General features: G+C 39.6%; 44 protein-coding genes and 2 riboswitches (1 of these 46 running past the window's edge). Of the genes, 22 read left to right on the top strand and 22 right to left on the bottom strand.

All coding sequences use genetic code 11. The features are described 5' to 3' along the window. Positions 1–853: 853 nt before the first annotated feature. Positions 854–1,735, bottom strand: a complete 882-nt coding sequence (locus I6F43_RS16470) for an NAD(P)-dependent oxidoreductase (protein WP_197103224.1) — start codon at positions 1,733–1,735, stop codon at positions 854–856. 121 nt (positions 1,736–1,856) lie between these two features. On the opposite strand from I6F43_RS16470, the gene I6F43_RS16475 reads away from it, so the two are divergent. After that, positions 1,857–2,429, top strand: coding sequence for a glutathione peroxidase (locus tag I6F43_RS16475; RefSeq protein ID WP_197103225.1), 573 nt, complete (start codon positions 1,857–1,859; stop codon positions 2,427–2,429). Positions 2,430–2,533: 104 nt separating this feature from the next. Then, on the top strand, positions 2,534–3,514 hold the full coding sequence (locus I6F43_RS16480) for a 2-hydroxyacid dehydrogenase (RefSeq protein ID WP_197103227.1): 981 nt from the start codon (positions 2,534–2,536) through the stop codon (positions 3,512–3,514). Positions 3,515–3,608: 94 nt separating this feature from the next. Here the strand turns inward: I6F43_RS16480 and I6F43_RS16485 are convergent, their stop codons facing one another. Then, a complete protein-coding gene (locus tag I6F43_RS16485; protein ID WP_197103229.1) occupies positions 3,609–4,931 on the bottom strand; it encodes a sodium-dependent transporter in 1,323 nt (440 codons plus the stop codon). Between the two features lie 141 nt (positions 4,932–5,072). Here I6F43_RS16485 and I6F43_RS16490 point away from each other — a divergent pair, with 141 nt between their 5' ends. Beyond that, complete coding sequence (locus tag I6F43_RS16490) at positions 5,073–5,831, top strand: 4'-phosphopantetheinyl transferase family protein (RefSeq protein WP_197103231.1); 759 nt, start codon at positions 5,073–5,075, stop codon at positions 5,829–5,831. 88 nt (positions 5,832–5,919) lie between these two features. Here I6F43_RS16490 and lysC read toward each other — a convergent pair whose 3' ends face one another. Together lysC and nhaD are read right to left on the bottom strand one after the other, a co-directional pair. Then, positions 5,920–7,323, bottom strand: coding sequence for a lysine-sensitive aspartokinase 3 (lysC, locus tag I6F43_RS16495; RefSeq protein WP_197103233.1), 1,404 nt, complete (start codon positions 7,321–7,323; stop codon positions 5,920–5,922). A gap of 75 nt (positions 7,324–7,398) precedes the next feature. Next, positions 7,399–7,571: riboswitch (Lysine riboswitch) on the bottom strand. A gap of 101 nt (positions 7,572–7,672) precedes the next feature. Continuing rightward, positions 7,673–8,920: a sodium:proton antiporter NhaD gene (nhaD, locus tag I6F43_RS16500; protein WP_007375803.1), complete on the bottom strand. Its 1,248-nt coding sequence runs from the start codon at positions 8,918–8,920 to the stop codon at positions 7,673–7,675. A gap of 222 nt (positions 8,921–9,142) precedes the next feature. Here nhaD and I6F43_RS16505 point away from each other — a divergent pair, with 222 nt between their 5' ends. From I6F43_RS16505 to I6F43_RS16520, 4 genes are all read left to right on the top strand, one after another. Continuing rightward, positions 9,143–10,414: a hypothetical protein gene (locus tag I6F43_RS16505; RefSeq protein WP_197103235.1), complete on the top strand. Its 1,272-nt coding sequence runs from the start codon at positions 9,143–9,145 to the stop codon at positions 10,412–10,414. A 3-nt stretch (positions 10,415–10,417) separates the two neighbouring features. Further along, a complete protein-coding gene (locus I6F43_RS16510; protein ID WP_010553432.1) occupies positions 10,418–10,966 on the top strand; it encodes a condensin complex protein MksE in 549 nt (182 codons plus the stop codon). Then, positions 10,963–13,737, top strand: coding sequence for an ATPase (locus I6F43_RS16515; protein WP_165722543.1), 2,775 nt, complete (start codon positions 10,963–10,965; stop codon positions 13,735–13,737). The genes I6F43_RS16510 and I6F43_RS16515 overlap by 4 nt, the downstream gene beginning before the upstream one ends. A gap of 406 nt (positions 13,738–14,143) precedes the next feature. Beyond that, complete coding sequence (locus I6F43_RS16520) at positions 14,144–14,695, top strand: DUF4136 domain-containing protein (RefSeq protein WP_008134542.1); 552 nt, start codon at positions 14,144–14,146, stop codon at positions 14,693–14,695. Positions 14,696–15,168: 473 nt separating this feature from the next. Here the strand turns inward: I6F43_RS16520 and I6F43_RS16525 are convergent, their stop codons facing one another. Continuing rightward, entirely contained in the window at positions 15,169–15,657 is a 489-nt protein-coding gene (locus tag I6F43_RS16525; RefSeq protein WP_024607556.1) for a peptide-methionine (S)-S-oxide reductase, read from the bottom strand. A 187-nt stretch (positions 15,658–15,844) separates the two neighbouring features. On the opposite strand from I6F43_RS16525, the gene I6F43_RS16530 reads away from it, so the two are divergent. Continuing rightward, positions 15,845–17,710 carry a TonB-dependent receptor plug domain-containing protein gene (locus tag I6F43_RS16530; protein ID WP_197103237.1) on the top strand — a complete coding sequence of 622 codons (1,866 nt, stop codon included), beginning with the start codon at positions 15,845–15,847 and terminating at the stop codon, positions 17,708–17,710. 108 nt (positions 17,711–17,818) lie between these two features. Here I6F43_RS16530 and I6F43_RS16535 read toward each other — a convergent pair whose 3' ends face one another. Together I6F43_RS16535 and I6F43_RS16540 are read right to left on the bottom strand one after the other, a co-directional pair. After that, positions 17,819–18,289: a hypothetical protein gene (locus tag I6F43_RS16535; protein ID WP_197103238.1), complete on the bottom strand. Its 471-nt coding sequence runs from the start codon at positions 18,287–18,289 to the stop codon at positions 17,819–17,821. Positions 18,290–18,493: 204 nt separating this feature from the next. Next, positions 18,494–18,757, bottom strand: coding sequence for a YkgJ family cysteine cluster protein (locus tag I6F43_RS16540; RefSeq protein WP_024612699.1), 264 nt, complete (start codon positions 18,755–18,757; stop codon positions 18,494–18,496). A 169-nt stretch (positions 18,758–18,926) separates the two neighbouring features. Here I6F43_RS16540 and I6F43_RS16545 point away from each other — a divergent pair, with 169 nt between their 5' ends. From I6F43_RS16545 to I6F43_RS16565, 5 genes are all read left to right on the top strand, one after another. Next, positions 18,927–20,105, top strand: a complete 1,179-nt coding sequence (locus I6F43_RS16545; protein WP_165722539.1) for an efflux RND transporter periplasmic adaptor subunit — start codon at positions 18,927–18,929, stop codon at positions 20,103–20,105. 2 nt (positions 20,106–20,107) lie between these two features. Next, on the top strand, positions 20,108–23,257 hold the full coding sequence (locus I6F43_RS16550; RefSeq protein ID WP_197103241.1) for an efflux RND transporter permease subunit: 3,150 nt from the start codon (positions 20,108–20,110) through the stop codon (positions 23,255–23,257). Between the two features lie 144 nt (positions 23,258–23,401). Next, the gene (locus I6F43_RS16555; protein WP_165722537.1) at positions 23,402–23,572 is read left to right on the top strand and encodes a hypothetical protein; all 171 of its coding nucleotides are present in this window, start codon (positions 23,402–23,404) and stop codon (positions 23,570–23,572) included. 38 nt (positions 23,573–23,610) lie between these two features. After that, positions 23,611–24,567, top strand: coding sequence for an alpha/beta hydrolase (locus tag I6F43_RS16560; protein ID WP_197103243.1), 957 nt, complete (start codon positions 23,611–23,613; stop codon positions 24,565–24,567). A gap of 106 nt (positions 24,568–24,673) precedes the next feature. Continuing rightward, positions 24,674–25,564 (top strand): dienelactone hydrolase family protein, encoded by an 891-nt coding sequence (locus I6F43_RS16565; protein WP_165722535.1) that lies wholly within the window; start codon positions 24,674–24,676, stop codon positions 25,562–25,564. A 69-nt stretch (positions 25,565–25,633) separates the two neighbouring features. Here the strand turns inward: I6F43_RS16565 and rhlP are convergent, their stop codons facing one another. The 3 genes from rhlP to I6F43_RS16580 all read right to left on the bottom strand — a co-directional run bounded on the left by rhlP (position 25,634) and on the right by I6F43_RS16580 (position 28,036). Then, the gene (rhlP, locus tag I6F43_RS16570; protein ID WP_197103272.1) at positions 25,634–26,428 is read right to left on the bottom strand and encodes a rhombotarget lipoprotein; all 795 of its coding nucleotides are present in this window, start codon (positions 26,426–26,428) and stop codon (positions 25,634–25,636) included. A 314-nt stretch (positions 26,429–26,742) separates the two neighbouring features. Continuing rightward, positions 26,743–27,087, bottom strand: coding sequence for a lactoylglutathione lyase (locus tag I6F43_RS16575; protein WP_231614103.1), 345 nt, complete (start codon positions 27,085–27,087; stop codon positions 26,743–26,745). Positions 27,088–27,100: 13 nt separating this feature from the next. Continuing rightward, entirely contained in the window at positions 27,101–28,036 is a 936-nt protein-coding gene (locus I6F43_RS16580; protein ID WP_197103245.1) for a LysR family transcriptional regulator, read from the bottom strand. A gap of 133 nt (positions 28,037–28,169) precedes the next feature. Between I6F43_RS16580 and I6F43_RS16585 the strand changes: the two genes are divergently transcribed. Continuing rightward, positions 28,170–29,195, top strand: a complete 1,026-nt coding sequence (locus I6F43_RS16585) for a zinc-binding alcohol dehydrogenase family protein (RefSeq protein ID WP_197103246.1) — start codon at positions 28,170–28,172, stop codon at positions 29,193–29,195. Between the two features lie 368 nt (positions 29,196–29,563). Next, positions 29,564–30,220, top strand: a complete 657-nt coding sequence (locus I6F43_RS16590) for a nitroreductase family protein (protein WP_024592671.1) — start codon at positions 29,564–29,566, stop codon at positions 30,218–30,220. Between the two features lie 79 nt (positions 30,221–30,299). Here I6F43_RS16590 and ribB read toward each other — a convergent pair whose 3' ends face one another. The 6 genes from ribB to dapB form a co-directional block, all read right to left on the bottom strand. Beyond that, the gene (gene ribB, locus I6F43_RS16595; protein ID WP_024592672.1) at positions 30,300–30,953 is read right to left on the bottom strand and encodes a 3,4-dihydroxy-2-butanone-4-phosphate synthase; all 654 of its coding nucleotides are present in this window, start codon (positions 30,951–30,953) and stop codon (positions 30,300–30,302) included. 247 nt (positions 30,954–31,200) lie between these two features. Next, positions 31,201–31,367, bottom strand: a riboswitch (FMN riboswitch). 80 nt (positions 31,368–31,447) lie between these two features. Then, the gene (locus I6F43_RS16600; protein WP_197103248.1) at positions 31,448–32,506 is read right to left on the bottom strand and encodes a S66 family peptidase; all 1,059 of its coding nucleotides are present in this window, start codon (positions 32,504–32,506) and stop codon (positions 31,448–31,450) included. Between the two features lie 241 nt (positions 32,507–32,747). Beyond that, the gene (gene greA / locus I6F43_RS16605; RefSeq protein WP_010553419.1) at positions 32,748–33,224 is read right to left on the bottom strand and encodes a transcription elongation factor GreA; all 477 of its coding nucleotides are present in this window, start codon (positions 33,222–33,224) and stop codon (positions 32,748–32,750) included. A 48-nt stretch (positions 33,225–33,272) separates the two neighbouring features. Then, positions 33,273–36,491: a carbamoyl-phosphate synthase large subunit gene (gene carB, locus I6F43_RS16610; RefSeq protein ID WP_121955296.1), complete on the bottom strand. Its 3,219-nt coding sequence runs from the start codon at positions 36,489–36,491 to the stop codon at positions 33,273–33,275. A 16-nt stretch (positions 36,492–36,507) separates the two neighbouring features. Then, positions 36,508–37,644 carry a glutamine-hydrolyzing carbamoyl-phosphate synthase small subunit gene (gene carA / locus I6F43_RS16615; RefSeq protein ID WP_197103250.1) on the bottom strand — a complete coding sequence of 379 codons (1,137 nt, stop codon included), beginning with the start codon at positions 37,642–37,644 and terminating at the stop codon, positions 36,508–36,510. A gap of 362 nt (positions 37,645–38,006) precedes the next feature. Next, positions 38,007–38,810 carry a 4-hydroxy-tetrahydrodipicolinate reductase gene (gene dapB, locus I6F43_RS16620; RefSeq protein ID WP_197103252.1) on the bottom strand — a complete coding sequence of 268 codons (804 nt, stop codon included), beginning with the start codon at positions 38,808–38,810 and terminating at the stop codon, positions 38,007–38,009. A 372-nt stretch (positions 38,811–39,182) separates the two neighbouring features. On the opposite strand from dapB, the gene I6F43_RS16625 reads away from it, so the two are divergent. The 3 genes from I6F43_RS16625 to I6F43_RS16635 all read left to right on the top strand — a co-directional run bounded on the left by I6F43_RS16625 (position 39,183) and on the right by I6F43_RS16635 (position 42,595). Then, a complete protein-coding gene (locus I6F43_RS16625; RefSeq protein WP_024599618.1) occupies positions 39,183–40,496 on the top strand; it encodes a Na+/H+ antiporter NhaC family protein in 1,314 nt (437 codons plus the stop codon). A 132-nt stretch (positions 40,497–40,628) separates the two neighbouring features. Continuing rightward, positions 40,629–41,417, top strand: coding sequence for a hypothetical protein (locus tag I6F43_RS16630; RefSeq protein WP_010553415.1), 789 nt, complete (start codon positions 40,629–40,631; stop codon positions 41,415–41,417). A 161-nt stretch (positions 41,418–41,578) separates the two neighbouring features. Next, complete coding sequence (locus I6F43_RS16635; protein ID WP_197103254.1) at positions 41,579–42,595, top strand: alpha/beta fold hydrolase; 1,017 nt, start codon at positions 41,579–41,581, stop codon at positions 42,593–42,595. 234 nt (positions 42,596–42,829) lie between these two features. Here the strand turns inward: I6F43_RS16635 and I6F43_RS16640 are convergent, their stop codons facing one another. Continuing rightward, positions 42,830–43,627, bottom strand: a complete 798-nt coding sequence (locus I6F43_RS16640) for a M48 family metallopeptidase (protein ID WP_165722514.1) — start codon at positions 43,625–43,627, stop codon at positions 42,830–42,832. A 197-nt stretch (positions 43,628–43,824) separates the two neighbouring features. On the opposite strand from I6F43_RS16640, the gene I6F43_RS16645 reads away from it, so the two are divergent. Continuing rightward, positions 43,825–45,027, top strand: coding sequence for a Bcr/CflA family efflux MFS transporter (locus I6F43_RS16645; RefSeq protein WP_010553412.1), 1,203 nt, complete (start codon positions 43,825–43,827; stop codon positions 45,025–45,027). 34 nt (positions 45,028–45,061) lie between these two features. On the opposite strand, the gene grpE is transcribed toward I6F43_RS16645, so the two are convergent. Together grpE and I6F43_RS16655 are read right to left on the bottom strand one after the other, a co-directional pair. Further along, positions 45,062–45,673, bottom strand: a complete 612-nt coding sequence (gene grpE / locus I6F43_RS16650) for a nucleotide exchange factor GrpE (protein WP_007375833.1) — start codon at positions 45,671–45,673, stop codon at positions 45,062–45,064. Between the two features lie 58 nt (positions 45,674–45,731). Further along, entirely contained in the window at positions 45,732–46,697 is a 966-nt protein-coding gene (locus tag I6F43_RS16655) for an HrcA family transcriptional regulator (RefSeq protein WP_024590838.1), read from the bottom strand. 154 nt (positions 46,698–46,851) lie between these two features. Here I6F43_RS16655 and nadK point away from each other — a divergent pair, with 154 nt between their 5' ends. From nadK to recN, 3 genes are all read left to right on the top strand, one after another. Next, a complete protein-coding gene (gene nadK / locus I6F43_RS16660; protein ID WP_004335384.1) occupies positions 46,852–47,736 on the top strand; it encodes an NAD(+) kinase in 885 nt (294 codons plus the stop codon). Positions 47,737–47,813: 77 nt separating this feature from the next. Next, positions 47,814–48,371 carry a hypothetical protein gene (locus I6F43_RS16665; protein ID WP_165734952.1) on the top strand — a complete coding sequence of 186 codons (558 nt, stop codon included), beginning with the start codon at positions 47,814–47,816 and terminating at the stop codon, positions 48,369–48,371. A gap of 75 nt (positions 48,372–48,446) precedes the next feature. Then, positions 48,447–50,120: a DNA repair protein RecN gene (gene recN, locus I6F43_RS16670; protein ID WP_007584560.1), complete on the top strand. Its 1,674-nt coding sequence runs from the start codon at positions 48,447–48,449 to the stop codon at positions 50,118–50,120. Positions 50,121–50,491: 371 nt separating this feature from the next. Here the strand turns inward: recN and I6F43_RS16675 are convergent, their stop codons facing one another. The 3 genes from I6F43_RS16675 to gltB all read right to left on the bottom strand — a co-directional run. After that, the gene (locus tag I6F43_RS16675) at positions 50,492–51,514 is read right to left on the bottom strand and encodes a GGDEF domain-containing protein (RefSeq protein WP_331459070.1); all 1,023 of its coding nucleotides are present in this window, start codon (positions 51,512–51,514) and stop codon (positions 50,492–50,494) included. Between the two features lie 922 nt (positions 51,515–52,436). Next, positions 52,437–53,852: an FAD-dependent oxidoreductase gene (locus I6F43_RS16680; RefSeq protein ID WP_197103256.1), complete on the bottom strand. Its 1,416-nt coding sequence runs from the start codon at positions 53,850–53,852 to the stop codon at positions 52,437–52,439. Between the two features lie 9 nt (positions 53,853–53,861). Next, a protein-coding gene (gltB, locus tag I6F43_RS16685; protein WP_101216462.1) for a glutamate synthase large subunit crosses the window boundary here: on the bottom strand, positions 53,862–57,671 show its 3' portion. It continues 648 nt past the right edge of the window; the window shows 3,810 of its 4,458 coding nt (coding positions 649–4,458); the start codon falls outside the window, past its right edge; it ends in the stop codon at positions 53,862–53,864.

Below are 57,671 nucleotides of genomic sequence, written 5' to 3' on the forward strand. Positions count from 1 at the left end.
GTGTGCAAATATGCGAAAGCTCATTCATATATGTTTTGGCGTAATAAAAAACCAAGAAGCGTTTAAGCTCCAAGAAAGTTAAATACGGCCTTGAAGCTTAAAATGAGAGATGGTATCTACAAAACAGGCGTAAATTTATACTCCGGCGGTAAACGTAGAGCTTGCTCACGTGAAAAGCACAGCTTTTAATTACTTAAATAAAACTCTATTCACAAAGAGAAGCGAATGAGGAGTAAATAAGTAAACATAAAAACAATAATTTTTTAGATCTATCACTGCCTCTAAAAGCGCAGCGCCTCTAAACCTCTTTGTGAGTAAGTCACTTTTACGGGCTTTGCCCGTCACGCAAGCAAGCTTCGCGTCTACAAAGTAAAACTCATATCGACACTTTGGCGGTAGACGTCGAGCTTGCTCACGTGAAAAGCGCAGCTTTTAATTACTTAAATAAAACTCTATTCACAAAGAGAAGCGAATGAGGAGTAAATGAGAAGACATAAAAACAATAGTTTTTTAGATCTATTACTTCCTCTAAAAGCGCAGCGCCTCATAACCTCTTTGTGAATAAATCTTACGGGCTTTTCCCGTCACGCAAGCAAGCTTCGCGTCTACAAAGTAAAACTGATATCTACACTTTGACGTAGAGCTTGCTCACGTGAAAAGCACAGCTTTTAATTACTTAAATAAAACTCTATTCACAAAGAGAAGCGAATGAGAAATAAATAAGTAAACATAAAAGCAACAACCGTTTTAGACTTATTACTTCCTCTAAAAGCGCAGCGCCTCTAAACCTCTTTGTGAATAAATCACTTTACGGGCTTTGCCCGTCACGCAAGCAAGCTTCGCGTCTACAGCGTTACTTTTTATGCAGTGCTTCAATGCGTGCTAGTAAACTTGAGGTGTCGTATCTGCCGCCGCCGAGTGCTTGTACATCGGCGTAGTATTGATCGACCGTTGCGGTCATTGGTAAAGTAGCGCCATTGTTTTTAGCTTCATCGAGTGCAATGCCTAAATCTTTACGCATCCAATCTACGGCAAAGCCAAATTCGTACTCACCCGCCCACATTGTTTTGTAGCGGTTTTCCATTTGCCACGAACCGGCTGCGCCTTTAGATATTGTTTCTATAACTTTTTCACCATCAAGCCCAGCTTGTTTGGCAAAATGTAAGCCTTCGGCTAAACCTTGCACTGCGCCAGCGATACAAATTTGATTAACCATTTTACAAAGTTGTCCCGAGCCAACGCCGCCTAACAGTTGGCTAAAACGGCTAAACGCCGCCATAACTGGCTGCACTTTAGCAAATACAGCTTCACTACCACCCGCCATAACTGTTAATACGCCGTTTTCGGCGCCCGCTTGTCCACCCGATACAGGCGCATCTATAAAGTCGATATTTTGCAGAGCCGCTTTTGCAGCCACTTCGCGTGCTACTTCAGCAGAGGTTGTGGTGTGATCAACCAAAACAGTGTGCGGTAACATGCCCGCTAACACGCCCTCGTTGCCATACACTACTGAGCGTAAATCATCATCGTTACCAACACACATAAATACGATGTCGGCATTACTGGCAGCTTCGCGCGGGGTTGATGCAAGGCTTCCTGAATGTTCTGCAGTCCACGTTTGTGCTTTAGCTTGCGTGCGGTTATAAACGCATACGCTGTGCCCTGCTTTTGCTAAATGCCCCGCCATTGGGTAACCCATTACGCCTAAACCTATAAATGCGACTTTCATTGACATAAAAATGACCTATTTAACTGATAACTTAGAAACTAGACCTCGATTATGTCAACCGGTCGATAAAAAAGCGAATGAAAGTCTTTATAAAATTTCCTTAGCGGGAAAGGTAAGTAGGTAACCTATGGACAGTATTTATCAATTTAATGCACCACTTTTTAACAGCGAAAATTTTTCTCTTAGCCAATTACAGGGCAAAACCGTCCTTATTGTTAATACAGCGAGTAAGTGTAATTTTTCGGTGCAATTAAACGCACTCGAAAAGCTCTATCAGCAATACAAAGGCAATGGTTTTACTGTGCTTGCGTTTCCGTGTAACCAGTTTGGCCAAAATGAGCCGCTTGATAATTTAGCCATAAAAGACTTTTACCAAGATCAATTTAATATCTCGTTTGAGGTATTTGGCAAGGTAATGGTAAATGGGCCAGAAACACACCCGTTGTTTAATTATTTAAAATCGCATACGCGGGGTATTTCGCAAAATCGTGCTATTAAGTGGAATTTCACTAAGTTTTTAATTAATTCACAAGGGCAACTTGTTGCACGTTATGCACCGCGAACTAAGCCCGAAACACTTATACAAGTAATAGAAAGCAACCTACAGCAAGCCGCAAAGTTAAACGCTGCTAAAGGTGGTAAAAAAGTATCGTCAAAAATACCTTTGTTTACCCCAAGTAAGGCTCCGCTTAAGGCTTAATTTAAATCAATAAAATGCGTTTTACTTAGGCGCTTACTTGTAAAGTAGTTTAATGTATTAAAGGTTAACTACCCTACAAATACTTAAGCGTCGAGGCTATTACCATGAACATTGCTTTTTTTAGTACTCAAAAGTACGAACTGCCTTTTTTTGAACAAAGTACACGCGATCATCGTGATATAAAAATAACGTATTTTGAGCAAGCCCTGAGCGAACAAACGGCTATTTTAGCAAACGGGTTTGATGCCATATGCGTATTTGTAAACGACACCGTAAACACCACGGTTATTGAACAACTGGCAAGCCAAGGCATAAATACTATTTTGCTGCGTTGTGCAGGATTTAATAACGTTGATTTAACTGCAGCAAAAGCACATAACTTAAAGGTATTACGCGTCCCAGCATACAGCCCAGAAGCAGTAGCCGAGCATTGTATTGCACTTATGCTAACGCTTAGCCGTAAAACCCATAAAGCGTATAACCGCGTACGCGAAGACAATTTTGATTTAAACGGATTACTAGGCTTTAACTTGCACAATAAAACCGTGGGTATTGTAGGTTGCGGTAAAATTGGCCTTGCGCTGTGCAACATTTTAAATGGCTTTGGCGCTAAAGTATTAGTGTGCGACCCTTATGCAAAACCAGGTAATTATACAATTACCGATATAGACACCTTACTTAGCCAAAGCGATGTGATCTCTTTACATTGCCCACTGAACGAGCAAACTCATCATTTAATAAATGATAAGGCATTTAGCAAAATGAAAACCGGCGTTATGCTCATTAACACTTCTCGCGGTGCATTGCTTGATAGTAACGCGTGTATTAGCGCGCTTAAAACTAAAAAGCTAGGTTACCTGGGGCTTGACGTTTACGAGCAAGAATCGGAGCTCTTTTTTAAAAACCACAGCGACGAAATAAATCAAGACGATATATTCTCGCGCTTAGTGAGCTTTAAAAATGTTTTAGTAACAGGCCATCAGGGCTTTTTTACCCAAGAAGCACTTACCGAAATAGCAAACACAACCCTATTTAACGCACTTGAAGTAAGTGAAGGTAGGCCTCTAACTAATGAGGTTTTATAAAGACATAAGCTATACCTAAATTTCAGGCACAAAAAAAGCGAATAAGGTGAGCCCTATTCGCTTTTTTTGTTTAAAAATTCACTTTAAATAGAGCTTAACCAAACGCAACATTTGCAAATACCAAGGTCATTAATATTGGGCAAACAAAACGAATATACTGAGCAAACCAGTAATGTACGCCGGTTGTTGCTTGGTGTAATTTATTACCACGCTGCCACATCCACCCTACTGTAATAAAGTAAAACAAGCCCATAAGCGGTAATTGGTATTGGGTAAATAGCATAATTACCAAACCAAATAACCAATCAAAATTTAGTATAATCGCGCTTGCACACACAAGAACAACGGCGCTTACCGCCCATGTTGCTTTGGTGCGGCTAACCTTGTGGTTTTCGACTAAAAACGCTACCGGAATTTCAGTAGTCGATATAGTTGACGTAACCGATGCGATAGACATTAATACAAAAAATAATAAACCAACTAATAAGCCAATTTCGCCCATGGTGCTAAATAGCTCAGGTAAAATAGCAAAAATAAGCTGCCCTTCCCCAATCAGTTTACCACCACTAAATACTTCAACACCGTTGTGCTGCGCCACATAAATAGCAGGAATAATAAGTAACCCCGCTAAAAAAGCAACGCCAGTATCAAGTAGTGCAACACCGGCTGTGAGCTTTGGTAAATTAGCATCTGGCTGTAAATACGAGCCGTAAATCATCATACAGCCCACACCTAAAGAGAGCGAAAAGAACGCTTGCCCCATTGCAGCAATAATTAAATTAGGGTCGAGTATTTGGCTAAAATCAGGAATTAAATACGCAGCAAAACCTTCGCTTGCGCCATCGAGTGTTGCAATGTAGGCAATTAAACCAACAAGCAGCACAAGTAACAGTGGCATTAAACGGCGCGACCAGGTTTCGATTCCCGATTTAACACCTTTTAAAATAATACTGGCAGTTAAAATAAGCATAAGCGGCGTAAATACAAAATTACGCAGCACTGAGTCGCTATGTAAAAACTCGCTTGCGCCTGTAAACCCAAAAAAGGTTGTTATAGGTTCAATAGCGTACGAGAGCATCCACCCTGCTACTATTGAGTAAAAACTTAGCATAACAACTGCGCCCGCAAGGCCTATATAACCTGCCGCAGCACCAACCTTACGGTTAGTTTTTTGCCATGCATCGCCCAATGCTTTTACAGGATTAGCTTGTGCTTTGTGACCTAAATAAAGTTCGGTATACAGCGCAGGAAGCGCAAGTAAAAATATAACAATAAAGTAAACCAGTAAAAATGCACCGCCACCATGGTTGGCCGCTTGCGTAGGAAAACCCCAAATATTACCTAAACCCACTGCTGCGCCAGCAGCGGCTAAAACAAAACCAAGTCGGCTTTGAAACCCATCACGCACTTGTGCCATACATCTACAAATCTGTTATTATTTTGATTATTGTGAATTAAACCATATTTCATGCCAGCTGAGTAATAAAATTGTACCCAGCCTTTGTTAGTGGCGTTAACCGCTCACAATATCAGCGACTTCTTTTGCTTTAGGGCTTTTATGACTGAACACTATTTTAAAAACGCCTTGAGTATTACTTCAACTCAATTGGCAAATTTGTCTTTAGCGAGTAACAGTATTTTATTATTTAATGCTAAAACACTTGAGCTTAGTGACTTTAATTTGCCCGATTGCTTAAGCCCATTTGAGTTAACTATTATAAACCGCCGTAAAAGTCCGCAAGCTAAGCAAGAGTATTTAGCGACGCGGTTATTGTTAAAACACCTTATTAAAATAGCGCAGCCGCAATATGCGCACGTAGCGCTTAATAAAATGAGTACAGAATTTGACGAAGCAAGCTCAAAGCTGCAAATACATGTGAGTGGTGATGTTATAAATACCTGTATTTCACACTCGCATGGTTTAGTTGGGGTTGCGCTAAATCTTGATAAAAGTGAGTTTGGTTTTGATATTGAAAAAGTAAGCCTAAAGCGCCCGTTTGAAAAGCTCGCTAAGCATTTTTATCATAATGATGAAATTACACTTATTACCGAGCCCACTAATACCCAAGCCCAAGCAGATACGTTTTTTAGAATTTGGACATTAAAAGAGTCACTTGCTAAAGCCACCAGCCGCCCTATTGCAAAATTACTTAGCCCCAATGTGTTTGACGAATTACATAGTGCAAAGCTGAGTGCTTGCAGTAATCGCGTTACTGTAGCTGATAGCAGTGACAGCAATGTTTGTTTTGATGTGAGTGTGGTGCATAAAAAAAGCATCGACTGGCGATGCTTTTTATTAACCGACTTTGTTAAGTGATTTTGTTAAGTAACTTTATTAACTGATTTTACTAGGTAACTTTAATAAATCACTTTCCTGAATAGCCGCTTCTTAATAGTAAAATTATTTACGCAGCAAAATCGTTTTCTAATAAACGGCTATGAATAGACTGTACTACGTTATCTGACTCAGTTTGCTCTACTAAAAAGCACAGGTTGTGCTTACTAGCACCGTGACAAATTAATCGAATGTTAAAGTCTTTTAGTACACTCATTAAGTTCATTTCGTGTTGGCGTAATTGAATCTCAGAGCCAATAAGTGCCACCAGTGTTAGGTTGTTTTCTACCGAAACATGGCAAAACTCTGCAAGCTTATCTAGGCATTCTTGATCAAGCTCTGGGCGCGATGCGTTTTGCGCGTTATCAAGGGTTATAGCTACGCTGATTTCTGATGTAGTTACCAAATCTACCGATATATTGTATTCACTTAATAGTGTAAATACGCGTGCTAAAAAGCCGCTTGCTAGTAGCATTTCTGGGCTTTTAAGCGTAAGCAATATTTGGTTTTTACGTTGTGTTACTGCGCGTATACCTGGTTGCTGCGATTTTTCGCGCTCAATCCATGTACCGCCACGCTCAGGCTCTCGGCTAGAACCTACAAACACATTAATGTGGCTACGGCTCGCTGGTAAAATAGTCGCTGGGTGCAATACTTTTGCGCCAAAGGTTGCCATTTCGGCGGCTTCGTCAAAACTTAAACGTGCAATAGGCGTCGCTTTTGAGCACAAACGCGGGTCGGTGCTAAAAATACCTACTACGTCGGTCCAAATATGCACGCTTTTAGCGTTGATTGCTTCAGCTAATAATGCAGCGCTGTAGTCTGAACCACCACGTCCAAGCGTTGTTGTTTGGCCGTATTCGTCACTGCCAATAAAGCCCTGAGTCACAATTACTTGAGCGTCTAATAACGGGATTAAATGTTCTTTAGCAGCTTGAGCTGTGGCTGCAACATTAGGCGTTGCTTTACCAAATTGGCTGTCGGTTTTAAGCACCTTGCGCACATCAAAGCGATCGGCATTTAAACCTTGTAAACGCAGCACCTGAGCAAATAAATACGACGACAAACGCTCACCAAAGCTAAGTAGCTCGTCGTGTTGCTGATCGGTTGTTAGTGACTCTTGAGCCAATGTTTGAAATGCTTTTAGGGTTTCGTTAAAGCCAATCGCTAAATCGGCATCTAGCGATAACTCATCTAAAATAGTTTGTTGAATAGCAAGCACGCCGTTTATGTGCTCTTGGCGCTCACTTGAGGTAATGCTTGATTTACACAGTGCAACTAAATGATTAGTTACGCCAGCACTAGCGCTCACGGCAACAATACGTACGCTTTTATCTGCAACAATAATTTCGCTACAGCGACTCATCGCTTCAAAGTTTGCAACACTTGTTCCGCCAAATTTGGCAACGATGTAATCTGATTTTGCGCTTAACTCTGTTTGAGGCACTGTTTGTGGCGCTGATTGGGTAGTCATTTAGTCTCCTTTCGCGATATCCAAATCGCAATAAAACAAGAAGAACTTGGCAAAGGAATGCTTGAAGATAAGTCCACTGCCAGAAGCTCTCCACCTATATTGGTGACAGTTTTGAGGATTCAGCCCCATAAACCGAAAAATAATGACGACGTACCATTATTTTCCTCGGCGAGTACTTCCCTCCTTAATGATCATCGGCTTTCGTCGCCTAACATTAAGTACCTAAGTATCGCACCTCTTCTGAATGCTTTATTAACCAGTGGCTAATAAAACAAAACCCCACTAAGTAGCGGGGCTTTGAAAGTTATCGTTTAGACGTCTAGCTGTCAAGCATTTAATAATTTATGAGTTAAATAAAACTGCCCATGTAATACGAGCCCGCATATCCAACCGTGTAGCAAATTAATAAATGCAGCGATAAACGCAAGTAGCTCATAAAGGTAAGCGCTTTAACTTTGCTCATGGCAATAATGCCCGCAGCCGACCCAATGATAAGCATTGAACCGCCCACGCCCGTTGCATAAGTAAACGACAACCAGTGTTGTTGGCTCATTACTATATCGGCTTTTAATAAAGCAGCAGTAAGCGGTACGTTATCGACCCCTGCTGATAATATGCCCATTAAGTAGTTTGCGTATTCAGGTGCCATTACCGTATATAGGTCGGTAAATTTACTCAACATACCAATTTCTTTAAGTGCGCCAACAAGTAAAAGTACACCTACAAAAAACAATAATGTGTCGTATTCTATATCGCGAACAAAATCGATTATGTCTTTGTTAATGTCTTTTTTGCGCATTAAAAATTGCGCTACTAAAAACATCACTGATAAGCCAAACAAGAAGGTTAATAAAGGCGGTACGCTGTAAACTACACTCAGCATAAGTGTGCTCACTACGGTAGATAAAAATATAACGGCGATGGTAATGTCGGTTTTTTCAATGCGGGTTTTACCTGCACCAGCAAACTCAACACGCCCTTTCATACCTATAGACAGTAACGCAGCTAGCAGCATAACGCTTGCAAGAGCTGGCGCTATAAGTAGTAATAAATGAGCAATGGTTACTTTGCCATCTAAAAATATCATCAGTGTGGTTACGTCACCTGTTATTAGCGATACCCCACCTGAGTTAACACCAAATACAATAAGCGTGGCGTATTTAATGAGCTTTTTAGGTTCAAGTTTTAACGACATCACAACCGCAAGCGATATAAGCGTAGCTGTTACATTGTCTGAAATCGACGAAAACAAAAATGCAAAACCACCCACCAAAAACATGAGCTTTTTTTCGCTAATACTTTTTGGCATAACACGGTGCACAATATTTTCTATAAACCCCTTTGAATTTAAATACGCTACAAAGGTCATTGCAGCCATTAAAAATAGCCATAGAGAGGCAATTTCTAAAATATTTTCGTTTAAAAGGTGTTGAATCGTATCGGGGCTTTGCCCGTGTAGGGGGTATATAAAAAGAAGAATCCAGCAAAGCGTACCAAAAAACAGCGTGGTTTTAGCTTTATTAACATGGATTATATCTTCTATAACGATCAGTAAAAATGCAATCGCTATCAGGGTTAGAATAATCGAGGAAACCATGGTAGTTAAACAACCTTTGATATAGTTTTAAAGAACACACAAATAACATTCCATTTCATGTGCCTATTTTCGGCGCGAATTTTAGCACTGCCTCTATGCAAAAACTATTATTAAATGGTCTTAAAAACGAATACTATATACAGACAAGGTTAATTAAAAATACGTAATAATGAGTCTTCTAAAAGAACTCAATAATAAAATACTAGGATGTTGTAACCTCTTATGATCCCAGCTAAAAAGCTGCTAAACACCATAACCGAACATTGGGGTGTATTAGCGCTATTATTTAAACGTTTTAAAATGGCTGACTTTAGCCTAAAAGACGTACAAAACGCGATTAAGCAAAAGCAGCCTACGTGGTCAAACGAACGCATTTATAAAGAAACAAATCGCTTGTTAAACCAAGATATTTTAATTCCACTGGCTAAATCTTCTCAGCTTGAAATAAATCGTGCCATTGCCGATTTTGCTACGTTTTTACTGCAAGAAGAGCATTTAGGCTTAGCGCAAGAAATTAGCGTATTAGTCGACGACCTCGCACGTTTAGGTAACCGCCTAGATAACGCTGGCGAAATAGAAGACTTTGACGATTTACGCCGCTACAGCCGCATTATGGATGATCGGGTGCGTAAAATAATGAAGCTATACGCACACAACGAAAACGCTATTTTAAATATTGTTGAACAAGCTAAATCTAATAATGCGGTGCAATCGCTGCAAAAGCGTTACAAAGCAGTAATAGAAGCGTTTGACGAATACATAGAGCCAATGCTTGAAATGGTTGATATTCGCGGTGAATTTCATGCATGTTTTACCCTCATTGAAGAGCAAATAAGTAAGCAAATACTGCACATTGAGCGCTCAGGTAAAGCGTATACCGACAAACGCATGCTGGAGCAATTACGTACCCGTATACTCGAAATGCATTTAGTGGGTAGAGAAAGCTTACGTAAAAGTGCCGATATGCTTATGCCGCTGCGCGAAGAGCTACGCCGTAATAACTTAATTACTCGCCAAGCAGCTAAAGTACTTGGGCTTGTACGTAAAAATGGCGTAGACAATATGCTAAGCGCTGTGCAGCCACATTTTGTGAGCGACGCGCAGCGATATTCACTTGGTCAGCAACGTCATATTGTGGCTTACATGGCAAGCTTGGTTGAATTTGAACACGAAGAATACCAATTGCCAGATCAACAAGACGTGCCTGCATTTGTTACGCCTAATATTCCTGACTACAACGATGTTAAAACCAGCTTTGCTAAGCGCTTTAATAAAAAACGCAAAAAGGCTCAGCCCTTGCTGCAATTTTTAGACGAAAGCTACCCAAATCTCGATGCCGACGAAATGCTATTTTTGTATCAAAAATTAGTCAGCGACAGCGATATTAAAATAATTCAAAGTGATGAAAAAGCCCGCGTAAAAATTGCCGGTCAGCACTTTTCTTTATATCCATTTAATTCAGAGCCTCAGCCAGATTCAAAGGCAGGTAAATAAATCATGACACACATAAACTTAGACGAGCTAACCCACCTACAAGCCATTAATAAAAAATTAGTAGCGGGTTATCACATTTGCGAGCAAGACAACGTAATGTGGCAAGAGCTTGACCAACACATAGAAGACTACACCGCCCTATTTACCGCTTTAGGTAACGATTTAAAACGCGACAGCCGTGGCTTTTATTATTTTGGTAGCGACGAAAGCACACCCAATATGGGCAAAATATCTCGCGCTATCGCGCTCACTATTTACATTTTAATTGAGCACTACGCCAATACGGGTAAAGACCCAATGCGCGCATTGTTTGACGACGTAAACGATTTAGAGCTTATGCAAACGCTGGTGCAAATTAACAAACATTTGTTTGATCAGCTTGAGATATTTTCGGGATCTGATTTGCGCAAAGACGTTTACCTGCGCATGGTGCGCTTAGGTTTAGCCCGTGAAGTAGAAGGCGGCTTTATGCTACAAGCGCCAATTCACCGCTACATAGATGCACTCATGGAAGTAAACGAAGAAACCTATATTACAGAGGACGAGGAATGAAAAATCTATACGGACTAAGTAAACTCGCCCTACTTAACACCGCAGGCTATGCAAAATGTGTGATCCCGCTTGATAAAAGCAGCTCTATTTGCGCGCCAAATAACACAGGTAAAAGCTCGGTTATTAACGCCCTGCAGTTTCCACTTATTAACGATTTACGCTTAACAGAATGGGACGGACACGATTTAGATGAAACCCGTAAGTTTTATTTTTCATCCGATCAGTCGTACATTTTACTAGAAGCTAACTTGCCTCATGGCTCGGTAGTAATAGGCGTTGCGGGACTTGGTAAAATTGCCGGTTACGCGCATCAGTACTTTTGTTATCAAGGAAAGCTTGATTTAGAGCAGTACACGCAAGGTAAAACTATTATTAAATTTACCAAGCTGTTCAACCATTTAAAATCGCTTAATTACAATCCTATTGAGCTTAAAGCACAAGAGCTCAACGCGCTACTTACTGGCGGCGCAACGCCTTTTGACGGCGACATTAACCTAAAAATGATCCCGCTTAATAATGTGCAAGACTCTTCTATTTATAAAGAAATATTTAGACGTATTCTTAACTTACACAAATTAGGCGCAAGCGACGTAAAACGCTTTATGCTACGCGTGTTTGAACGCCATATGTCGAACTCTAAGGTCGATTTTTATGAAGTATGGCGTCGCTCGTTTGATAAAGTAAATCGCTCAAAACGCGAATTAAAAGCCCTTGAGTCAATGCAAGAGCCAATAGCCGCGCTTGAATCAATGCTTGAAAACCAAACCGTGCTTAAAGGTAAATTAGCCGCGTATGCGCCTAAAATTGACCAAGCACTGATTGATTTTGATACCTATCAAGAATCGCAACTTAATGAGCTGGGTATAGCGCTTGAAGATATAGAGCACGAAAAACACGAGTTTGAGCAAAAGCAAAGCCTATACGTACAGCAATCGCGTGATATAGAGCGCAGACAAACTCAAATTGAGCAGTGGTTTTTAGATTACGATGCGCTTAAAAGCGAATTTGAACTGGTAAATAAAGCCACGCTTAAAACCAGCCTGACTCAGTTAAAGCAAGATTACGAGTCGCTTTCACACTCTATAACCAGCGCACAAGGACAAAGCCTACATACGCTTGACTACCGGATTAGCGAAACACAAAAACAAATTAAGAGCTTAAAGCTGCAACTTAAAAACCTTGAGTTTAATTTGTTTACCCGTATGCGCGAAGACCTCTCGTTAAAAGAAGTAGAAGAAATATCGCGGATTTTAAACCCAGATATTCTCTCGTTTGCAACCACCACTAATGGCGATATAACCATTGATGACGAAGATGCGTTTGGGGAATTTTTATCGCTATTAAGTGAAAACGTTAAAGGCGGCGTACTAACGCTACCAGGTGCGAGCATTAAGCTTAAAAAGCTCTCGCCTGTGCAAATGCAAAGCGGCGAAAACAAAGAGCAATTAACCGCTCAGCTCAGTGCACTTGAGCATTCACTTAAAGAGTTTAAGCAACAACGCGATGTTGCAGCAAACGTTGCCGACAAGCAAAAAGAAAAAGACGCGCTATACGATGAGCTTATGAGCGCAGAGAGCGCCCTAAAACGTTTAGAGCAGTTTGAAGTAATGCAGCAGTCGGTTGAAGCGCAAGCTATGCTAAAAGAGCAGTTATTAGCTGAGCGCGAACAAGTTGACGACTACCTGCAAGATATTCAAAAAAATAGTGGCTCAATTGCCGATCGTCGCTCGTTAATTAAATCGAAACAAGAGCAAATTAATCGCCAAACTGAGCGCCTGCGCCAAGTTAAGAGCGAGCGAATTGATCACACGCTTGATTTATACAGTGGTAAAGTAACCCCGTATATGATTGATATTACAGTCGACTTTGATAACTTAAGCGACCTTGTTCATCATTTTAATAAAGACTGCCAAGAGCTGCGTAATTTTGACATAAACGTACGCAACACCTATTTGCATGTATATAACGCGGGTATTACTAAATTCGATAACGAAAATGACGAATACACTAAATACCAAAAGCTAATAAGCGCCTTTCATAATATTGATAACGAACGCGATGCGGTTGAACGCCAAGCACGCGTTGCGCTTACCGAAGTGGCTGCGACCATTAAAGGCTTACGAGAAGATTTAGACCGACTTCGCCGCGAAATGAACAGCTTTAATAAAGGCATAAGCCAGCACCGTATTTCAAACCTGCAAGCATTTAAAATTAACGTCATACCGCGCAAAATGCTGGTTGATAGTATAGATACCATTATCAGCACGTCGCATCAGTTTGAGCAAGGTGACACACTTGATTTACTGAGCCAAGAACCGTACAGCGAAAGTGCGGTAAACGAAGCGAAAGATCACTTAATTAAACTCGCCTCAGATAAAGCGGGTTTAACGCTTACCGATTTATTTGATATTCGATTTGAAGTGGTTAACCGCGCAGGTGAAACCGAACACTTTGAAAAAATAGATTCGGCGGGTTCAAACGGCACACGAATTACTATTAAGTTATTGTGTGGCATGTTGTTTATTCGTTACTTATTAAGCGATCAGGAACAAAACCTATACCGTATACCTATTTACATAGATGAAGCGGCCGACATTGACCCACAAAATCAAAAAGCAATTATAGAAACCGCACTAAGCTTTGGTTTTGTGCCTATATTTGCCTCAGTTAAGCCACAAATAAGTTGTGACTACATTGTGCCTATTCGTTCAGTAAAAGACGGTGCACAAAACTGGGTAGATGAAAAAGATTGGATTGAAGTTGAACATTAAACTTTTACTGATGACTAATTAACAGAGGTTAATTAGTCGTTCAGCCTTAGGGCGTGTTGACCTTTGTGGATTGAAATTTGTTCAATTTAGGGGCAATTTAATCGCGGCGTGAGGTTTGTAACCTAGTGGGCTAAGTAAAAACCGAGCAACAAAGAGTTAATTGCCCCTAGGCAGAACCCTTCGGGCAGCGCATGTTTGGCATTTATGCTGCGTTATCACCTATTTATGGGGAATAACCACACTACATAGGCTCTGCCTTGCCCAAATACCAAACATACTGCTGCAAATTCAACCACGAAAGGTCAACACGCCCTGACAATTAGACTAATATTTAGGACGTTTAAATAATACACATTTAAACTATGTGTGTTATTTTAAATTAATGCATTTTATTGGAGCAAACGTAATGAAAAATATACTTATTGTTGCAGCGCTAGCACTTCTTACAGCCTGTACACAAACCCCAGATTGGGATTACGATAAATCAGCTAACTTTAGTAATTTTAAAACATTTGCTTGGGTAGAAAACGCCAGCCTAACTAAAGACACAAATAACTATCAAATTAATGGCCTAATGGAAAAGCGTGTTCGCACAGCCGTTAATGCAGAGCTGAGCCAAACATTAGGTATGAGCTTAGTTGATGCAGCGCAAGCTGATGTACTTGTTAACTATCATGCATCGGTAGATAAAGAGCTTGAAGTAGACAACTTCAATATAAACTACCGCCCGCACTGGGGTTATTGGGGTACTGGTTTTCAACGCGATACAACTGCGCGTGAATACGAAGTGGGTACACTGATTATTGATATTGTGGATCGTGAATCTAACCAGCTAGTATGGCGCGGCGCAAAAGAAGGTCGATTAAAGAAAAATCAATCGCCAGAACAACGTGAAGCATCAATTAATAAAACAGTGAGCGAAATTTTAAGTAACTTCCCGCCGCAAAAGCAGCAGTAAGTTAAAATTAGCTATAAGTAAGTTTTAAAAGAGCTCACAGTACGTGAGCTTTTTTGTGGGTGTGTATTTTTGGAACTTTTAAAATAAAGTTATTACGAGCTGCGCTCGTCACGTCAGCAAGCTGCACGTCTACAAAAAACACCGCGTCAAACTTTACCTGTAGGCGCTAAGCTTGCTTGCGCGAGAAGCGATAGCTTCTAATTACTTTCTTTTATAGGGCTATATTCAACCTTAAATTACGAGCTACGCTCGTCACGTCAGCAAGCTGCACGTCTACAAAAAACACCGCGTCAAACTTTACCCGTAGGCGCTAAGCTTGCTTGCGCGAGAAGCGATAGCTTCTAATTACTTTATAGCGCTATATTCCATCTTAAATTACGAGCTGCGCTCGTCACGTCAGCAAGCTGCACGTCTACAAAAACACCGCGTTAAAGTTACGATTTATACTTATGCAGTAACTCANCGCGTTAAAGTTACGATTTATACTTATGCAGTAACTCAAGCGGTATGTGGCAATAGTCATCAGGATGATTAGTTAAGCGGTCTTGATGCTCAGGATCGCTTGGCACGTAGTTAGTTAGCAGCTCGACCCCTACCACAATTTTATCAGCATCACTTCGCTGGCTTATATAATTGCTAGCGACCTTTAAATGATCTTGGCTTTTGCTATAAATGGCAGTGCGATATTTAGGGCCTACGTCATCCCCTTGTTTGTTAACGCTATACGGATCAATAATCTCAAAAAAGAAGCCAAACAGCTCGTTTAAGCTAACCTCTTTTGTACTAAATATTACTTTTACACACTCAGCATAACCGTCGTATTCGCCTTGTGTATTATCATTTTTTCCATTAGCCCGCCCTGCTTCAGTACTTATTACACCAGGTAAGTGCTTTAAAAACTCTTGCACGCCCCACAGGCAGCCACCTGCAAAGTAAATAGTATCTTGCTGTTTTATATTCATAATAAATGTGACCAAGTTTGTTAGATGCATTAACGTTGCAAATGATAATCAAATGCAGTTTTTAATGAATTAATGTACAATCGCGCCAAAATCGCAGTTGTTTAATTGAATTATTTTATCACGCCTTAAAAGTGTGTTCTGAATTTAATTGTTACCGTAATTGCATATAAAAAATGAGACACACAACATGAAATGGTCACCGCACTTTATACTCCCTGCACTGCTATGCAGCGTGAGCAGTTTTGCCTACGGCGAAGCTGTAACTGATAAAACTGAAACATCACCGGCAATCGAAAAAATAACAGTTGAGGCATCGCCCACTGCAAACACATTACCTGTAGGTACATTTGACTCTCCAGTATCTAATTTAGAGTATGATCCACGTGTTGATTTACAATCACGTAATATGGCTGAAGCGCAAGCCGATGTAACTATACGCGGTGGTATTTTTGAAAACACCGGCTTTAGGATTGGCAGTGCTACTTTACTTGACCCACAGTCTGGGCATTATTTTGCTGAAATTCCTATTGCACCGCAAATGCTTACCGGCCCTTATATTTTAACAGGCGCAGACAACGCGCTTAATGGGGCTAATAGCTCTGTAGGCACTGTATCGTTTGGCTGGAAACCAATTAGCACGGGCGGCAGTGTATCGGTAGGTACTGGCACAAACGATTTTAACTTACAAAGCTTACATGCAGGTGTGAGTATTCCCCTTGAAGGCGCAAAGGATTGGAAGCTTGGTTTTGAAGGTGAGATTTCTCACTCACAAAGCGATGGCACTATTGATAACGGCGATCACGACTTTACGCGTGCATCGGGTCGCGTTCAGTTAGCTAGCGCTGATTCTCAAACAGATTTATTTTTTGGCTCACAAGATAAGTTTTTTGGTTGGCCAAATTTGTACACTCCATTTGGCGTTAACGAAACAGAAGAGCTAGAAACCCGCTTATTAATGCTAAACCATAAGCAAAGTTATGCGCAGGATAGTAACTTTGAAGTGTCGGCTTATTACCGCACACACGACGATCATTATATTTACTCTCGCGAAAATCCAAGCGCTTTTGAAGCGTTTCACAAAAGTGAAGTTAAGTCGTTAGCGCTATCGGGGCATCATGCTCAAAGCGATGTGTTTGCTTTAAATTATTCAGCACAGTTTATTGACGACTCAATTGAATCGACCATGCTTGAAAACAACTTTACCTCTCGTAAGTATTATAAATTAAGCGTATTGCCTGAATACAAAATGGCACTTGAGGGTAATAAACAACTTGCATTTCGTTTAGGCGCTGCGTTTGACGATACAAACAGAGACGACTCTGAACTGTCACTTATTGGTGATATAGCGCTTAATACACATAACAGTAAAGGTTTTGAGCGCACGTTTTATCTATCGTACGCAGAGGCGAGCCAAGTAGCAGGCTATACTGCCATTGGCGGAAGTGATTCAGGCGGGTTATTTAGAAGTAATTACACCCTTGAGCGCGAAACGACTAAAAGCCTAGAGCTAGGTTTATTAGTTGATGAGCAAACTTGGCAACTTAATTCGGCTATTTTTTATCGTAAAGATGACAACTTAACCGATTGGACGTTTAATTTTGACTCAAGCTCTGCGCGCTTTGCAAACCCTGTAGATATAAATACAACGGGCATTGAGTTCTTAGCAACTAAACACTTTGAAACAACCGAAATTGTAGCGAGTTACACCTACCTTCATAAATCAGAAAATTACGGTGCGGCAGATATTGACGCTAGTTTTTACGCATTAAACTTTCCTGATCACCGCCTAACACTCGGCGCAGTGTGGAATCCTACTGATATATTGCAGTTTAGAATAGATAACGAGTGGCGCAAACAGCACGAAAATGCGCTGCGCGGTAGTGACGACGATGCTTTATTTACCCATTTAACGTTAAAAATTACGCCGCCAATGCTAAAAAACTTATTTATTACTTTAGCGGCAGATAACTTATGGGGTGAATCGTTTGAAGAGATACCTGGTACACCAGGGCGAGGTGAGCAATATACGTTAAGCGCAACGTATAGTTGGTAGAATTGAGCTATCACATTCAAAGACCTGTTTATTTAAGACAGGTCTTTGAATAAATATTCAGCAAAAAATAAACGGCATACTAAATATTAAGAGCTTTGATTACTCAGCTTATATTGAACCAGAACGACATTGTCTTTTTCTTAGCTCATTATCAATTTGTAAAGGGCGACTAAGCTCATCTGTAAGAACCTGCGAAACAACCGTACCGGTTTCAACTTCTTGTATCCAGATTGATATTTTATCCCCTTCCCTTTTTCTATTTAGCATGTAGCTTTTATCAGAATCTAAATTAACGTTAAAATTAACAAAAGCTTCTTTTTGACTATTTAAAACATCAGGGTTTGAAACACTCGCCTTTACCCATAAATCATGATCACCACTGATATACTGCTTTGGTTCAGCCCATTGTGTAGGTTTTTTGTTAAAGCACATCAAGTGGACATATTCTAGATCTACTCCCTGCTCTCTTTTAAAGTTTTCGAGTCTAAAGTGGCCTTCTTTAATATCGGTTTTAATGGGTAAGTTTGAACAACCTAATAAAGTCACACCTAATGTAAATGCTGTAAGTAAATTTTTCATTTTTCTTTCCTTTTAAAAATTAAGATTGAACGAAATCACCTATAAATGAGATTTATAAAAAGTATCTTACAATTTCCTATATTAGCAACAAAGTTAAATATGTCTAATATTTCGCCATTAAATAAATTAACGACTGCTTTTATTAACCTTATGAAGATTTTTATTAATAATATATTGTAAATAGATGTGTATTAAAAACGAGGATTAAGTTAGCTCTTCAAGCTCTGTAATAAGTGCTAAAGCTTGTGCATTTGTTGACCCGCACACATCAAATGTGGCGCTAAAATCACTACATACTTTAGGTCGGCTTGAATCACCAAATAACTTACATAAATTACGTTCGTCCAGCTGAATACAGCGCTCTCCGGCCTTTTTACCATTTGGCATACCTGGAATAGGCGAACTAATACTTGGCGCAATACAACATGCGCCGCAGCCTAGCCTGCAACTCATCGATTCGGTTTTCATAATATCCTCTGAATAAAACACACTTACTTTAATTCCTTTTTAGGAACGCAATTAGCCGCATGTTGAGTTGTAATGTACATATGTAATGCCTTGTTACATCTTAAAACGCCTTGTAAACACTTTATTGCGTATTATTGCTCTGTCACCACCAATTATGAAGGAATGCCTTGTGGCTACTACAAAACAAATAATACTCCCAATTGCTGTTTTAGCAGGCGGTATTGCTTTAGCTTTCGCCTTTATGGCAATGAAAAAACCACCCGAAGAAAAGCCTGAGCAAGATTTACGCCCTTTAGTTGCAACACAAAGCATACTTTTAGATTCTATAACGCTCGATGTTAAATCGTACGGCATTGTTAAACCAAAGGACCGTACCGAGCTGATAGCACAAGTTAGTGGGCAAGTTATTTCGGTATCAGATCAATTTGTTGAAGGCGCGTTTGTAAAGCAAGGCGATATTTTAGCACGAATTGATGCAAATGATTACGAGGCAGACTTTATTGAAGCGCAAGCAGGTTTAGCTCAAGCAAGCTCAGCACTTGAAATAGAACGCGCACAAGCACATGTAGCAAAAGCTGAATGGGAGCGTATTAAATCGGACTCAAGCGAAGCTATTGCCTCAGAACTTTATTTACGTAAACCACAACTGGCCGAAAAATTAGCGCGTTACCGCTCTGCTCAAGCAAGTGTTAAACGTGCTAGCCGCAATCTTGAACGTACTTATATTAAAGCCCCATACGATGCCATTATTAATGAACGCACAATTAGCTTGGGTTCAGTAGTAAACCCAGGTAATAGTTTTGGTGCATTGAGTGCAACCTCAGTTGCAGAGGTCCGTTTACCCGTTGCCGACCAAGAACTGCAATATTTAAAAAATGGCGGCGTAGGCTCAAATGTTACATTTAACGCAGAATACGCGGGTAAGCAAACAATGTGGCAAGCCAAAGTAATTCGCACCGAAGGTGTGGTTGATCAAACAAGCCGTATGAGCTACTTGGTTGCACAACTTGCAACACCTTATGGCGATAAAACACGCCCTCTTCGTTTTGGTTCATATATTAACGCTACCATTGAAGGTCGCCCGCTTGATAACGCAATTATTGTTGCGCACCATTTAGTTAAAGATAATAAAATTGTCATTTTAAATGACGATTTAACATTGTCGTTTAAAACTCTCAATATTATACGCGAACAAAACGGCATGATTATAGCCAGCCAAGGGCTAAAAAATGGCGAGCAAATTATTACCTCAGCGCTTGAGTATCCAACTGAAGGTATGGCAGTAAAAGTTGAAGATATTGCGCCTGATAAAACTGATGTAACTCAACTTGCGCTGAAAGAGGAATAATCATGAACACTCGTGAAACAGGGTTAATAGCATGGTTTGCCCGAAATCCCGTTGCTGCCAACCTACTAATGATATTTATATTAGTGGGCGGTATTTTAATGGCGATGACCATTCGCAAACAAATGTTCCCACAGTTTGAAAGTAACTGGATAAGCGTACAAGCGGTTTACCCAGGTGCAGCCCCGCAAGAAGTTGAAGAAGGCATAACCATAAAAGTTGAGGAAAACCTCGAAGGTATTGAAGGCATTAAACGCCTAATTACTTACTCTAACCGTGGTTTTTCACAAGCGTGGATTGAAATAGAAGAACAATACAATCCACAAGAAGTACTTGATGAAATTAAAGTACAAGTTGATTCAATAAACACCTTTCCTGCGGGAATGGAGCGCCCTGTTGTTCGCCGCGATAAGTTTGAGCAAGAAGTAATGATACTCGCGCTTTATGGCGACATGAGTAACTACCAGTTAAAAGAGCTTGGCAACGATATAAAAGACGAGTTACAAGCACTGCCTCACGTGAATCTTGTTAATTTTAACGGCGGCTTAGAATACGAAATTGGTATAGAAGTCAGCCCTGATAAACTGCGCGAGTACGGCTTAACATTTAGAGATATTGCAGGCGCTGTGCAAAACTTTTCGGCCAATATGTCGGCGGGGCAAATACGCTCTGAAAACGGTTATATTTCGATGCGTGTTGAAAAACAAGCCTACCGTGGTTTTGAGTTTGAAAAACTCCCCCTTATTACCCTTGCTGATGGCGCACAAATTTATTTAGGCGATGTTGCAACTATTAATGATGGCTTTGAAGAAGGTCTGCAGTATTCAAAATACAATGGTAAAAATTCACTCTCGTTTGAAGTTAACGCATCAAAAGATCAAGATATTACCGATGTAGCAAAAGTCCTTAAAAGCTACATGGCGGCTAAAGAGCCACTTTTACCTGCAGGTGTTAAGCTATCTCCTATTGTTGATTTAACTTACTACCTTGAAGGTCGACTCGATATGATGGTCGATAACATGATTTGGGGTGGCTTGTTAGTAATGATAGTGCTGGCACTATTTTTACCGTTACGCTTGGCATTTTGGGTAATGATGGGTTTACCGGTGTCTTTTCTGGGTGCCTTTTTGTTTATGCCCATTGGCTTTTTAGACGTAACAATTAATTTAGCCTCTCTTTTTGCCTTTATACTTGTGCTCGGAATTGTTGTTGATGACGCCATTGTTGTGGGCGAGTCAGCCAGTGCCGAAATAGAAAAATACGGCCATACACTTGATAACGTAGTGCGCGGTGTTAAACGTGTTGCGATGCCAGCAACCTTTGGTGTACTAACAACTATTGCGGCATTTTTACCACAAACACTCGCAACCGGCCCTGGTGCTGCTTTTTCTAAGGCAATTGGTGGCGTGATTATTTTATGTTTGATTTTTTCACTCATTGAATCAAAACTTATTTTACCTGCGCATATTGCAGCAATGAATCCGCGTAAACCAAATCCTAAAAACCTATTACATCGCTTACGTATGGTAATTGATAGTGGTTTAAAAGGCTTTGTGAACAACTACTACCTTCCTTTTGTTAGCCGCTGTATTCACTACCGCTATACCGTAATTGTTGGCTTTATGTGTTTGCTTATTGTAAGCGCAGGTATGTTTGCAGGTGGTTTAGTTAAGTTTGTACCAAACCCTAAAATACCGCACGACTTTCCGCGTATTGATATAGAGATGAACCTTGCTTCATCTGAGCAAGCAACGCTTGAAACCGCACGTAAAATAGAAAGCGTGTTGTTAAAGGTCGATCAGCAACTACAAGAGCAATACGGTAAACCGATGATCCGCGATTTATCGGTAAGCCTGCGCGGACGAACGCAAGCAAATATTATGGCCATTTTGGTAGAGCCTGATTTACGCCCTATCGACACCTTTGCCCTAAGTGCGTTATGGCGCGAGCAAATGCCCGCTTTACCCGGCATTAAAACCATGACCATTCAAGACAGTATAATGAATGGCGGTCGAGATGATGGCGACGTTAGCTTTAAACTTGAAGGCAAAAATGTTGACGAGCTAAAAGAAGTGGCTGGTAAATTAAAAGCCAAATTACAAACAATGGAAGGCGTTGGCGACGTAAACGATTCAATGCAAAGCGCTACCGACGAAGTGCAACTTGATTTAAAACCACTCGCTTACAGCATGGGTTTAACGCTTGCTGATGTCGCATCGCAAGTTAGCTTTAGTTACTACGGCTTAGAAGCGCAGCGAATATTGCGTGAAGGCGAAGAAATTAAAGTCATGATTCGCTATCCAGAAGACGAACGTAACTCAATAAGTGACATAGCAAGTGTGCGTATTATTACGCCTACAGGCGCTGAAGTACCGCTAAGTGAAATAGCCGAAGTTAAGTTGGTTGACGGTGTAAACCGTATTCGCCGCGAAAACTCTAAACGTACTGTAAACGTATGGGCTGCGGTAAATACCGACCAAGCCGAACCATTTGCGATTGCAGAAGAAATTCGTGATGAATACTTACCAACATTACTTAAAAGCTACCCTGGCGTTACAAGTGATGTAGCTGGGCGCATTCAAGAAGAGATGGATAGTGCTTCAGAGCAGCTTCGTGACTTTGGTATATCAATGATGATTATATTTGCCTTGTTAGCGATTCCGCTTCGCTCTTACTCGCAGCCACTTATTATAATGTCGGTTATTCCGTTTGGTGTAGTTGGCGCGATGTTTGGGCATATGATTTTAGGCATGACCATGAGTAGCTTATCGATGTTTGGCATTATTGCTGTAGCGGGTGTGGTCGTAAATGACTCCCTCGTTATGGTTGATTTTGTAAACAAAGCCCGCGCTGAAGGTGTTTCGATTAAGGATGCTGTAATGCAAGCCGGTGCTCGTCGCTTTAGAGCGATATTACTCACCTCAATCACTACCTTTATTGGTGTAATGCCAATTATTTTTGAAACGAGTTTACAAGCTAAAATTGTTATCCCGATGGCTGTATCACTTGCTTTTGGTGTGTTATTTGCCACAGTAATTACACTAATACTTATACCGTGCCAGTATGTTGCACTAGAAGATGCTAAACGATTAGTACGTAAAATGCGTGGCAAGCCGCCGCTAGTAGATGCCCAACCAGCGCCTACTAATAGCTAAATTAAGTAACATCCCAACCAAAAAAGCTCGGCATATTATGTCGAGCTTTTTATTTTTAGCTTAAAAATGATATTCACCTATTTGCCAAGTCTTTATCTTACTGATAGTTTGACTCTATAAATATAACCCTCAAAAGGAATAATGATGGGCACACTTCAACTTATTTTATTTATTGTATTTGCTGTACTAACCACAATTGGCTACAAAAAGAATAACCGCAACTTAATGCTATTAGGCGCCGTTGCAATATCGTTTGCGTTTGTAGGGCTCGACTTTTTAATCGGCGTAGATGAAGGGATATCAGGCATTAATTAATCAATAAAAATTTTAGCTTGAAAATTAAAGGGACTTTAATGCGCTTATACATACTGATTATTTCTTTAGTTATTTTTTTAAGTGGTTGCCAGAGCTATATCGCTTATCAAATAACTAAGCCTCCTGAGAAAGTTCTCCCTAAAGAATTTGAGAGCTCTATCGCTTTATCTGGAGCACAAACCCATTACTGTAGCAGCGAAATAGATTGTCTTGATTTTAGGGTTATTTCACCTAAGGATATTGATAATTATCTACTAAGTGGCAATACGTTAACATTAACTTTAATTAGTAAAGGAAGCACTGAAGACGATACTTTTGAATATCAACTCAATGCTGATAACTTACCGAGTAAGTCAAACGATGGGCTTTTAATTATTTTTCCGGGATATGGCGTAAATAGTTTGGTTTATACCATGCAAGCCCGATGGCTTAGCCATATCACTGGAAAGAATGTAATAGTGATGCCTGCAAGTAATCAATACGATGAATTTAAGTATGGCTTAAACTCCCTTGATTTATTAGTAAAATATATAAATGAACACCAATACACCGACATTTCATTGCTTAGTTACTCAATGGGTGCAGTTGCAAGCATCGACCTCACAACCAAACTCAATATTAATAAGCATATACTTTTTGCTCCAATGATTAATTTTGAAGCCGCACTAAGAACAATTGCTAAGTTATCATACCCTGTTTATAGCAAACTGTTAGGTGATGATTATATAAACGAAGTCGCGGCTAAGGTAATTGAAAAAAGTAAAGTACCTCTTAATAAACTCGACATATTAAGTAATCTAAATAAGACCCCTCATGCAAGGCAAACTTACATCTTTTCAAGTAATGCAGACAAAGTGAGTCCATATAATGGGTTGCTTACTCTTAGTAACCCAAAAGTGAGCATTTATGAGGTAAAAGATTTAAATCACCTTGAAATGGTTTCTTTAATATCCGCACAACAAAGGAATGTGCTCCTTTCCTTGCTTGATGGATAACTTTGGCGACAGTCCTAATAATTGAGAGAAATATTGCTCGTTTTTTATCCCTAATACGTTATGGTATTTAAATAATAAATAGACATAATAAAGTTAAGGAACAGCCATGAATACATCTCCCTCTGAACACATTCCTCAAGAAGCCTTTGATTGGTATGACGAATACGCCCACGGTTTAATGGACCGACGTACTTTTATGAAAAAACTCGGTGGCCTTGCTGCTCTTGGCTTTTCGATGGCTGTACTTACATCAGCATTATTACCTAACTATGCACTTGCTGAACAAGTATCCTTTAATGACGATGATATTAAAGCAACATACGAAGAATTCGATTCGCCAGACGGGCACGGTAAAGGCAAAGGTTACTTAGCAACCCCTAAAAACATAGAAGGTAAGCTTCCTGTTGTTCTTGTGATACACGAAAACCGTGGATTAAACCCATACGTAAAGGATGTAGCAAGACGCTTAGCGAAGGTAGGCTTTATTGCATTTGCACCCGATGCGCTATTTCCACTGGGTGGCTACCCTGGTAATGATGATGAAGGACGCGCTATGCAAAAAACCATGGATCGCGCTAAAATTCAAAACGATTTTGTAGCCGCAGCACACTTTTTAAAATCGCATGCTAACAGTAACGGTAAGTTAGGCGCTGTCGGTTTTTGTTTTGGCGGCTACATTGTTAATTATTTAGCGGCAGTAGATAGCAACTTAATTAGCGCCGGAGTGCCTTTTTACGGTACTCCAGCCAGCGAAAGTTTACGTAAAAATATTAAAGCACCATTAATGATTCAATTAGGCGAGCTGGATAAACGTGTAAACGCGTCGTGGCCACAGTACGAACAAGATTTAAAAGCTAATAACGTTGAATACACTATGCATATGTATAAAGGGGCAAATCATGGATTTCATAACGACTCTACAGGTCGATATGATAAAGACAATGCTGAGCTTGCATGGCAACGTACCGTTGAGTTTTTTAATAAAAAGCTAAGTTAGCTAATAAAAAATAGTGCCACCAGCTCTAAGCCGGTGGCACTATTAAAAATACTTGGTTTTTTAACAACTTTAAACTTTTTTGCTACGCATAACTAATAACGACAACAAAACGAGCAAATAAATACTCAAAGAGCCACCGCTGCTAGAGCCATCTTTATTTTCGACTTTTGCAATTTTTTCTTCTTTAACACGTGTTTTAAAGCTTGCTAGTTCTGCATCTAAATTAGTACTCATATCACTAACCGCTAGATTAAAACCTTCAGCCGACTTTTCAGATAACGTTTCATCAATACCTATTGCTGTTGTTCTTTTTTCAAGCTTACTTATACCAGGTGCTCTAAATAGCATTTTTCTACTTTTAATATCAAAAACAGCTGTATCCACAAAGGTTTGAATTGTATTTTCATTACCTGGAATAACGTACATACCCACTATTGTCCAATAAAGTAAGGCTGCATTATTTTCATACGATTGCGTAACTTGATCATATGAAACCAGTGCCATTACATCTACATCGTAAAGCCGTCCAACTTGCTCGAGTGTTGCAAAACCGTCACCTCCTTTTAAATAGGTACTTGGTATAACTTCAATGCGGTCAATGTAATCATATTGTAGAAATGACTTTTTTACTTTTTCGAGTAACTCGACTTGGTTTTGGGCCTCTAACCCGTCTGGCTGCCAGTTTTTAGACGGTACAAATGCAATTCCAACAGTAACAGGGAGTTTTAAAACAGGTATCTCAGGTTTATAGTTAGAGCGGCTTTGTTGATCAGGATATAAGAAGTCCATTAAGCTACTAGATTGCGTATTTTTACCTGTATTGTTGCTCACAAACGAACTACAAGAAGCAAGTAAGGTCGCCATAAAAATGATTATATATTTATTAAATCCCACATTTATTCCTTTTTATTTTTAATTTAATTCAGTTACGTGCCAAAGCTCACCCGATGGTCCCCATAAGTAAATAACGCTACCCCAAGGGTCTAGGGCGTGTTGACCTTTGGTGGTTGAATTTGCAGCTGTGTGTTTGGTATTTAGGCAAGGCAGAGCCTATGATATGTGGTTGTTCCCCATACATAGGCGATAACGTAGCATAAAGACCAAACATACGCTGCCCTTTGGGTTCTTTCTAGGGGCGATTGACTCTTTGTTGCTCGGTTTTTACTTAGCCCACTAGGTTACAAACCCTGCGCCGCGATTAAATCGCCCCTAGATTGAACAAATTTCAATCCATAAAGTTCAACACGCCCTCGTTTTATACCCTCAAAGCGGATATCAAAACCGTTTAAATTACTAATGAGTTCGTATGCTTCATCTATATTTAACACACAAAGTTGCAGCATTAAGTTTTCAGCAAACGTTTTATTATAATAACGCTGTAAAAAGAACGTACATTCGCCAAAGGTACACACACATAAATCATTTGAGGCATCTTCAATCTTAAATCCAAGCGCTTTATAAAAGCGCTGAGATTGCTCATGATTTTTACAGGGAATAAAAATTCTAATATCATCAACTTGCATAACTCTTCCTTAATTAGCTCAGTACGCTTTTATCAATAATTCCTTTATTTACCAACTGCTGCAGAATAGCTTGGGATTTTGCTCTGCATGCATCACGTAGTAAACGCACCGCAGGGGTTATTGACTGCCTACTTGGGCAAATAAGCCAAAGTTCACCATTAACATGTTGATAATTTGGCATAACAGTAACTACCCTGTCATTGAGTAAATCGTCGGCTATATCAAGTGCCGACTTTACAGCTAAGCCCTTACCCGCAACGCACCAGCGCCTGACTAAATCGCCATCGTTTGAGGCGCGCCTGCCATCCATTTTAACTTTATATTTTGATTCACCATCACTGAATTCCCACGTATTATTTATAATATCCTGCAACTGATAAAACAAACCTTGATGCGACGCTAAATCATCAGGATGCACGGGAGTCCCGTTTTGTAAGAGGTATTCGTGAGTTGCACATAATAAGCGCGGTACGTTATAAATTTTAAAACCATAAACGTTAGCATCATTAGGCGAGCCATAACGAAGTGCTATATCAACTGAGTCACGGTAAAAGTCGATATTACTATCACTTATATGGGTTCTTAAACTTAGCTTTGGATAAGTGTCCATGAGTTCATCAATCCATGGGATCACCAAGTTACGCCCTAAGTCAGATGAAAGTGCAACACGCAATTCGCCTTCTATTTCGTCGTGTTCACCTTTAAGGTTTTGTTTTGCGAGCTCAAGCACTGCTAAAGCCTGTTCACATTGTGGTATGTAGCGCTCCCCAGCAGCCGACAACCTCAAATGACGTGTGGTACGAACAAACAGCTCGCTACCAAGCGCTGACTCCACGCGTTTAATAGCGGCGCTTGCTGTGGCTGTACGCATATCTAACTTAGCAGCTGCTAGCGTAATACTTCTAAACTCAGCGACTTTTAAAATAAGTTTTAAATCTTCTATGTTCATATTATCTATTTATATTTGATAATGATTCAACGATTATGCGGTTTATCTACATTAAAGCAAGGTCTACTATATATCTATCAGCTAGCCAAAACATGGCTTGCACCTTATATGTAAACAAATTAGGACATTTATTATGAAAGCTATTGGTTATAAAAAATCTCTTCCTGTTACTAATCCTGAATCGTTAATTGATGTTGAATTACCACAGCCAGTTGCAACAGGTCGCGACTTATTAATTAAAGTTAAAGCAATTGCAGTTAACCCAGCAGATTACAAAGTGCGTGCATCTATGCCCCCTGCTGAGGGTGAAGTAAAAGTTATTGGTTGGGATGCAGTTGGCGAAGTGGTTGCAACAGGTGAAGCTGTTACAGGCTTTAAACCAGGTGATGCGGTTTATTACGCAGGTGATATTACTCGCCCAGGTAGTAATGCAGAATTTCAATTAGTGGATGAGCGCATTGTAGGGTTTAAACCGCAGAGCTTAAACGATGCTGAAGCTGCTGCATTACCACTTACTGCAATAACAGCGTACGAATTATTATTTGAGCATTTAAACATTGTAAAACAAGCAGCTGATGCAAAAACAAAATCAGACGAAGTTATTTTAGTAACAGGTGCCGCAGGCGGCGTTGGCTCTATTTTTATTCAGCTTGCTAAAGCGATTACTGGCGCAACGGTGATTGCCACGGCATCGCGCGAAAGCTCTCAAGCATGGGTTAAAAAACTAGGCGCAGATTATGTCGTTGACCATACAAAACCATTACCTGCTCAAATTGACGCGTTAAACATTGGCTCGGTAACACATGTAGCAAGCCTGCATAGTACTGATACTTACTTTGAAGCGTATACAGAGGTACTTGCACCATTTGGTAAAATTGCAATGATTGACGATCCTGAGTCATTAGATGTTAGCAAATTAAAAATGAAGAGTTTATCTCTACATTGGGAATTTATGTTTGCCCGTTCAATGTTTAATGCCAAAGATTTAATTGAGCAAAGTAAGTTATTAAATCATGTTGCCGATTTGATTGACCAAGGCTACATTCAAACCACAATTGGTAAAAACTTAGGCACTATAAATGCGGCTAACCTGCGTATTGCACACACAGAACTTGAAGAAGGTCGCTCTATTGGCAAAATAGTGTTGGAAGGTTTTTAATTCTATAAATATTACACGCCTTATTTATACCTGAATTGATTAAAGGCGCCAATGCAATTGGCGTCTCCAGCCAATATTTCGGGGTGGCTTTTGCTGTATTTATATTTATTAAAGAAACTATTACCTAATAATATTTGATAATGATTCAACCATATACCTGTTTATCATATTGTAATAATCCTCTACTATCCGCACATAGCTATATTGATAAGCCTTACGTTACGTAGATATATCGATTGTATAAAGTAAGTAGAGTGATTTAAAAGCACGATATTATTTTTGTAATAAATTTTTAAAAGGGTTTGTTTTTACTAAAACTGACTCAACATAGTAAATACTGGTAAAACACCTACTCAATGGAAAAACTAATGACTCACCCTATTATTAATGACTTAGAAAAGCGCTACACAGCAAAACGTTATGATGCAACGAAACGTGTATCTCAAGACGATTTAGCCGTTATTTACGAAGCTATGCGCCTGTCTCCTTCATCTATTAACTCGCAGCCTTGGAAATTCATCGTAATTGAATCAGATGAGGCTAAAGAGCGTATGCATAGTACATTTGCTAATAAATTTGCGTTTAACCAGCCACACATTAAAACAGCTTCGCATATAATATTATTTGCTCACAACCCTAAATATACCCGCGATGATTACGCACAAATCATTGATGCAGATATTAAAAATGGTCGTACTAAAGCAGAAAATCGCGAACAAGCTTTTGGTGCTTACGCGTTTGTTGATATGAATACTGATGAGCAAGGCAATAATGAAGAGTGGACTAAAGCACAAACTTACATTGCACTGGGTAACACTATGCATGCAGCTGCACGTTTAGGCATTGACTCTACTCCAATGGAAGGCGTAGATGCCGAGTTGATTGGCGAAGTTTTTGAAAAAGAACTCGATGGTTACGTGTGCGACGTAGCATTAGTACTTGGCTATCACGATAGCGCAGAAGATTATAATGCTAAATTACCTAAATCTCGCTTGGCAAAAGAGCAAGTTATTCAGGTTTTATAAGTAATACGTTATAAACTTAAATGATAACAATATTAAAAAACCACTTATTTAAATAAGTGGTTTTTTGCTTTAAAGCAGTTTAACTTACTTGAAGCTGCGCAGCCTGAATGTATTGCACTAAATCCTCAATAGAAACCACAGTCATATTATGTTTATTAGCATAATCACTCACCTCAGGTAAGCGCGCCATTGAACCATCTGGATTTGTTAGTTCGCAAATTACGCCAAATGGCTTTAAGCCGGCAAGCTGCATTAAATCAACGGATGCTTCGGTATGACCACGACGAACTAATACTCCGCCCGTTTGTGCTTTTAAACCAAATACATGCCCAGGGCGCGATAAATCACTTGGTTTAGCGTTATCGCCTGTCGCTGCTTTTATAGTAGTTACTCTATCAGCAGCAGACACGCCTGTTGTAACGCCATGCTTAGCTTCAATAGTGACTGTATAAGCGGTGTTATTTTGACTTGTGTTGTGGGTTACCATTTGCGGTAAGTCGAGCTGTTTAATGCGCTCCTCCCCCATGCATAAGCAAACAATACCGCTGCCTTCGCGGATCATTTCGGCCATTTGAGAAGTCGTTAAATGCTCAGCTGAAAATACAAAGTCGCCTTCATTTTCACGGTTTTCATCATCAACAACAAGTACGCCTTGCCCTTGCTGTAGTGCAGCAATTGCGCTTTGTACGCGGATATGGCTTTCGCCGAATTGAGTAAGTAGAGACTGAATCATCATTATATTCCAAATAAAAAATAATAGATTCAGGACTGTGAAAGGATCAGTAATATATCGCTTTAAATTTAAAACGATCACTACCAAAATAGCTTAAATAAAATAACAAAAAGCACGCAGCAAAAAGCAGCACACACTGTTATACCAACGGCATTAAATTAGTGACCTATTATAACGCTAGAAAAATAGCTCACTTAACGCGATACAATGATCGTGTCTTTAATAAAATTGGTATTAGTATAATAAGCCATATTCTCTTTCATCCGGACTGTAACCGTCGGCTCTGGCATCTCACCAGATCTGCTTGACCTTTACTGAACCTAAGTTAAATAAAGCGCTCGCGGGCTCGTTTAAGTTATAAATAACATTAAACATACCGCCGGTGGGGAATTTCGCCCCGCCCTGAGAATGTACTTTTATAACTAAAGCGCTATAAAAGCGGGCTTATTATACCCTTTAACTTAATTACTTATCAAAGGTAAGTGAATAAACTTCTAACAAAGCTCGGTATTTAATGAGGCTTTGACTACTTTACCTTCATTTATATCAGCGGTGATTGTACAAGTAGCGCCGTTTACTAAATTTAAGTTAGGTGGAGCATGACCAATATCGGCATCAATAATCACAGGAAATAAACACCCACCTAGTGCAACATCAAGCGCGTGGCGGTAATCAAAAGAAGCATCTTGACCTTGAGTGATCACGCTGCGACCAATAATAATACCGTTTATATCGTCAAATATACCTGCTAATTTTAATGAAAGTAAAAACCGTGCAACGGTTGTTGGCGTCAGCTCTGAGTTTTCTAGGTATAAAATAAGCCCTTCGGGTGCACTGTGTTTTTTAAATTCATGTAGTGCCAAAAATGGAGAGTCGAGTAATAAGCCAACTGTGTCTAAACAGCCACCAAATAAGCGACCCGACATTTCAATAGTGCGTGCATCAAAGTAATTTAAACACTGCCACTGAGTAACTTCTGTGTGTTCAAACAATGCATTTGGGTTTTGTACGTAATCAGGTCTATTTTTTTGATAATGCGATGACGGGGCTTGCTCAAATTTGCTACCTGCTTCATAACTTAGTGTTTCAAATATTTGCAGGCAATAAGGACTTTTTTCGTCAGGATGTAACTGCATAAGATTAGCGCTGTGTAGTGTTGCCCATTGGCATTTTGCCGTGAGTGCGCATGCAATGGTGCTTACATCAGAGAACCCAACTAACCATTTAGGCTTTGCTTCTTTAATTGCATTAAAATCAAGTAGGGGCAGTATTTCCATTGCAAGCTCGCCACCAAATGGAGGCATAATTGCATCTATCTCATCATCTAATAAAAAACCCATTAACTGCTGAGCGTGCGCTTTAGCGTTAAGCTGTCCATGCGGTTTGCTTTGACGTAAAAACTCTCCTTCAACAACATCATACCCTCGATGTTTTAATCCATTAATAACAATGTCTAACCGTGCATGGTACTTTTCTTTAAGGCCTGATGAAAGTGAACAAATTGCTATTTTTGATCCTACTTTTAAAGGCGCTGGGTAAAGTATATTAGGCATATATTTTCCTTTTTAGAGAATACGTTAATACCAATTACATTAAATCAGCGAGTTATTTGATGCGCTAAATGCTCATGTTTTTAATAAATTGATATAAGTACCTACTATACCAACATAGACCATATTTATAGAATATGAATACTGTACAAACGCGCCTACCATTAAAGGTTAAATTACAGACATAAAAAAACCGATGTAATTACATCGGTTTTTATTTAAAAACGTTAAAGTGAGTTATGCGTTAAAGATACTCAACTTCAATGATTTCGAACTCAACAATACCTTTTGGCGTTTGAATAGACACTGCGTCGTCCATTTGTTTACCAATTAAGCCACGTGCAATCGGTGAGTTAACAGATATTAAGTTGTTTTTAATATTTGCTTCGTCATCGCCCACAATACGGTATTTTACTTCAGCATCGGTTTCTATATTTACAATAGTTACCGTAGTGCCAAAAATAACTCTACCGGTATTTGGCATTTTAGTTACGTCGATAATTTGAACATTTGAAAGTTTAGCTTCAATTTCTTGAATACGCCCTTCACAAAAACCCTGTTGCTCACGCGCAGCGTGGTATTCAGCGTTTTCTTTTAAGTCACCATGTTCACGTGCAACCGCAATATCACTTACGATTTTAGGACGGGTAACTGTTTTTAATTCGTTAAGCTCTTTACGCAGTAAATCTGCGCCACGAACTGTCATCGGAATTGATTGCATACTTTTCTCACTTAACACCAAGGCCCTAGTTGGCCTTGGCACATTTCCTTAGTTCAATCGCAGATGTAGCTCTTGAACTGACGTCACTTTGCTGCGGTCATCTGCTTTATTAGCAGTACAGTTAGCGAATGCCGCGTTCAAGGTTGTCGTATAGTTGGTTTTATTTTGCAATGCACCACGACGTAACACCTTCGAATCTTCGATCGCTTGGCGACCTTCGGTGGTATTAACGATATAGCTGTACTCTTTATTCTTGATATAATCAAGAATATGCGGGCGGCCTTCATATACTTTGTTTACACGTCGTACTTCAATGCCAGCTTCTTCAAGAGCTTGTGCCGTGCCACCAGTTGCGTCAAGTTCAAAACCTAAGTCGGTCATGATTTTGGCTAATTCAACAATACGTGGCTTATCGCTATTACGAACAGATAATAGCGCGCGACCACCGCGTGGTAAAGTGTTGCTTGCACCTAATTGTGCTTTTGCGAATGCTTCGGCGAAAGTATCACCAACACCCATCACTTCACCTGTTGAACGCATCTCAGGACCACGGATTGGATCCACACCCTGAAACTTAGCAAATGGTAAAACAACTTCTTTAACGCTGTAGTAAGGAGGGATCACTTCTTTAGTAATACCTTGGCTTGCTAAAGACTGACCAGCCATACAACGTGCAGCTACTTTTGCAAGCGCCACACCGGTTGCTTTAGATACAAACGGTACAGTACGTGCAGCACGTGGGTTAACTTCGATTAAGTACACTTTGTCTTCTTTTACTGCAAACTGTGTATTCATCAAGCCAACAACACCAAGTTCAAGCGCCATGTCGGTTACTTGCTTGCGCATTACATCTTGCACTTCTTGTGATAAAGAATGTGCTGGTAATGAACAGGCTGAGTCACCCGAGTGAACACCCGCTTGCTCAATGTGCTCCATGATACCGCCGATAATTACTTGCTCGCCGTCGCAAATTGCGTCAACGTCAACTTCAATCGCGTTATCTAAAAAACGGTCCAGTAATACAGGTGCTTCGTTTGATGCTTGTACAGCTTCGGTCATGTAGCGACGTAAATCATCTTCGTCGTATACAATTTCCATTGCACGACCACCTAGTACGTACGACGGGCGTACAACTAATGGGAAGCCAATTTCAACTGACTTAAGTAAGGCTTCTTCGGTTGAAGTTACTGTTGCATTTTCTGGCTGAAGTAAGTTTAAACGCTCAACAAGTTGTTGGAAACGTTCGCGGTCTTCTGCACGGTCAATCGCATCAGGTGAAGTACCAATCACTGGTACGCCATTGGCTTCAAGCTCACGCGCTAGCTTAAGTGGTGTTTGACCACCGTACTGTACGATAACGCCTTTTGGCTTTTCAACACGTACGATTTCGAGTACGTCTTCAAGCGTAATTGGTTCAAAGTATAACCTGTCAGATGTATCGTAATCGGTAGATACCGTTTCAGGGTTACAGTTAACCATAATAGTTTCGTAACCGTCTTCGCGAAGCGCAAGCGAGGCATGTACACAACAGTAATCAAACTCAATACCTTGACCGATACGGTTTGGACCACCACCAATAACCATGATTTTATCACGATCTGTTGGGTTAGCTTCACACTCTTCATCGTAAGTTGAGTACATGTAAGCAGTGTCTGAGCTAAATTCTGCTGCACACGTATCAACACGTTTGTATACTGGCACGATGTTTAATAAATGACGTTTTTTACGAATTTCAGCTTCAGATACACCTGCAATTTCTGCTATACGCGGATCTGCAAAGCCTTTGCGTTTTAGTTTACGTAGGAAGTCAGCATTTAAACCCGCCATGCCTACTTTCGCTATTTTTGCTTCGTCTTTTAAAATGTCTTCTATTTGTACTAAGAACCAGCGGTTAACTTTAGTCAGTTCGTAAACATCATCAACACTCATGCCATGGCGCATTGCATCGGCAATGTACCAAATACGCTCAGCGCCTGGCTCGCGTAGTTCACGAATTATTTTTTCTTTTGCTTTAGGATCATCAAGCGCAACTATCGGGTTAAATCCCGTTGCACCCACTTCAAGACCACGTAATGCTTTGTGTAATGATTCTTGTTGGTTACGACCAATTGCCATTACTTCGCCAACTGATTTCATTTGCGTAGTTAAACGGTCGTTTGCACCGGCAAATTTTTCAAAGTTAAAGCGAGGAATTTTTGTAACAACGTAATCGATTGAAGGTTCAAAAGACGCGGGAGTTTTGCCACCAGTAATGTCGTTTTGAAGTTCATCAAGCGTGTAACCTACTGCTAGTTTTGCTGCAATTTTAGCAATTGGGAAACCCGTTGCTTTTGATGCTAATGCAGATGAACGTGATACACGTGGGTTCATCTCAATGATAACCATACGGCCATCTTCAGGATTAATACCAAACTGCACGTTAGAACCGCCAGTTTCTACACCAATTTCACGTAATACTGCCATAGAGGCGTTACGCATAATTTGGTATTCTTTGTCGGTTAGCGTTTGCGCTGGTGCAACGGTGATTGAATCGCCAGTGTGAACACCCATAGGGTCAAAGTTTTCAATGGTACAAACAATAATACAGTTGTCGTTTTTATCACGTACAACTTCTGTTTCGTACTCTTTCCAACCAATCAGTGATTCATCAATTAGTAATTCGTTCGTTGGCGATAAATCTAAGCCACGTTCACAAATTTCTTCAAACTCTTCTAAGTTATACGCTACACCGCCGCCGGTGCCGCCCATAGTAAAAGAAGGCCTGATAATACATGGTAAACCAATCCGCGTTATGATGTCTTTGGCTTCATCCATAGAGTGAGCAATCTCAGCACGAGGACATTCAAGACCAATATTTTTCATTGCTACGTCAAAGCGTTCACGGTTTTCTGCTTTGTCGATTGCATCAGCTGTTGCACCAATTAGTTCAACGCCATGTTTAGCCAATACACCGTGCTTGTCTAGTTCAAGCGCACAGTTTAATGCCGTTTGACCACCCATTGTAGGCAGTACTGCATCTGGCTTTTCTTTTTCAATAATTTTTTCTACCACTTCCCAGTGAATTGGTTCGATGTATGTTGCATCGGCCATATCAGGGTCGGTCATGATAGTTGCAGGGTTTGAGTTAACTAATATAACTCTGTAGCCTTCTTCTCTAAGTGCTTTACACGCTTGAGCACCAGAGTAGTCAAATTCACAAGCTTGACCAATTACAATTGGGCCTGCGCCTAAGATAAGAATGCTTTTTATGTCGGTACGTTTTGGCATTATTACTCCAGTTAAATTAGTGTTTACGCGCTTGCATCAAATCGATGAAGTGGTCAAATAATGGGGCTGCATCGTGCGGACCAGGGCTTGCTTCAGGGTGACCCTGGAAGCTAAACGCAGGTTTATCTGTACGATGAATACCTTGAAGCGTTCCATCAAATAACGATTTGTGCGTGGCACGAAGCGTACTTGGCAGGCTTGACTCTTGAGCTGCAAAACCATGGTTTTGAGCTGTGATCATAACTACATCGCGGTCTAGGTCTTTAACTGGGTGGTTAGCGCCGTGGTGGCCAAATTTCATTTTTTCTGTTTTAGCACCTGAGGCAAGGGCTAATAACTGATGACCTAAACAGATACCAAAAATTGGTGTGTCGGTTTCTAAAAAGGTTTTAATTGCATCAATAGCGTAAGTACATGGCTCAGGATCGCCAGGGCCATTAGATAGGAAGATACCACCAGGGTTTAAAGCCAGTACGTCAGCGGCAGAGGTTTGCGCTGGTACTACTGTAAGTTTACAACCACGGTCTACAAGCATACGTAAAATATTACGCTTTACACCGAAGTCGTAGGCAACAACATGAAACTTTTCATCAGCAGCATCAAGGGTTTTAAATCCTTCGCCTAATGTCCAGCTTGATTCGCGCCACTCAAAATTTTCCTTGGTTGAGACAACTTTTGCTAAATCCATACCTTTTAAGCCTGGGAAGGCTTGCGCGGCTTGTAGCGCTTTATTTTCGTCTAGCTCGTCGCCAGCAATAATACACCCGTTTTGTGCGCCTTTATCACGCAAAATTCGAGTTAACTTTCTGGTGTCGATGTCCGCAATACCTAAAATATTACGTTCTTTTAAGTAATCATCTAACGATTGCTCGTTACGAAAATTACTTGCTAGCAGTGGCAAATCACGGATCACTAGGCCTTTAGCCCAAATTTGATTCGCTTCTTCGTCTTCGCTGTTGGTACCCGTATTACCGATATGTGGGTACGTCAAAGTTACGATTTGTTCCGCGTATGATGGATCAGTCAAAATTTCTTGATAACCAGTCATAGACGTATTGAATACTACTTCACCGACTGACATGCCGTCAGCGCCGATTGCAGTACCGCGAAACACTGTGCCGTCTTCTAGGACTAACAGAGCGGATTTAGTCAAGTTAAACCTCCTAACAGTAAAAAACGGGAGTAAGCAATTGCTTAACACCCCGCCAATACCCAGAGGGATCGTCAAAACCAGATTTCTGTGAGCTTAAATTGTTTTACGCAGTCTTAAATGATGCAGATGTAAAGCATTCAACCTTCAATCATTTTTTCTTGCCTAAAACTATTTTTATTCCCACTGAAACCCCGGATTTACTAGCCACTTGGGTATAATTGGAAACACGCATTTAGTAATTTTTGGCAAATTGGCTGCATATTACATTAAGTTAGCTTTTAGGTCTAATATTATTTAGTAAATTGTTACAAACAAGTCACTGTAGGCAAAATTAGACCCAAACAGTTAAAAAAGTAACTAAACTACTTCAGATCTAGTACATCTTGCATATCATAAAGTCCTACAGGTTTATTTTTCAACCAGCTTGCAGCCCTTACAGCACCTAGAGCGAATGTCATTCTTGAACTTGCTTTATGGGTTAATTCGAGTCTTTCGCCCATTGTGGCGAAGTATGCGGTGTGTTCACCTACTATATCGCCCCCTCTTAGTACCGAATAACCAATTTCATTTTGCGATTTAGCGGTCTCCACTTGGCTGCGGTCATATACGGCAACCTCGTCGTGGTCCCAGCCTTTAGCCTGTGCAATTGATTCGCCAATGGCTAATGCTGTGCCCGATGGCGCATCGATTTTATGACGATGATGCGCTTCAAATATTTCAATATCTAAATCGTCACCAAATTTGGTCGCTGCGGTTTGCACAAGGTTCAGTAATACATTGACTCCTACACTGTAGTTTCGCGCAAATACAATAGGAATATGTTTAGCGGCATCGTGTAAAAGTGCCATATCGTCGCTTGTTAAGCCCGTTGTACCAATAACCATAGGAATTTTTTGTGCTACAGCGGTTTTTAAATGGTTTTTCATACCAGCGGGAAGCGTAAAGTCGATTAAAACATCTACATTATCTATTGTGATTTCTTCGCTAAAGCTAACACTGTTATCGGCTGCGCTATTTACTTGATTTACATTAATACCTAATAACGCTGAACTGCTACGAACGTATGCACCTGTAAGTTGTGTTTGTTCTTTAATTGTCGCGGCTTCTAATAGAGCTAAGCCCATTCTGCCATTAGCACCAAAAACGCCTATTCGATTTGTAGTCATTGTTTTTACCTAATTTAAATTTGGATCCGTTTTTTACTAATCTGAGTATATATCCGGTGCATTACAAATACGCGCTTGGGCATTTTTATGCAGTTGGACAAATATTAATCGCTGAAAATAGCGTTACTTTGTAGATATTATCTAAAAGTCATGCAATAGTCAGGTGACCTTTTAATTTAATAATAATAACAATACCAGTTTACTTTAGCCATCTATACATTTAAACTTCTCTTTCGCGTCGATTTGGTCTTTGGCTTGCGGGCGCTGCACTCTCCTAATTTTGTTAATGATTAACATAGTAGGTAGATTTGCTAAATTCAGCTAAAAGAGGAATTTTTGGCTGTTGTAAATTAACTGGTTTCGAGGATTATGATGCAGCCATCATTTAACAAAAATAAAGCAATACTTTCTTTACTACCCCTTTTAACCTTTGTAGCACTATTTTTGGGCTCTGGTTTATATTTACAATCGCAAGGGGTTGACTACGCTTTTTATCAACTTCCTGCTCCAGTGGCTATATTACCCGCCATTATGCTTGCGTTTATTTTAAATAAAGGCACAGTAAACGAGTGTGTAGAGACCTTTATTAAAGGTGCCGGACACAACAATATTATTACCATGTGTTTAATCTACTTACTTGCAGGTGCTTTTTCTGCCGTTGCCAGTGCAACCGGTGGTGTAGACGCGGTAGTAAATGCAGGCTTATCTCTTATTCCACCTGCGTTATTGCTCCCTGGCTTATTTTTAATTGCAGCGGTTGTATCTACTGCAATGGGTACGTCGATGGGAACGATTGGTGCGATTGGTCCTATTGCTTATGCGGTATCAATTAAAACAGGTATAGATCCAGCATTAATGGCAGGTACGATTGTATCTGGTGCTATGTTTGGCGATAACCTATCGATTATTTCCGACACCACTATTGCAGCTACGCGAACGCAGGGCTGTGAAATGAAAGACAAGTTTAAAGAGAATCTTAAAATTGCAGTCCCTGCTGCAATACTAACTATTGGCTTATTGTTTTATTTAACACCTGCGGCGCAAGTTGTTGAAACCAAAGATTACGATATTTGGTTAGTACTTCCTTATGCCTTTATTTTAGTGTTAGCCGTTGCTGGCTTGAACGTATTTGTAGTGCTGTTTAGCGGTATTATTTTTGCTGCATTAATGGGCTTTACAGGAAGTTATGAAGGCGCAAGCTTTGTAAAAGACATTTACAAAGGCTTTACCGACATGCAGGAGATATTTTTACTCTCTATGTTTATTGGTGGATTATCTGAATTTATTCGCATTAATGGTGGCCTTGATTATATTGCTCATAAGATTCAGGCAATTACAAAAATCATTGCAAAATGGCATCGTAAAGTGGCTGATCAATTAGGTATTGCAGCATTGGTTATGACAAGTAATATGTGTATTGCTAATAACACCGTATCTATTATTGTTGCTGGCCCTATTGCTAAAAAGCTGGCAGATGATGGTGAAATAAGCGGTAAACGCTCTGCTAGTTTGCTAGATATTTTTGCTTGTGTAACACAGGGTTCATTGCCTTATGGCGCACAAGCGCTACTGTTAGGTGCAACCTTTAAAATTAGCCCGTGGGAAGTATCAACGTCTTCTTATTACTGTTTTATTTTAGCATTTACGGCGATTACTATTATTTGTTTGCGCCGTAATAAAGCGTAATAAATTGAGTCATTACATGTTGCAGCTTATTAAGTAGGCTGCAACATGTGTTAAATTAGCGATCAACAAATCAATCTCTTCTGCTATAATTGCCGCTTCCGCGTGTCACTAAAATTATAGTTATAAACAGTTATGAAATTTAAAAAATTACTCCCTTTTATTACCCTTACTTCTCTAGCTTTATCATCGTCGGCTTTCGCTGCTAATTGGAGCAGTACAGCAGTACATATAAATAATGGCAGCCAAAAAAATCCATTTTCTAAGCAAGAGTCAGACACCACTGTTTACTCGCTTCAACATGCATCGGGCTATGACTACGGCGATAATTTCTTTTTTATTGATTACAGTAAAGACGATATAGATGACGGTTACCAAGATGCTGATTTTTATGGTGAGTGGTACTCAACGGTTAGCTTATCTGCCATCACTGGTAAGCAAATTGGCTCTGGCGCATTATTAGATGTTGGCCTAACGGGCGGTATTAACGTTGCTGGTGATGCAAAAGTAATGAAGTATCTACCAGGTGTTAAATTAAGCTGGGATGTACCTGGGTTTAACTTTTTTCAAACGCTGTTCACAGCCTACATTGACGATAGTGAAGGTGTAGCAAAAGGCGGCGCACCTATTGAAACTAATAGTTGGATGCTTGATGTAGCTTTTGAATATCCTTTCACTATTGGCTCACAAAAGTTTAGCTTTAAAGGCCACGCTGAATACATCGCAGAGCGTGAAGATGAATTTGGTAACGATGTACAAGCTTGGATACTAGCACAGCCTATTTTAGTGTGGGATATGGGTCACGCCCTTCAAATGAAAGAAAACACACTACTGCTGGGAATGGAATTACAATACTGGCACAACAAATTAGGTACTGAAGTCACTGAATCGGTACCACAAATCCATATTGAGTGGACATTTTAAGCTTCAACAATCAGCTCTTTACTCAGTAATAATAAGCGAAGCACTATTTTAGCTTCGCTTTTTTTCGTCCACGTAAAACATTTAATTGAACAGGTTTAAATACTTAGTTATTGTTGTACTTCTTTTTAAGCCAAGCGCTCGCCTTTAATAGGAGTAACTGAATGTCGTCGATTAAAGTTATTTGTTTCTCTACTTTATTAGTACTAACAAACAATGCCTTAGCTGGCCCTTCTCAAGATACATCCGCCCTTTCTTATGATGCACTATTAAGCAATTACGAATACGATTTTAAGGTAAATTATTTTGCACTTGAGTCGCAAAAACAATCATTAAAAATGGCTTATATTTACTTAAAGCCAACTAAAGCCGATATGCCTACAGTTACACTTATGCATGGCAAAAATTTTAACGCCGACTACTGGACTACCACTGCGCAATACCTGCAATCTTTAGGTTATGGGGTATTAATCCCTGATCAAATTGGTTTTGGCAAGTCGTCTAAGCCAACTAATTACCAGTATTCGTTTGCGACGCTTGCTCATCACACTCACGCGTTAATAGATTCACTTAATATTAAAGAGTCGATTGTACTTGGGCACTCTATGGGCGGGATGCTAGCGAGTCGTTTTGCATTAATGTACCCAAACGCCACTAAAAAGCTAATTTTATTAAACCCTATTGGGCTTGAAAACTACTTGCAGTATGTTGATTACAAAGATACTAATTTTTTCTATAAAAACGAGCTTTCAAAAACACCGGAAGGCGTTAAACGTTATCAGCAAAAAAATTACTACGATGGTAAGTGGAATACAACATATTCAGCCTTAACTGACTTTATAACAGGGCAAATACAAGGCCCAGATAAAGAACAAATGGCATGGGTGAATGCAAAAACATACGATATGATTTTCACTCAACCTGTAATAACCGAATTTAAAGATTTAACTGTGCCAGTTAAATTAATTATTGGTACACGCGATAGAACCGGTCCAGGCTGTAACTGGAAAAAAGAGGATGTTGATTACGAGCTTGGTCGATACGATAAATTAGGCAAACACGCTGCAACACTTATTCCTGACGCACAATTATTCGAACTAGATAACTTAGGGCACCTGCCGCACATTGAAGATTTTGAACGCTTTAAAAATGTATTACAAAAAGCGCTTACAACTAAATAAAGGTGAGTACTGAATACAAAAACCCCTGTAAGTAATTACTCACAGGGGTTTTTATTTAGTAATTAAACTAAATTATACCAATCTGCTTATATATGGGGTCTATTTAACGTTAAGAAAATCACGCTAGAACTAGGCAAAAATTTTTGTATCTAGTTGTTCTCAATAAAAAATTTTTAACGACGTTATAGTGCAATTTAATTCGTTAAATTGATCAAAGATTTATGCAGGTTGGTATTACAACTTACATTGTGGGTTTTTACCCTGTGCTTTAGCTGTACTTTGCTCACTAAGTGCTTTACTCATTTGTGCTTGTAAGTCTTTAATACGACTGCTTGGCGCTGGGTGAGTTGATAAAAACTCAGGTGTTGTACCACTACCTGCTACACTCATATTTTGCCAAAGGGTTACTGATTCTTGTGGATTAAAGCCTGCTTCAGCCATTAAATCTAAACCAATTTCATCAGCTTCTGACTCGTGCGAACGGCTAAATGGCAAAACAACACCATACTGTGCGCCTAAGCCTAGACCCTGCATAATTTCATTACGGTATTGAATGTTACCCATTTCAAGTGCTGCACTACCAAGTTGCATACCGGTATCTAAAATAGAGCTTTGTGAAACACGTTCATTAGAATGCTCAGCAATTACGTGCCCTACTTCGTGCCCTAGCACTGTTGCTAGTTGGTCTTGATTGGTGGCTATTTTTAATAAGCCCGTATGAACCCCAATGTAACCACCAGGTAGTGCAAAAGCATTAGCAGATTCATCTTCAAATACAACTACTTCCCAATTTTGCGACGCGTATTCTTTTGGTAATACAGCCACTACTTTTTCAGCAATGCAATTTACATATGCATTTGTTTTTGCATCTTTATTAATTGGTTGGCTTTTTTTCATATCTGCAAAACTAGCAGTGCCCATTTCACTCATTTGTTGATCTGAGTAAAGCGCTATTTGAGTGCGTCCTGTTGGTGACGTTTTACAACCGACTAAAACGGCTGTCGCTAATACTGCAAGTACTAGTTTTTTCATGATAATTCTCTTAAGTAATGAATTTTTTATTGCTTGTAGAATAGCAAACACAGTACCAATTTAAAATATTTGCTTTATATACCTTTATATTAAAAGGATGCGATAAGACGATAAACTTAGCAGGCAAACTAAGTTTATCCAAATACAATGCCCTGTTACACTATAGCCCTTGTTTTTAGTGATTGTTGAGTTTACACATGGACGCCTCAGCCTCGTCTTTTAATACCCGTATTTTATTGCCTTTATTAGCCAGTATCGTGGCGATTACTCCTTTGGCTATTGATATGTATTTGCCCGCCATGCTGGTAATTGCAAGCGATTTACAAACTAATATGCCAAATGTACAAATATCGTTGAGTATTTACTTAGCGGGTTATTCATTGGGGATGTTATTTTTTGGCCCTATTGCCGATCAAATTGGCCGCCGTAAGCTCGCACGTATTGGCTTAACCCTATTTGGCGCAAGCTCACTTGCACTCGCATTTACAACCGAAATCCATGCGTTTTGGACTCTTAGAGCAGTGCAAGCATTTACGGGAGCGGCAGCTACCGTAGTCGTACCGGGTATTATTCGCCATATTTATCAGCAAAATACAGCTAAGGGAATGTCGTATGTGTCGATGATCATGATGGTAGCACCGTTAGTAGCCCCCTCTGTTGGTTCGTTTATTTTAGGATTTTCTGTTTGGTCAACCATATTTTTGGTTCTTGCTGGATATAGCTTTTTAATATTAGCGTTTGTACAAGTGTATTTAATAGATATACCTATTCATAAAAATGAGAAAAAAGGCCTCGCTCTGTTTTTTGACAGCTATAAAACTGTACTGAGTAATAAAGACGCACGTGCGGATATACTCAGTTCTATGTTTGTATCGTTTGGATTTTTTTGCTTTTTAACCTCAGTACCTTTTATATATTTGGATTTATATGAAGTATCAGAACAATTATTTGGTGTGTTATTTGCGTTTAATGTAATGGCGCTGATGTTTGGTAACTTTTTAAATACACGAATTGTACCAAGGCTGGGCTCTCGAAAAATGCTCTATATTGGGCTTGTATGTGGGTTTGTATCGGGGCTTGCGCTGTTAACATTTAGCTTATTGCACTTATCACTTTATTATATTGTGGCTGCTATTGCGCCATTAATGATGAGTTTAGGTGTCACTGCAAGTAATGCTGATTCGCTAATATTAATGAAGTTTGAAAGAAACACAGGTACAGCAACGGCCGTAATTGGCACACTTCGTTTTGGTAGTGGTGCATTAGTTGGCCCGCTACTCGCCATTATGCACGCAAAAAGCGCAGTGCCATTTTCAAGTTTAATGTTTAGTGCTGTATTACTCACTATGCTCGTACAGCTAATTCACTATAAAAAAGACAAAAAAAATGCCTCAATATGAGGCATTTTTATCAAAGCTAATAATCTTAAATTAATTAAGCGTCAGCAGCTTTAGAAACCATAACCATTGCAGGGCGTAATAAACGACCATTCAATGTGTAACCTTTTTGCATAACAGCAAGTACTGTATTAGGTGTTACATCGTTACTTGGTTGAATTGACATTGCTTGATGAAAATCTGGATTAAACTGCTCACCTTGTGGGTTTACAATTTCAACACCAAATTTAGAAACAGCGTCATTAAAGCTCTTAACCGTCATATCGATACCTTCAAGCAACGGCTTTAGTGTCTCATTTTCTTTATCAGAAAATTCAATAGCACGTTCAAGGTTATCAATTACAGGTAGTAATTCGTTAGCAAATTTTTCTAGTGCAAATTTATGCGCTTTTTCTACATCTTGTGCTGCACGACGACGAATATTATCTACATCTGCTGCGGCACGAACAACACCGTCTTTTTGATCAGCAATTGTTTGCTTTGCAGCTTCAAGCTCTGCATATAACATCGCAATTTCTGCTTCAGGGCTTTGTTCTTGTTCTGCATGCTGATCAGCGGCTTCTACTGCTGCTTCTACATCAGCCTGCATTTTAGAAATTTCTTCGTTTAATTCTACTTCTTGCTCAGGGTTTTGTGTCTGCTCAGACATAAAATACGTGCTCCAATTCTTTACAACTGCGGTAATTATGGGGATTGAATAAAAAGATTCAAGAGTTAGATGCCTCAATTAATTTAAATTCTTGAATTATTTCTTCAATCTGCGCTGATTTAGGACAAATTATACAAAAACGGCTTTGATATTCTTGATTTTTAAAGTACGGCACGCTTATTACAATTAATTCATCGCACTCAGTAAAAGGTAATTTTTCGCTATTAAGTACCGATACACCATTTTTAAAAGCAAGCTTATCTTCTACATAATTTAAAAATGAAACACCAATATTTAAACTTTGTTCGCAGTCTATTTGTTTGTAGAGGTAATTTTCACCAACAACAATACTATTATCTGAGCCTAATTTTTGGCTTAGTTGTCGCGTCCATTGATTAAGCGAATCATGACAATTTCGAGGCGCTGTATTTGCCATAGCTTGCATACGGTACAAACCTTCCATTAAGGTTTGTTGGCTAAATACAGTGTTCAACCAAGTGGCAAATTGATAACGAACAGAGTCTGACGAATCATGAGGTTTATCAATACAAATATTGTGACTCTGCCCTGCCCTATCTATTAATAAAATAAGCCAGTCGGTAGAATCAAAATCAAGCACTTCTACTCTAAACACTTGCTGTGAACTGGCTTGAGGTAAACCAACACAACAACATACTTGATATTTTTGGCTCAAGCCATGCGCTAGCTCAACGAGTTGTGACTGCTGTGGTTGCCAATAATTAGCAATATCAGCAAGCACAAAAAATTCGTCAAACCAATAATCAAACCCTTCATTTGTCGGCACTCGCCCTGCGGATGTATGAGGTGAATACAATAAGCCCACTTTTTCTAAGCGAGCCATAGCATTACGAACCGTAGCCGAACACACTGCCATGCCTTTAAGCTTGGCAATTTTTGTTGATGGAACAGGCAAGCCTTCACCATTACAGTACATGTTCATAACAGCTGAAAAAATTTGCTGATCTCGTGGGTTTAGTTTCATGGTATCTACATCTTGTTGCATGAAAGAGATATCGGGGCGTTTAGTTCTTTTTCAAGTCGTGCAGCTAACTCACTGCGAATAAAATTGAAGGTTTATAGTATTGCTATAATCTGTATTTTCAAACACTTCTGTTTTGAGTTACTCTACTATTATTAAATCTCTTTGTGCGTACATTATGGACTCTCCTTTTAACACCATAGGCCTAATTGGCAAACCTAATCACCCGGGAGCCGCTGCTACCCTTCAGCGTTTACATACCTTTTTACTTGCGCTTGGCTTTGAGGTAATAGTAGAAAAACGCACAGGGAGTCAGTTAGACGATATTCCGCATGACAAACTTGTTAAGTTAGTCGACTTAGGTGAACAAGCCGATTTAGCCATTGTTGTAGGCGGTGACGGTAACATGCTTGGTGCAGCACGCGTACTTGCGCGCTTTAACATTGCTGTAATTGGTGTAAATAGAGGCAACCTTGGCTTTTTAACTGATTTAAACCCTGAAGGATTTGAAGCGAGCTTAGAGCAAGTACTCAGTGGTGAGTATCTTGAAGAAAAACGTTTTTTATTAGAAGTAGAAGTATATCGCCACAACGAATTAAAAAGTGCAAACTCAGCCGTTAACGAAGCGGTACTTCATGCCGATAAAGTAGCGCACATGATTGAATTTGAAGCTTTTATAAATAATGACTTTGTGTTTTCTCAGCGCTCCGATGGTTTAATAGTATCAACCCCCACAGGCTCTACGGCGTATTCACTTTCAGGTGGCGGTCCAATATTAACGCCAGAACTAAATGCTATATCGTTAGTACCTATGTTTCCTCATACCTTATCTAGCAGACCTTTAGTGGTAGATGCCGATAATGAAGTTCGTTTAAAGCTAAGCCTAGAAAATACAGATAGCCTACAGGTAAGCTGCGATAGCCACGTAGTGCTAGCCGTATTACCCGGCGATGAAGTAGTAATTAAAAAAGCCGATAAACAATTGCGCTTAATTCATCCAAAAAATTACTCTTACTACAACGTTTTACGTACAAAACTGAATTGGGGTAGTCGTTTGTACTAATTTTATTGCCAAATTTAGTACTATAAAGCAAAATGGCGACTTAAAATAATAATCAACTAATTTAGGAACGAGTAGCAATGACTTATGTAGTATTCTTTGCTTTACTGCTATTAATTACACTTTTATACAGTTACCTCAAAATTGAGAGTAACCGTAAAAAAGCGATAGAAGCTAGAAAAAAGCTATTTAATGAACGTGTTTCGCATGTAAATACGCGCCTTAAAGCAAAGCTTAATGATCTACTTGATGCTAAAATAATTCGCCCAAAATACGTTCCTCGCATTCAAGCTATTGTAAATAATTTTTTTGTTGTTCAATCACATACAGACGAGAACTTGCAACAGCTTGAAGATACCGCCGACCTACTAATTAATACGTTGTCCAACGAGTTAATTAAAACCAATCAAACAAATATAATTCAACCATTGATCGATAATGTACAGTACTTTGTATCTGAGTTGCCCCAGCAAGGAATTTTATACAATAAGAGTTTTTATATTAATACATTACCTCCCCTCATTGCTCTGCTTAAAACCGAAGAGAGTATACAACCTACTGATATTGTTGATGATCAAATTGATGCATCTTCCCAAACTTCCGATACACAGTTTACTCAAGATGTAAGTGTTGCTTAAATAATAAAAAATTAATTTGCAAAAAACCAAAACACTGTATAAATTAACAGTTAATTGACTGGATGGATAAACAGTATGTTAATTGGTTTAGAAGTTAAAAATTTTGCAATCGTAAGTAATTTAAGCACCGAATGGCGCAGCGGTATGACTGCGATCACAGGTGAGACAGGTGCTGGTAAATCTATTGCTATTGATGCCCTATCGCTATGCTTAGGTGAGCGCGCTGAAGCATCAGCAGTTCGCCCAAGCTCTGATAAAGCAGAAGTATGTGCACAATTTGACTTAACAGATCTACCGCTTGCTCAAGCATTTTTAGAGCAACATATGCTAAGCACTTCTGACAACGAGTGCTTATTACGTCGTGTTGTTTGTAAAAATGGCCGTAGTAAAAGCTATATTAATGGTAGTGCAGTTACCGCATCACAATTAAAAGAACTTGGTCAATATTTAATATCTATTCATGGACAACATGCCCACCAATATTTATTAAAAGCTGAGCATCAGTTACAGCTTTTAGATGCCTATGCAGGGCATCACCACTTAGTAAACTCAGTAAATAAAAACTATAAACAGTTTGCTAACTTACAAAAAGAGTTTAAACACTTAGAACAACAACAGCAGCAACAAGCAGCGCAAAAACAATTGTTAGAGTATCAAGTTGCTGAGCTTGATGAATTTGCATTACAAGAAAATGAGTTTGATTTAATTGAGGCTGAGCATTACAAACTAAGCAATAGCCAAACAATATTAGAATCGTGCCAACGTGAGTTACAACACTTATATGAAAGTGATGAGCAAAACGCTTGCTCATTACTACAGCACAGCGCTCAACAATTTACCGAACTGGCTCAATATGACGAAAGTTTAGCAAGCGTAGCTGCTATGCTTAGCGAAGCCGCTGTACAAGTTGAAGAAGCAAGCCGCGAAGTGCGCAATTACACTGAGCAAGCAGATTTAGACCCGGCACGCTTAGTTGAAGTAGAAAATAGGCTAAGTGGAGCGATGGATTTAGCGCGTAAGCATCATATAAAACCACAGCAGTTAGTTGAGTTTCATCAATCGATTGCTCAAGAACTTGAGTCAATAAGTAATAATAGTAATCGTCTGGAGCAGCTTGAGTCAGAAATAGAAAGCGCGTTACTTAGTTACAAGCAAACTGCTGATGAATTAAGTAAAAGCCGCTGCGAGTATGCTAATACACTTAACACACTAATAAGTGAAAGCATGGCTAATTTATCAATGGAAAACGGTGTTTTTGAAATAGCCTTAACTCAAGAGAGTAATCGTACACCAAACAGCCTAGGCTTTGATAATGTCTCGTTTTTAGTATCAACTAATCCGGGACAACCACTTCAGCCATTAGCTAAAGTAGCATCAGGTGGTGAGCTTTCTCGTATAAGTCTTGCTATACAGGTAATTATTGCCCAAAAAGTAACAACCCCAACGCTTATTTTTGATGAAGTTGATGTAGGTATTTCTGGCCCAACGGCATCTGCTGTAGGTAAGTTATTACGCCAATTAGGTAAATCAACTCAAGTAATTTGTGTTACTCATTTACCGCAAGTTGCCAGTAGTGCACATCAGCAATTTTTTGTAGCTAAAGAAATAGCACAAGGCGAAACGTTTACTCATATGCTGCCTTTAAATAAAGATGGCCGTATTAATGAAATAGCCCGTTTACTTGGCGGCGATAACATAAGCAAAACAGCTAAAGCAAATGCTAAAGAACTAATAATGGCTCACGCCTAATGTGTTAGTAAATAACGTCTTCAAGGATTAAATAATGCACAGTACTTTAGTTGATTTTTGTATAATTTTAAGTTGGTTGTTATTAGTACTAAGCACCTGTTTAATTATATTTAGTAAATATAAACATACTTGTTTTAAACAACGTTTATTTAAGTTTTTAAATAGCTTTTTAGTTTTTCAACTAATCGTTGTGGCCTATTACTTTACTAGCGAAAAAATAAATGGACTAAGTGATTTAGGTGTTAGTTATTGGGTTTTAATTACAATGCAGATTGCGTGTATTGTAATATGCTACATGAGCTTAAAACGCAGAAAGGCTAAAATAAGGCCATCCCTTGATTCGTTTTCAATGGATTAAAGTAAATAAACATTTAAAAAGAGCACGTTCTGTTTTTACCTTGCTCTTTTGCTTTATAAAGTAGTTCATCAGCATGCTTAATATCTAGGTCAATTGAGCGCTCAGCGTTTGCAGCTGTGATGCCAATACTTAGCGTTATATTTACACTATCTGAAAATAAGCTTACAGCTGAAGCTTTAAGGGCATTATGGATTTTTTCTGCAACGAGCTCGCCCTCATCAACGGTTACATTTGGAATCACAATTAAAAACTCCTCACCGCCCCAACGTGAAGCAATCGCATTTTGCGGAATATTATTTTCAAATGTTTTGGCTAAATGGATAAGAGCTTCATCGCCAAAATCATGGCCGAATTGATCATTAATTTTTTTAAAATTATCTACATCAGCTAATAATATTACAAACGGAATATTATTATTTTTAAGTTCATTTTTAAAAGCTATAAGCTTATTCATAGTGAAACGACGGTTTGGCAGATTAGTGAGTGGATCTATAGTTGCTAAAAATTCATTTTTTTGGCTTAAAGCAATTAATTTACTGCTGTATTTTTCTCTTGAAAATTCGTAATAACCACTCAGCGATGCAACAATTATAAAAGCGAGTATGATTCTGACTGGAAACTGCTCAGGATTGTAGTCATATATATTAAATGTATCAGCGCAATAGAAACCGAGAACAATCGCCGATAAAAATAAAACAATATCAAACGTCCCTCGTTTAAGCCCTCGAATTGAATAAGTAACAGGAGACACTATAAATATCCATATAGGCCCTGTACCTTGTGCTCCTCCTGTAAGTACAAGATAAAACATCAGTGCATACAGGTTATATAAAATTACAGTTGCAGACTTCTCTACACCTCTACCTATATTAAACGCCGATAAGTAAACAAACGAAGAAACAACCAAAGTAAATGCTAATAAATAGCTACTGTTAATAAATGCTAAGCTAGCCATCGAAAACGTTGCTATAAAGCCTATTGAGGAAAAGAACCGAACAATGAGCTTCCTTTCTAAATTGTTTGAATATTCGTACATAATTTCTATTTATTTATTAATGTATAAAAGCAAACTTATAGATATAAAGTAAGCAAACCGTAAACAGCGTGCAATAATGAACCTACTTTATATTTAAATCAACTATTAAGGTTAGTAATTAGCACTGACAATTGTGCACATATTTTTAGCCTCTTGCATTTATCTCAGGTAAGTACATTTTTACGATATTAAATTGCTTGGCACTAATACCATTTGCTAAATTATATAAGTACGCCCTTTTATTCCTGCAATAATCGAACTGACTGGTAGTCAAAAAATAATATAAACCTGCACAGTTAAAGATAGTAGTAACTATTCTATGAATTGTGCCTGGACCGAGTAAACAACACATTAATCAATAAAAATGCCGCTACAAAAAAGTACACGCATTATACCAATCCGCGATAATACTCAATCAATTTTAAGGATTGAACTTGGCGCTAACTGCGTTAAAACTTTCGAAATACGACTGCATGAATACAAAGCAATGTAGAGGTAATTACCGAGAACACCTAAGTAACGAAACTTTAGCCTCATTATCGACATAATTTTGTTATCTCAAAATAGATTACTTAATTAAGCGAATTGGTATTAGAGTATATAAACGACATAGAAGAAAGGAGTTTCGATAACGTTTATATATATGAAACGAGCCCTGAAAGCCGCTTAGTAGATACCCAAAGAAATCGCATTTGGCTTAGAAAGAACAACCCATAATAACAAAGCAGTTTCTCTGAAAGTTACTATATAAGGTTTCTACATGAAGTTACTAATAAAAGGTGTTGTTCAAGAAAGCCATACAAAAGGTGGTATAAATATAGCCACATTTGTCACTAATTACGTTGACATTACATTTGGATAAAACAAATAAAAAAGCAAGCCACTTGGCTTGCTTTAAATATCGTTATTTTAAAACGAAAAATTAAACTTTTAAGTAATCCATAATACCTTCTGCAGCGTTACGTCCTTCAAAAATAGCAGTTACCACTAAATCTGAACCACGTACAATGTCGCCACCAGCAAATATTTTAGGGTTAGTAGTTTGATGTGTAAACTCACCTTGTTCTGGTGCGTTAATACCGCCCCAGTTGTTTATTTCTACATCGTATTTTTCTAACCAATCCATTTTGTGAGGCTGGAAACCAAACGCCATAATAACTTGATCAGCTTCAATAACATGTTCTGAACCAGGTACTTCTTCAGCACGGCTTCTGCCTTTTGCGTCAGGTTCACCTAATTTAGTTTTAACCATTTTAACGCCGGTCACTTTACCTTTATCGCTCAGTACAATGCCTTTAGGCTGAACGTTATACGTAAATATAACGCCTTCTTCTTTCGCGTTTTTAACTTCACGTTTAGAGCCTGGCATATTTTCTTTATCACGACGATAAGCACACGTTACTTTTGCAGCATTTTGTCGAATAGACGTACGCACACAGTCCATCGCTGTATCACCACCGCCAAGTACAACTACTTTTTGATTAGCCATATCAATACACGGTTGTTTTGTCTCGTCGTAGCCCATTACACGGTTCGTGTTACCAATCAAAAACGGCAATGCATCGTGAACACCCGCTGCATCTTCATTTTCAAGACCTGCACGCATACTCTGATACGTACCAACCCCTAAAAACACAGCGTCGTAATCAGCTAAAATTTGATCAAGTGTAATATCAACACCTACTTCAACATTTAACTTAAATTCTACGCCCATTTCAGTGAAAATTTCACGGCGCTTTTGCATTACTGATTTTTCAAGTTTAAAAGAAGGAATACCAAATGTGAGTAGTCCACCTATTTCTGGGTGACGATCAAACACCACTGGTTTAACACCGTTGCGCACCAAAATATCAGCACACCCTAAACCTGCAGGGCCTGCACCAATAATGGCTACTTTTTTGTCAGTCCATGTTACATAAGACATATCAGGCTTCCAGCCCATTTTAAATGCCTCATCAGTAATGTATTTTTCAATATTACCAATTGTAACAGCACCAAACTCTTCATCGAGCGTACACGAGCCTTCACACAAGCGGTCTTGTGGGCAAACACGCCCACAAACCTCTGGTAAGCTATTTGTACGATGAGAAAGCTCAGCCGCCTCTATAATACGGCCCGTGCGTATTAACTTTAACCATTGTGGAATGTAGTTATGTACTGGACATTTCCACTCACAGTACGGGTTACCACAATCTAAACAACGGTCAGCTTGTGAGTTAACCTGATTCTCTGAAAAGGGTTCGTAAATTTCTACGAAAGATTTTTTACGTGACGAGATTGGTTTTTTGCGTGGGTCTACACGCTGCACGTCTATAAATTGATATACATTTTCGCTCATACTGCCCCCTTATTGCGCCTGAACACGTAGTTCGGCACTACTGCGAGCGCGATGCCCGAGTAAACTTTTTACGTCACTTGATATTGGTTTTACTAATTTGAACATAGGTAAGTACAATTCAAAGTTAGCCAAAATACTTTCTGCTCTGCACGAACCCGTAAGCTCTAAATGCTCAGCAATTAAGCCGCGTAAATGTTCTTGATGCGACGTTAATTCGTCTAGTGTTACTATTTCGACAAGCTCTGGATTAATGCGTTTTTCAAAATCATTTCGCTCATCTAAAATATAAGCAAAACCACCTGTCATACCCGCGCCAAAGTTAACGCCTACATTGCCCAGTACACATACAACGCCACCGGTCATGTATTCACAACAGTTGTCACCTACACCTTCAACAACCGCTTGCACACCTGAGTTACGAACTGCAAAGCGCTCGCCTGCACAACCTGCAGCAAACAGTTTGCCGCCTGTTGCACCGTATAAACATGTGTTGCCTGCAATTGTGGCTTTGTGACTTTCGAACGACGAGCCAAGTGGTGGACGAATAACTAACTTGCCACCCGCCATGCCTTTACCTACGTAATCGTTTGCATCGCCAACCAGTGTCATTTCAAGGCCACCGGCATTCCACACACCAAATGATTGACCCGCAGTACCGTGTAGCTCAATTGCTACAGGATCTGCCGCCATACCTTGGTTGCCATATTTATCAGCAATATAGCCAGAAAGCATTGCACCTACCGATCTGTCCGTATTACAAATACGACTTACTAGTGAGATACCGCTTGAAGCATCAATTGCTTCTTGCGCCTTAGCAAGTAGGCTCTCATTAAGCTTTCCTAAATAATGTGAGCTATTAGGCGCACTACAATAAAGTGTTTCACCTGTTGGGTTATTAGGCTGAGCAATTACTGAAGATAAATCAATTTTCTTCTGTTTAGCTGTTTTGCCTTCAATGGCTTCAAGCAAATCTAAACGACCGATTAAATCAGTTAAGTTTACAACACCTAAGCTTGCCATGATTTCACGTGCTTCTTGCGCTATAAACTTAAAGTAGTTCATCGCCATTTCTGGTAAGCCGTGGTAATGCTTTTGACGAAGTGTTTCGTCTTGTGTTGCAACACCGGTCGCACAGTTGTTTAAATGGCAAATTCGTAAGTATTTACAACCAAGCGCAACCATTGGGCCGGTACCAAAGCCAAAGCTTTCTGCACCTAAAATTGCCGCTTTAATTATATCTAAACCTGTTTTTAAGCCACCATCAGTTTGCAAACGAATGCGATGACGCAGTCCATTTTCAACAAGGGCTTGCTGCGTTTCAGCAAGTCCTAGCTCCCATGGGCTACCTGCATATTTAACTGAAGTAAGTGGGCTTGCGCCTGTACCGCCATCGTAGCCAGAAATAGTAATTAAATCGGCATACGCTTTAGCAACACCTGTCGCAATGGTTCCTACGCCTGGTTCTGAAACCAGTTTTACAGAAATAAGTGCTTTAGGGTTTACTTGTTTTAAATCGAAAATTAGCTGCGCTAAATCTTCAATTGAGTAAATATCGTGATGTGGTGGTGGCGAAATTAACGTAACACCTGGAACAGAATAACGAAGCTTAGCAATATATGGGGTTACTTTTTCACCCGGTAATTGACCGCCTTCGCCTGGTTTTGCACCTTGCGCTACTTTAATTTGAATAACGTCAGCACTGCGTAAGTAATGCGGCGTTACGCCAAATCGACCTGAAGCGACTTGCTTAATACGCGAGTTTTTCTCGGTACCATAACGCAGCTTATCTTCACCGCCTTCACCAGAGTTTGAACAACCACCTAAGCGGTTCATTGCAATTGCTAGAGCCTCATGCGCTTCTGGCGATAATGCACCAATACTCATTGCTGCTGAATCGAAACGCTTGTATAGGTTTTCTGCAGGCTCTACATCATCGATGCTAATGCCTTGCTCTGGAATTTTAAGCGCAAGCATGTCACGTAAAGTGGCAATAGGACGCGTATTAACAAGTTTTGCATATTCACTGTAATCACTGTATTCACCAGAACGAACTGCTTTTTGCAGGGTTTGGATTACATCAGGATTATAAGCATGATACTCGCCGCCATGTACGTACTTAAACAAGCCGCCGTGGCTTAATAATTTACGCTTACTTAGAGCGAGTTTGTGTAAGCTTTGCTGATCGTCATCAAAGTCGGTAAAGCATGCGCCCTGTATGCGACTCGCCACACCTTTAAAGCACATTTGTACAATAGCGTCAGATAAACCAACCGCTTCAAACAACATTGAGCAGCGATATGACGCAACCGTACTTATGCCCATTTTAGACATGATTTTGTATAAGCCCTTGTTAATGGCTTTACGGTAAGCAAGAGTTACTTCGCAATACGACTTATTAATAATTTTGCTGTCGCTCATTGCAACTAACGATTCATACGCAAGGTATGGATAAATTGCCGTAGCACCAAAGCCTAATAACACAGCAAACTGATGCGCATCACGCACGCTACCGGTTTCAATGATAATGTTTGATTCACAGCGAAGATTGTTATCAACTAATCGTTTTTGTACCGCACCTACAGCCATAGCTGCTGGAATCGGCAAATTTGCTTCATTAAAGTTACGGTCAGTTAAAATAAGCATGATACAACCAGCGGCTGCTTTTTCTTGTGCTTGGTCACAAATACGCGTTACCGCATTTTCTAAACCTTCTTCAACTGTGTAGGTAATATCAATTTTACAGTAGCTGTAATGCGCTTCATCAGCATTTAATAGCTGCTGCATGTCTGCGTACATTAAAATTGGCGTATCAAACTGTAGGCGCTTAGCATGGCCTGTTGTTTCGTTAAATACGTTTTGCTCACTACCAATACATGTCGCAAGCGACATTACATGATTTTCACGCAGTGGATCAATAGGTGGGTTTGTTACTTGCGCAAATTTTTGGCGGAAGTAATCATACAGCGAACGATGCCCTTCACTAAGCACTGCAAATGGCGTGTCATCACCCATTGAGCCGGTTGCTTCTTGGCCGTTTTCACCCATTACACGAATAACGCTATCAAGCTCTTCGTTGGTATAACCAAACATTTTTTGATATTTAGCTAGCGTTTCGTCATCAAATGAGCGATTACCGGCGTCTTGTTCAGTAAGCTCTTCAAATGGAACTAAACGCTTAACGTTCTCCTCAAGCCATGACTTGTAAGGATGGCGAGACTTTAAATCTTGATCGATTTCATCTGAGTGCCAAATTTTACCAAGCTTAGTATCAATTACTAACAGCTCACCTGGTCCTACACGGCCTTTTTCGACTACTTCATCGGCAGTGTAATCCCAAATACCCACTTCTGATGCGAGTGTAATAAAACCATCTTGCGTAATTACATAACGCGCAGGACGAAGTCCATTACGGTCTAAGTTACATGCCGCAAAACGACCATCCGACATAACAATACCGGCGGGGCCATCCCATGGTTCCATATGCATAGAGTTAAAGTCGTAAAATGCACGTAAATCGTCGTCCATTGCACGGTTTTTCTGCCATGCAGGTGGCACGAGCATACGCATAGCGCGGAATAAATCCATGCCACCAGCTAAAAATAGCTCAAGCATATTATCTAGGCTTGATGAATCAGAACCGGTTTCGTTTACAAACGGCGCTGCGCTTTGTAAATCAGGAATAAGCGGTGACGCAAACTTGTATGAACGTGCGCGTGCCCACTGGCGGTTACCTTCAATAGTATTAATTTCACCATTGTGTGCTAAATAGCGGAAAGGTTGAGCTAAAGGCCAACGCGGCTGAGTATTAGTAGAAAAGCG

The organism is Pseudoalteromonas sp. NZS71_1 (assembly GCF_015864305.1).
In the GTDB taxonomy this organism is placed as follows: Bacteria; Pseudomonadota; Gammaproteobacteria; order Enterobacterales; family Alteromonadaceae; genus Pseudoalteromonas; species Pseudoalteromonas arctica.

Coding starts and splice junctions, on each gene's coding strand:
- I6F43_RS16515 (WP_165722543.1), top strand. CDS start 10,963: ATGAAAAATCTATACGGACTAAGTAAACTCGCCCTACTTAACACCGCA.
- I6F43_RS16540 (WP_024612699.1), bottom strand. CDS start 18,757: ATGAAAACCGAATCGATGAGTTGCAGGCTAGGCTGCGGCGCATGTTGT.
- I6F43_RS16470 (WP_197103224.1), bottom strand. CDS start 1,735: ATGTCAATGAAAGTCGCATTTATAGGTTTAGGCGTAATGGGTTACCCA.
- I6F43_RS16640 (WP_165722514.1), bottom strand. CDS start 43,627: ATGAAAAAACTAGTACTTGCAGTATTAGCGACAGCCGTTTTAGTCGGT.
- greA (WP_010553419.1), bottom strand. CDS start 33,224: ATGCAATCAATTCCGATGACAGTTCGTGGCGCAGATTTACTGCGTAAA.
- rhlP (WP_197103272.1), bottom strand. CDS start 26,428: ATGGCGACCTTACTTGCTTCTTGTAGTTCGTTTGTGAGCAACAATACA.
- I6F43_RS16565 (WP_165722535.1), top strand. CDS start 24,674: ATGAATACATCTCCCTCTGAACACATTCCTCAAGAAGCCTTTGATTGG.
- ribB (WP_024592672.1), bottom strand. CDS start 30,953: ATGATTCAGTCTCTACTTACTCAATTCGGCGAAAGCCATATCCGCGTA.
- I6F43_RS16485 (WP_197103229.1), bottom strand. CDS start 4,931: ATGGCACAAGTGCGTGATGGGTTTCAAAGCCGACTTGGTTTTGTTTTA.
- dapB (WP_197103252.1), bottom strand. CDS start 38,810: ATGACTACAAATCGAATAGGCGTTTTTGGTGCTAATGGCAGAATGGGC.
- I6F43_RS16575 (WP_231614103.1), bottom strand. CDS start 27,087: ATGCAAGTTGATGATATTAGAATTTTTATTCCCTGTAAAAATCATGAG.
- I6F43_RS16585 (WP_197103246.1), top strand. CDS start 28,170: ATGAAAGCTATTGGTTATAAAAAATCTCTTCCTGTTACTAATCCTGAA.
- carB (WP_121955296.1), bottom strand. CDS start 36,491: ATGCCAAAACGTACCGACATAAAAAGCATTCTTATCTTAGGCGCAGGC.
- I6F43_RS16480 (WP_197103227.1), top strand. CDS start 2,534: ATGAACATTGCTTTTTTTAGTACTCAAAAGTACGAACTGCCTTTTTTT.
- I6F43_RS16590 (WP_024592671.1), top strand. CDS start 29,564: ATGACTCACCCTATTATTAATGACTTAGAAAAGCGCTACACAGCAAAA.
- I6F43_RS16490 (WP_197103231.1), top strand. CDS start 5,073: ATGACTGAACACTATTTTAAAAACGCCTTGAGTATTACTTCAACTCAA.
- I6F43_RS16560 (WP_197103243.1), top strand. CDS start 23,611: ATGCGCTTATACATACTGATTATTTCTTTAGTTATTTTTTTAAGTGGT.
- I6F43_RS16475 (WP_197103225.1), top strand. CDS start 1,857: ATGGACAGTATTTATCAATTTAATGCACCACTTTTTAACAGCGAAAAT.
- I6F43_RS16645 (WP_010553412.1), top strand. CDS start 43,825: ATGGACGCCTCAGCCTCGTCTTTTAATACCCGTATTTTATTGCCTTTA.
- I6F43_RS16625 (WP_024599618.1), top strand. CDS start 39,183: ATGCAGCCATCATTTAACAAAAATAAAGCAATACTTTCTTTACTACCC.
- nadK (WP_004335384.1), top strand. CDS start 46,852: ATGGACTCTCCTTTTAACACCATAGGCCTAATTGGCAAACCTAATCAC.
- I6F43_RS16535 (WP_197103238.1), bottom strand. CDS start 18,289: ATGAAAAATTTACTTACAGCATTTACATTAGGTGTGACTTTATTAGGT.
- lysC (WP_197103233.1), bottom strand. CDS start 7,323: ATGACTACCCAATCAGCGCCACAAACAGTGCCTCAAACAGAGTTAAGC.
- I6F43_RS16550 (WP_197103241.1), top strand. CDS start 20,108: ATGAACACTCGTGAAACAGGGTTAATAGCATGGTTTGCCCGAAATCCC.
- I6F43_RS16665 (WP_165734952.1), top strand. CDS start 47,814: ATGACTTATGTAGTATTCTTTGCTTTACTGCTATTAATTACACTTTTA.
- I6F43_RS16555 (WP_165722537.1), top strand. CDS start 23,402: ATGGGCACACTTCAACTTATTTTATTTATTGTATTTGCTGTACTAACC.
- I6F43_RS16525 (WP_024607556.1), bottom strand. CDS start 15,657: ATGAATATAAAACAGCAAGATACTATTTACTTTGCAGGTGGCTGCCTG.
- I6F43_RS16675 (WP_331459070.1), bottom strand. CDS start 51,514: ATGTACGAATATTCAAACAATTTAGAAAGGAAGCTCATTGTTCGGTTC.
- recN (WP_007584560.1), top strand. CDS start 48,447: ATGTTAATTGGTTTAGAAGTTAAAAATTTTGCAATCGTAAGTAATTTA.
- I6F43_RS16630 (WP_010553415.1), top strand. CDS start 40,629: ATGAAATTTAAAAAATTACTCCCTTTTATTACCCTTACTTCTCTAGCT.
- I6F43_RS16530 (WP_197103237.1), top strand. CDS start 15,845: ATGAAATGGTCACCGCACTTTATACTCCCTGCACTGCTATGCAGCGTG.
- I6F43_RS16510 (WP_010553432.1), top strand. CDS start 10,418: ATGACACACATAAACTTAGACGAGCTAACCCACCTACAAGCCATTAAT.
- I6F43_RS16520 (WP_008134542.1), top strand. CDS start 14,144: ATGAAAAATATACTTATTGTTGCAGCGCTAGCACTTCTTACAGCCTGT.
- I6F43_RS16655 (WP_024590838.1), bottom strand. CDS start 46,697: ATGCAACAAGATGTAGATACCATGAAACTAAACCCACGAGATCAGCAA.
- I6F43_RS16505 (WP_197103235.1), top strand. CDS start 9,143: ATGATCCCAGCTAAAAAGCTGCTAAACACCATAACCGAACATTGGGGT.
- I6F43_RS16635 (WP_197103254.1), top strand. CDS start 41,579: ATGTCGTCGATTAAAGTTATTTGTTTCTCTACTTTATTAGTACTAACA.
- grpE (WP_007375833.1), bottom strand. CDS start 45,673: ATGTCTGAGCAGACACAAAACCCTGAGCAAGAAGTAGAATTAAACGAA.
- I6F43_RS16680 (WP_197103256.1), bottom strand. CDS start 53,852: ATGAGCGAAAATGTATATCAATTTATAGACGTGCAGCGTGTAGACCCA.
- nhaD (WP_007375803.1), bottom strand. CDS start 8,920: ATGGTTTCCTCGATTATTCTAACCCTGATAGCGATTGCATTTTTACTG.
- I6F43_RS16580 (WP_197103245.1), bottom strand. CDS start 28,036: ATGAACATAGAAGATTTAAAACTTATTTTAAAAGTCGCTGAGTTTAGA.
- I6F43_RS16600 (WP_197103248.1), bottom strand. CDS start 32,506: ATGCCTAATATACTTTACCCAGCGCCTTTAAAAGTAGGATCAAAAATA.